This is a genomic window from Aldersonia kunmingensis, assembly GCF_001646865.1.
In the GTDB taxonomy this organism is placed as follows: Bacteria; Actinomycetota; Actinomycetes; order Mycobacteriales; family Mycobacteriaceae; genus Aldersonia; species Aldersonia kunmingensis.
The window spans coordinates 1-53715 of sequence record NZ_LRRB01000028.1 but is presented as its reverse complement, the minus strand read 5'-3'; the positions used below and the strand labels follow the sequence as shown (position 1 = coordinate 53715).

General features: G+C 66.7%; 48 protein-coding genes, 1 tRNA gene and 1 other RNA gene. 25 read left to right on the top strand and 25 right to left on the bottom strand.

The genetic code is table 11. From position 1 onward, the window contains the following. On the bottom strand, nucleotides 1–624 hold a 624-nt coding region (locus A8G08_RS02630), incomplete at its 3' end, for a dihydrodipicolinate synthase family protein (protein WP_068269700.1). Between the two features lie 39 nt (nucleotides 625–663). Beyond that, a complete protein-coding gene (locus A8G08_RS02625; protein ID WP_068269697.1) occupies nucleotides 664–2055 on the bottom strand; it encodes a flavin monoamine oxidase family protein in 1392 nt (463 codons plus the stop codon). Nucleotides 2056–2304: 249 nt separating this feature from the next. On the opposite strand from A8G08_RS02625, the gene A8G08_RS02620 reads away from it, so the two are divergent. Next, on the top strand, nucleotides 2305–2976 hold the full coding sequence (locus tag A8G08_RS02620) for a GntR family transcriptional regulator (RefSeq protein WP_068269727.1): 672 nt from the start codon (nucleotides 2305–2307) through the stop codon (nucleotides 2974–2976). Nucleotides 2977–2985: 9 nt separating this feature from the next. Here A8G08_RS02620 and A8G08_RS02615 read toward each other — a convergent pair whose 3' ends face one another. The 3 genes from A8G08_RS02615 to A8G08_RS02605 form a co-directional block, all read right to left on the bottom strand. Then, complete coding sequence (locus A8G08_RS02615) at nucleotides 2986–4338, bottom strand: MFS transporter (RefSeq protein WP_068269686.1); 1353 nt, start codon at nucleotides 4336–4338, stop codon at nucleotides 2986–2988. After that, the gene (locus tag A8G08_RS02610) at nucleotides 4335–5843 is read right to left on the bottom strand and encodes an aldehyde dehydrogenase family protein (protein WP_084435892.1); all 1509 of its coding nucleotides are present in this window, start codon (nucleotides 5841–5843) and stop codon (nucleotides 4335–4337) included. The genes A8G08_RS02615 and A8G08_RS02610 overlap by 4 nt, the downstream gene beginning before the upstream one ends. 82 nt (nucleotides 5844–5925) lie before the next feature. Further along, a complete protein-coding gene (locus A8G08_RS02605; RefSeq protein ID WP_068269683.1) occupies nucleotides 5926–7305 on the bottom strand; it encodes an MFS transporter in 1380 nt (459 codons plus the stop codon). A 208-nt stretch (nucleotides 7306–7513) separates the two neighbouring features. On the opposite strand from A8G08_RS02605, the gene A8G08_RS02600 reads away from it, so the two are divergent. Next, the gene (locus A8G08_RS02600; RefSeq protein WP_068269680.1) at nucleotides 7514–8428 is read left to right on the top strand and encodes an alpha/beta fold hydrolase; all 915 of its coding nucleotides are present in this window, start codon (nucleotides 7514–7516) and stop codon (nucleotides 8426–8428) included. Nucleotides 8429–8439: 11 nt separating this feature from the next. Here the strand turns inward: A8G08_RS02600 and A8G08_RS02595 are convergent, their stop codons facing one another. Next, a complete protein-coding gene (locus tag A8G08_RS02595; RefSeq protein ID WP_068269677.1) occupies nucleotides 8440–8934 on the bottom strand; it encodes a polyketide cyclase in 495 nt (164 codons plus the stop codon). Between the two features lie 75 nt (nucleotides 8935–9009). Here A8G08_RS02595 and A8G08_RS02590 point away from each other — a divergent pair, with 75 nt between their 5' ends. Continuing rightward, nucleotides 9010–9453: a hypothetical protein gene (locus tag A8G08_RS02590; RefSeq protein WP_068269674.1), complete on the top strand. Its 444-nt coding sequence runs from the start codon at nucleotides 9010–9012 to the stop codon at nucleotides 9451–9453. A 203-nt stretch (nucleotides 9454–9656) separates the two neighbouring features. Here A8G08_RS02590 and pabB read toward each other — a convergent pair whose 3' ends face one another. After that, nucleotides 9657–11756, bottom strand: a complete 2100-nt coding sequence (pabB, locus tag A8G08_RS02585; protein ID WP_068269671.1) for an aminodeoxychorismate synthase — start codon at nucleotides 11754–11756, stop codon at nucleotides 9657–9659. Nucleotides 11757–11880: 124 nt separating this feature from the next. Between pabB and A8G08_RS02580 the strand changes: the two genes are divergently transcribed. The 3 genes from A8G08_RS02580 to A8G08_RS02570 all read left to right on the top strand — a co-directional run bounded on the left by A8G08_RS02580 (nucleotide 11881) and on the right by A8G08_RS02570 (nucleotide 15133). Then, complete coding sequence (locus A8G08_RS02580; protein WP_068269723.1) at nucleotides 11881–12945, top strand: phosphotransferase family protein; 1065 nt, start codon at nucleotides 11881–11883, stop codon at nucleotides 12943–12945. 102 nt (nucleotides 12946–13047) lie between these two features. Next, complete coding sequence (locus A8G08_RS02575) at nucleotides 13048–14175, top strand: NDMA-dependent alcohol dehydrogenase (protein ID WP_068269668.1); 1128 nt, start codon at nucleotides 13048–13050, stop codon at nucleotides 14173–14175. Between the two features lie 145 nt (nucleotides 14176–14320). Then, nucleotides 14321–15133, top strand: coding sequence for a serine hydrolase domain-containing protein (locus A8G08_RS02570; protein ID WP_068269666.1), 813 nt, complete (start codon nucleotides 14321–14323; stop codon nucleotides 15131–15133). A gap of 3 nt (nucleotides 15134–15136) precedes the next feature. Here the strand turns inward: A8G08_RS02570 and A8G08_RS02565 are convergent, their stop codons facing one another. After that, nucleotides 15137–16300 carry an acyltransferase family protein gene (locus A8G08_RS02565; RefSeq protein WP_169823252.1) on the bottom strand — a complete coding sequence of 388 codons (1164 nt, stop codon included), beginning with the start codon at nucleotides 16298–16300 and terminating at the stop codon, nucleotides 15137–15139. Between the two features lie 354 nt (nucleotides 16301–16654). Here A8G08_RS02565 and A8G08_RS02560 point away from each other — a divergent pair, with 354 nt between their 5' ends. Continuing rightward, nucleotides 16655–17167 carry a DUF3145 domain-containing protein gene (locus A8G08_RS02560; RefSeq protein ID WP_068269717.1) on the top strand — a complete coding sequence of 171 codons (513 nt, stop codon included), beginning with the start codon at nucleotides 16655–16657 and terminating at the stop codon, nucleotides 17165–17167. 83 nt (nucleotides 17168–17250) lie between these two features. Further along, nucleotides 17251–17523, top strand: a complete 273-nt coding sequence (locus A8G08_RS02555) for a hypothetical protein (RefSeq protein ID WP_068269662.1) — start codon at nucleotides 17251–17253, stop codon at nucleotides 17521–17523. Nucleotides 17524–17559: 36 nt separating this feature from the next. Here the strand turns inward: A8G08_RS02555 and A8G08_RS02550 are convergent, their stop codons facing one another. From A8G08_RS02550 to aceE, 6 genes are all read right to left on the bottom strand, one after another. Further along, nucleotides 17560–18990, bottom strand: coding sequence for an acyl-CoA carboxylase subunit beta (locus tag A8G08_RS02550; protein WP_068269658.1), 1431 nt, complete (start codon nucleotides 18988–18990; stop codon nucleotides 17560–17562). A gap of 129 nt (nucleotides 18991–19119) precedes the next feature. Further along, nucleotides 19120–20370, bottom strand: a complete 1251-nt coding sequence (locus A8G08_RS02545; protein WP_068269657.1) for a KasA/KasB family beta-ketoacyl-ACP synthase — start codon at nucleotides 20368–20370, stop codon at nucleotides 19120–19122. A gap of 7 nt (nucleotides 20371–20377) precedes the next feature. Then, nucleotides 20378–20680 (bottom strand): meromycolate extension acyl carrier protein AcpM, encoded by a 303-nt coding sequence (acpM, locus tag A8G08_RS02540; RefSeq protein ID WP_068269651.1) that lies wholly within the window; start codon nucleotides 20678–20680, stop codon nucleotides 20378–20380. 104 nt (nucleotides 20681–20784) lie between these two features. Next, a complete protein-coding gene (locus tag A8G08_RS02535; RefSeq protein WP_068269650.1) occupies nucleotides 20785–21702 on the bottom strand; it encodes an ACP S-malonyltransferase in 918 nt (305 codons plus the stop codon). 189 nt (nucleotides 21703–21891) lie between these two features. Next, entirely contained in the window at nucleotides 21892–23121 is a 1230-nt protein-coding gene (locus A8G08_RS02530; RefSeq protein WP_187344419.1) for a PucR family transcriptional regulator, read from the bottom strand. 162 nt (nucleotides 23122–23283) lie between these two features. Continuing rightward, nucleotides 23284–26157, bottom strand: coding sequence for a pyruvate dehydrogenase (acetyl-transferring), homodimeric type (gene aceE / locus A8G08_RS02525; RefSeq protein ID WP_068269647.1), 2874 nt, complete (start codon nucleotides 26155–26157; stop codon nucleotides 23284–23286). A 250-nt stretch (nucleotides 26158–26407) separates the two neighbouring features. Here aceE and A8G08_RS02520 point away from each other — a divergent pair, with 250 nt between their 5' ends. The 3 genes from A8G08_RS02520 (at nucleotide 26408) to A8G08_RS02510 (ending at nucleotide 27545) form a co-directional block, all read left to right on the top strand. After that, nucleotides 26408–26833, top strand: coding sequence for a DUF3052 domain-containing protein (locus A8G08_RS02520; RefSeq protein WP_068269645.1), 426 nt, complete (start codon nucleotides 26408–26410; stop codon nucleotides 26831–26833). Between the two features lie 63 nt (nucleotides 26834–26896). Beyond that, nucleotides 26897–27355, top strand: a complete 459-nt coding sequence (locus tag A8G08_RS02515; protein ID WP_068269643.1) for a peroxiredoxin — start codon at nucleotides 26897–26899, stop codon at nucleotides 27353–27355. Between the two features lie 115 nt (nucleotides 27356–27470). Then, nucleotides 27471–27545: transfer RNA gene (locus tag A8G08_RS02510), tRNA-Val, on the top strand. A gap of 425 nt (nucleotides 27546–27970) precedes the next feature. Here the strand turns inward: A8G08_RS02510 and A8G08_RS02505 are convergent. Further along, on the bottom strand, nucleotides 27971–28594 hold the full coding sequence (locus A8G08_RS02505; protein ID WP_068269641.1) for a GNAT family N-acetyltransferase: 624 nt from the start codon (nucleotides 28592–28594) through the stop codon (nucleotides 27971–27973). 32 nt (nucleotides 28595–28626) lie between these two features. After that, nucleotides 28627–29142, bottom strand: coding sequence for a gamma carbonic anhydrase family protein (locus A8G08_RS02500; RefSeq protein WP_068269714.1), 516 nt, complete (start codon nucleotides 29140–29142; stop codon nucleotides 28627–28629). Nucleotides 29143–29314: 172 nt separating this feature from the next. Here A8G08_RS02500 and A8G08_RS28400 point away from each other — a divergent pair, with 172 nt between their 5' ends. From A8G08_RS28400 to A8G08_RS02480, 4 genes are all read left to right on the top strand, one after another. Continuing rightward, entirely contained in the window at nucleotides 29315–29608 is a 294-nt protein-coding gene (locus tag A8G08_RS28400) for an acyl carrier protein (RefSeq protein ID WP_425394522.1), read from the top strand. Then, complete coding sequence (gene mbtM / locus A8G08_RS02490; protein WP_068269634.1) at nucleotides 29605–31221, top strand: long-chain-fatty acid--ACP ligase MbtM; 1617 nt, start codon at nucleotides 29605–29607, stop codon at nucleotides 31219–31221. Before A8G08_RS28400 ends, mbtM begins: the two co-directional genes overlap by 4 nt. Nucleotides 31222–31352: 131 nt before the next feature. Next, nucleotides 31353–32435 (top strand): alanine dehydrogenase, encoded by a 1083-nt coding sequence (gene ald / locus A8G08_RS02485; protein ID WP_068269631.1) that lies wholly within the window; start codon nucleotides 31353–31355, stop codon nucleotides 32433–32435. Nucleotides 32436–32686: 251 nt separating this feature from the next. Continuing rightward, nucleotides 32687–33619 carry a cobalamin biosynthesis protein gene (locus A8G08_RS02480; RefSeq protein ID WP_068269713.1) on the top strand — a complete coding sequence of 311 codons (933 nt, stop codon included), beginning with the start codon at nucleotides 32687–32689 and terminating at the stop codon, nucleotides 33617–33619. Here the strand turns inward: A8G08_RS02480 and A8G08_RS02475 are convergent. The 3 genes from A8G08_RS02475 to A8G08_RS02465 are packed head-to-tail and all read right to left on the bottom strand — an operon-like array spanning nucleotide 33542 to nucleotide 35650. Then, entirely contained in the window at nucleotides 33542–34435 is an 894-nt protein-coding gene (locus tag A8G08_RS02475) for an SURF1 family cytochrome oxidase biogenesis protein (RefSeq protein ID WP_068269629.1), read from the bottom strand. The genes A8G08_RS02480 and A8G08_RS02475 overlap by 78 nt on opposite strands. Then, on the bottom strand, nucleotides 34423–34932 hold the full coding sequence (locus tag A8G08_RS02470) for a low molecular weight protein-tyrosine-phosphatase (protein ID WP_068269627.1): 510 nt from the start codon (nucleotides 34930–34932) through the stop codon (nucleotides 34423–34425). Before A8G08_RS02470 ends, A8G08_RS02475 begins: the two co-directional genes overlap by 13 nt. Next, nucleotides 34925–35650: an HAD-IA family hydrolase gene (locus A8G08_RS02465; protein WP_187344418.1), complete on the bottom strand. Its 726-nt coding sequence runs from the start codon at nucleotides 35648–35650 to the stop codon at nucleotides 34925–34927. The genes A8G08_RS02470 and A8G08_RS02465 overlap by 8 nt, the downstream gene beginning before the upstream one ends. A 142-nt stretch (nucleotides 35651–35792) precedes the next feature. Between A8G08_RS02465 and cobC the strand changes: the two genes are divergently transcribed. The 4 genes from cobC (at nucleotide 35793) to A8G08_RS02445 (ending at nucleotide 39932) form a co-directional block, all read left to right on the top strand. Beyond that, nucleotides 35793–36782 carry an Rv2231c family histidinol phosphate aminotransferase CobC gene (gene cobC, locus A8G08_RS02460; RefSeq protein ID WP_483757002.1) on the top strand — a complete coding sequence of 330 codons (990 nt, stop codon included), beginning with the start codon at nucleotides 35793–35795 and terminating at the stop codon, nucleotides 36780–36782. Continuing rightward, nucleotides 36779–37900 carry a Nif3-like dinuclear metal center hexameric protein gene (locus tag A8G08_RS02455; RefSeq protein ID WP_068269624.1) on the top strand — a complete coding sequence of 374 codons (1122 nt, stop codon included), beginning with the start codon at nucleotides 36779–36781 and terminating at the stop codon, nucleotides 37898–37900. The genes cobC and A8G08_RS02455 overlap by 4 nt, the downstream gene beginning before the upstream one ends. A gap of 119 nt (nucleotides 37901–38019) precedes the next feature. Then, nucleotides 38020–38757 (top strand): zinc ribbon domain-containing protein, encoded by a 738-nt coding sequence (locus tag A8G08_RS02450; protein ID WP_068269711.1) that lies wholly within the window; start codon nucleotides 38020–38022, stop codon nucleotides 38755–38757. Next, entirely contained in the window at nucleotides 38715–39932 is a 1218-nt protein-coding gene (locus A8G08_RS02445; RefSeq protein ID WP_068269623.1) for a bifunctional RNase H/acid phosphatase, read from the top strand. The genes A8G08_RS02450 and A8G08_RS02445 overlap by 43 nt, the downstream gene beginning before the upstream one ends. Before the next feature lie 54 nt (nucleotides 39933–39986). Here the strand turns inward: A8G08_RS02445 and A8G08_RS02440 are convergent, their stop codons facing one another. After that, a complete protein-coding gene (locus tag A8G08_RS02440; RefSeq protein ID WP_068269621.1) occupies nucleotides 39987–40511 on the bottom strand; it encodes a DUF1697 domain-containing protein in 525 nt (174 codons plus the stop codon). Nucleotides 40512–40557: 46 nt separating this feature from the next. Between A8G08_RS02440 and rnpB the strand changes: the two genes are divergently transcribed. Beyond that, an RNA gene (gene rnpB / locus A8G08_RS02435) (RNase P RNA component class A) lies at nucleotides 40558–40978 on the top strand. A 10-nt stretch (nucleotides 40979–40988) separates the two neighbouring features. On the opposite strand, the gene A8G08_RS02430 is transcribed toward rnpB, so the two are convergent. Beyond that, the gene (locus tag A8G08_RS02430; protein WP_157108372.1) at nucleotides 40989–41405 is read right to left on the bottom strand and encodes a hypothetical protein; all 417 of its coding nucleotides are present in this window, start codon (nucleotides 41403–41405) and stop codon (nucleotides 40989–40991) included. Nucleotides 41406–41917: 512 nt separating this feature from the next. On the opposite strand from A8G08_RS02430, the gene A8G08_RS02425 reads away from it, so the two are divergent. Next, nucleotides 41918–42187, top strand: a complete 270-nt coding sequence (locus tag A8G08_RS02425; protein WP_245672573.1) for a hypothetical protein — start codon at nucleotides 41918–41920, stop codon at nucleotides 42185–42187. A 127-nt stretch (nucleotides 42188–42314) separates the two neighbouring features. Here A8G08_RS02425 and A8G08_RS02420 read toward each other — a convergent pair whose 3' ends face one another. The 4 genes from A8G08_RS02420 to panB all read right to left on the bottom strand — a co-directional run bounded on the left by A8G08_RS02420 (nucleotide 42315) and on the right by panB (nucleotide 45666). After that, nucleotides 42315–43199 carry a CHAD domain-containing protein gene (locus A8G08_RS02420; protein WP_068269616.1) on the bottom strand — a complete coding sequence of 295 codons (885 nt, stop codon included), beginning with the start codon at nucleotides 43197–43199 and terminating at the stop codon, nucleotides 42315–42317. Then, nucleotides 43196–44173 (bottom strand): prolyl aminopeptidase, encoded by a 978-nt coding sequence (gene pip, locus A8G08_RS02415; protein ID WP_068269613.1) that lies wholly within the window; start codon nucleotides 44171–44173, stop codon nucleotides 43196–43198. The genes A8G08_RS02420 and pip overlap by 4 nt, the downstream gene beginning before the upstream one ends. A gap of 3 nt (nucleotides 44174–44176) precedes the next feature. Further along, the gene (locus A8G08_RS02410; RefSeq protein ID WP_068269704.1) at nucleotides 44177–44599 is read right to left on the bottom strand and encodes a hypothetical protein; all 423 of its coding nucleotides are present in this window, start codon (nucleotides 44597–44599) and stop codon (nucleotides 44177–44179) included. A 212-nt stretch (nucleotides 44600–44811) separates the two neighbouring features. Continuing rightward, on the bottom strand, nucleotides 44812–45666 hold the full coding sequence (gene panB / locus A8G08_RS02405) for a 3-methyl-2-oxobutanoate hydroxymethyltransferase (protein WP_068269702.1): 855 nt from the start codon (nucleotides 45664–45666) through the stop codon (nucleotides 44812–44814). Nucleotides 45667–45883: 217 nt separating this feature from the next. Between panB and A8G08_RS02400 the strand changes: the two genes are divergently transcribed. The 4 genes from A8G08_RS02400 to A8G08_RS02385 form a co-directional block, all read left to right on the top strand. Continuing rightward, a complete protein-coding gene (locus tag A8G08_RS02400; RefSeq protein WP_068269611.1) occupies nucleotides 45884–47416 on the top strand; it encodes an alpha/beta hydrolase in 1533 nt (510 codons plus the stop codon). Nucleotides 47417–47520: 104 nt separating this feature from the next. Further along, nucleotides 47521–48861 (top strand): type I glutamate--ammonia ligase, encoded by a 1341-nt coding sequence (glnA, locus tag A8G08_RS02395; RefSeq protein WP_068269609.1) that lies wholly within the window; start codon nucleotides 47521–47523, stop codon nucleotides 48859–48861. Nucleotides 48862–48892: 31 nt separating this feature from the next. Continuing rightward, a complete protein-coding gene (locus A8G08_RS02390; protein ID WP_068269607.1) occupies nucleotides 48893–51898 on the top strand; it encodes a bifunctional [glutamine synthetase] adenylyltransferase/[glutamine synthetase]-adenylyl-L-tyrosine phosphorylase in 3006 nt (1001 codons plus the stop codon). 100 nt (nucleotides 51899–51998) lie between these two features. Beyond that, nucleotides 51999–53715: ATP-binding SpoIIE family protein phosphatase (locus A8G08_RS02385; protein WP_068269605.1), on the top strand; the 1717-nt coding region annotated here is incomplete at its 3' end.

Below are 53715 nucleotides of genomic sequence, written 5' to 3'. Positions count from 1 at the left end.
AGCCATCACACCAGCGGCTCCCTCGGTGAGCGCCGCGAGCAGGTAACTGTCCCAGCCAACGAAGGTTGAGATGACATCGCCGTAGTTGTGAATGAGTTGGCCGGCCTGGGCCATATCCCCGCTGGTGTCCTTGATGTAGCGGATGTTGTCGACCTCGCGGGCGAGTTGGCCGACCACATCGGGGGTCATGTTGACCCCGGTTGCGGCGGGCATGTTGTACAGCATGACCGGGATCTTCACGGCGCCCGCGACAGTCCGCAGGTAGTCGAGGGTCTCGTCCATGGTGAGCGGCTCGTAGTAGGGCGCGACGACCATGACGACCGATGCGCCTGCGGCCTCGGCGTGGCGCGTGAGTTCGATGGCCTCGGCGGTGCTCACCGCGCCGGTTCCGGCGACGACGGGGACACGTCCGGCGACCTGGTCGATAACGGTCTCGACGACGAATCGCCGTTCCGCGTTGGTCATCGCGGCGAACTCTCCGGTCGATCCGCAGGCGACGACGCCGTCGACGCCGCCGTCGATGGTGCGGTCGACGAGGCGCCGCAGCAGATCCTCATCGATGCGGCCGTCGGCTGCGAATGGTGTTGCGAGCGCGACTAATACGCCGCTGAGTTGCGAGGACATGATTCTCCTTGAGTGGGAAGTATGGGGAGGTTGGTGGTGTCAACGGCCGACGGCCATGGGCAGCTCGGCTGCGGAGATTCCGCGCTGGCGATCCGTGGCCAGCAGGCTCTGTGCGTCCTGAGCGGCGGCCAATCCGGTGCCGATGGCGGTTTCGGTGTAGAGCGTGCCGAGGTAATCGCCGGCCAGGAACACACGGCCACCGCGCCGGGTCAGCGTGGGCTGCAGCTTCGCGCGGCCCGGGAAGCAATACGGCGCGCCGGTCGGCCAACGCTGGATCTCGGCCTCGACGACCTTGTCCGAGAAGCCCGGCAGGATCTGGTCGAGATCGCGCAGGTATGTCTCGCGGATTCCGTCGTCGTCGAGTTCGAGGAGCTGACGGGCAAGGCTGGCGGGGGAGAAGGTCATGATGCTGCTGCCGGGCTGCCGTTCGCGCTCGTAGCCGCGGACGACGTTCGACATATTGAGCATCACGTTGAATGACCGCTTGGGTGTCGCGATGGCGTAAGAGTCGTCCCAGACCTGCCGTTCGGTTTCGTTGGTCAGGAACGCGGCGCTGACGTAGGGCCCGTACTTGACCTGCGAGAGCGCGTCGCGGATGTCGGCGTCGAGGTCGACGGCAACGCGATGGCTCACGGTCGCGGGTGTCGCGAGTACGACGCAGCGGGCTTCGACTTCGCGCTCGATGCCGGCCTGGCGATAGCGGACCACGACCGAGTTCTTCTTGTGCACGATCTCTTCGACCGCCGAATTCAGTTGCACGCGATCGGACAACGCGGCGGCGATGCTCTCGGTCAGGGTCGACGGTCCGCCGACAATGCTCTGGCTCAGTCCCGCGCCGATGTTCCAGACGAGGCTGAAGTATCCGACGCCGGCGCCGGCAGAGATCTCGTCGAGGTCGGCCGAGGAACGGGTGATGGTCGGCTTGAAAAGCGCCTCAACATCTTCCGGGAGTTCGCCGACATAGTCGGTGAAGGAGCGGTCATTCATGAAGTTGTAGACGCGCTGCTGGCGCGAGGCTTCGTCTTCACCGTCGCGGAGCCCGACGATCTTCGCGTATTTGGCAACGGCGAGACCGACTTTCGCGCCTGTCTTCATCAGGCCCATCCGCGAGGACCACGACATCGGAATGCGGAACGGGTAGCTCTCGATACGGCCCTTCACCAGCAGCTTGCCGTTCACGGCCAGTCCGGAGAGGGAGCCGGGGACGGCGACAGAGTCGACGCCGGTGTCGTTCAGCAGCCATGAGGTCCGCGAATTTCCACCGGCGTAGACGTGGCCACCCCAGTTCATGAAGTACGGCCCGCGGCGCTCCGACCGGATGCGACCGCCGACGCGATCTCCCGATTCGAGCAGGACAGTGTCCCAATGGCGAAGCCGCCAACTGGCGGCCAGACCGGCGATACCGCCTCCGACGATCACGACGTCCTTCATGGACTGTCCTCCTCGTTGATCAAGAGCAATTGAGCTGACTGTTTCGGTGGATTGCCTGCGCCCGGGACAGGAAGTCCCGGCGTGCGCCGAATCGCGCCGATCTCCGAATCGAACGACCGTCAGCCTTCGAGCATGCGGCTGAACGACTCGGTTCCATGCCCTGAGTCTAAGATGTGATTACAGATCACACAAGCGTGAGCGTTAATTGGATCACATGAAACAGCAGTCGGTACGATGTGATCTGTGGTCATATCCAGGCGGGCAGAGCCCACACTTCTGACCGACGAGGTCTACTCGGCGATCTACGAGGCGATCATGAGTGGCGATCTGCCTGCGGGTTCACGGCTGAAGGTCCGAGATCTCGCGGCGCAGGTCGGCACCAGCGTGCTCCCGGTACGCGAGGCAATCCGGCGACTGGAAGAAGCCGGGCTGGCTGAACGATCGCCGCACAAGGGTGCGGTCGTGAAGGGCTTGACGCTCGAGGAGCTCGTGCACGTCTACGACGTTCGCCGCGTACTGGAGGTCGAGGCGGCGCGCGCCGGCGCCGAACGGATTACTCCCGAGGATTGCGACAGGATGGCGGCCGACTACGACGCGATGCGAGTGGCGCTGGCCGAGGGGCGGGTGGCTGCCTCACTCGACCTCGACGAGTCCTTGCTGACGATCCTGTACCAGGCCTCGGGTAATCCCGTTCTGGTGGAGTTGATTCGCACACTGTGGAACCGCAGCCGTGCCTACAAGCTGGTCGGACAAGACTATTCGGTTGCAGACGATGCGGTGTGGAAGTACCAGCTCGATCTGATCGCGGCCGCACGCAAGAACGACGCGGATGCCGCTGCGGCGGTCAACGACGCATCGCTCGTCGACGCGACCAGCCGCATCAAGGGGCTGTTGGCGGCACAGCCGCCGGCCGCTCCGTAAGACATCCGGCTATCGAGCGTGAACGTCGGCCCGTGGTGTCGGGTGACGACCGAGAGCCGCGCTCTCCGCGAGTGTGAGTCCGCGCGTCTCCGGCGCCCAGCGCAGCGAAACAGTCGCGCCCGCAAGGGTGATGGCTGCGGCTATGAGCATCGTTGTGGCGGCCCCGAGTGACACAAGGGACCAGGGCACGAGAAAAGTGCCGAACGCCGCGCCGATACGACTCAGCGACGAGGCGAGACCGACAGCGACACCACGTATCTCGGTCGGAAACAGCTCGTTGGGGTACACCTGCTGCATGATCTGCGTGCCGCCGATCAGGAGGGCGTAGGCCGCGAACAGTCCCATTACGGCGAAGGTGGGTGCGCCGGAGAATGTGCCGATCAGTCCCAATGCGATGCCCGACCACAAGAAACTGTGAATGAGCAAGGGACGTCGGCCCATTCGGTTGACCAAGAACGCCGCGATCACGCAACCGACCAAGAGCAGCAGAGTGATCACTGCCGAACCGAGCCGTGCAACATCCCCTTCGAATCCCATCTCGCCGAGAATGGACGGCGCGAAGGCATACATGGCGAACAACGGAATGATCGCGCAGGTCCAGAAGATGGTGACGAATGCGATGCGTTTGCCGTAGCCGGACCGGAGCAGCGATCGCAGGTCCACCTTCCCGTGGACTTCGTCGTTGAGGTCGGCGACCGATACGCCGGTTCCCAGTACCTTCTGCAAAGCCACGTTGGCCTCGTCGAACCGCCGCTTCCCAGCCAGCCAGCGCGGAGATTCCGGCATGCCAAGACGGGCGAGCACAACGAGCGTTGCGGGCACTGCCGCGCTGGCGAGCATCCACCGCCAACCACTCTCGCCGGTTCGGGAGAGCGCCTCGCCGACGATGTAGGCCGTCGCGGCGCCGACGAACCACATGGTGACGAAGAATCCGAACAGTGGCCCGCGGTACTTGCGCGGGGCGAACTCGGAGAGCATCGACCCCGCGGTGGGATAGTCGGCGCCGATCGCGGTTCCTATCAGCAGGCGTAACGCGATCACCCACCAGACATTCGGTGCGAAGAACAGCGTCACCGAGCACGCGACGACCGCGATGAGGTCGAGCCTGAAGAGCGTCCGCCGTCCGTAGCGGTCGATGAGCGAGCCGCCGACGAGAGCGCCGATCAGGATTCCGACGAGCGTGGATGCGCCGATCAGGCCCTGTTCGGACGCGGACAAGTGCCACTGATCGTCGAGTTGGACGAGCGCTGCACCGATGATCGACAGGACATAGCCGTCGAGGAACAGGCCGCCCGATGCACCCAGCGCCAAACGTTTGTGGAAGGCGCCGAGCGGCGCATCGTCCAACGGATGGGTTGTCATCGTTGCTGGTTGTGCATCACATGCTTGGTGCGCGAGTAGTCGTCGAGCGCGTAGATGGACAGGTCGCGGCCGTAGCCCGATCCCTTGAAGCCACCCCATGGCACTTCGCTGGCAAGCACGAGGTGGTCGTTGACCCAGACGGTGCCGAAGTCCAGTCGCGACGGGACGTCGTGTGCGCGGCGTGCGTTCTCGGTCCACACCGATGCCGCGAGGCCGTACGGCGTGCCGTTCGCGCGCGCGATGGCGTCGTCCTCATCGGTGAACGTTTCGATGGTCACGACGGGTCCGAAAATCTCCTCGCGCGAGCACTCTGCGCCGTCGGGAACGTCGACGAAAACGGTTGGTGCGATGAAGTATCCGGCTCCGGGGAGCGGTGTCCCGCCGATCGCGGCGCGGATTCCCTGTTCGCGGGCTCGGTCGAGATATCCGCACACCCGGTCGTAGTGGGCCTCGGAGATCATGGGGCCGATCTCGATGGTCTCGCCGCCGCCGGGTTCACCCACCACGAGAGATCCGACTGCTTCGACGAGGAGTTCGGTAAACCGGGCCGCGACCGATTCATGGACGAGTACCCGGCATGCGGCACCGCATTCCTGGCCCGCGTTCCAGAATGCTGCCGTGCGCAGCGCCGAGGCGGCTTCGTCGAGGCGAGCGTCGTCGAAGATGACGACCGGCGCCTTGCCGCCGAGCTCGAGGTGTACTCGCTTGAGGGACTCGGAAGCGCTGCGCGCCACAGCCTTTCCGCTACCGACCGAGCCAGTCAGGGCGATCATGTCGATCTGCGGGTGCCCGGACAGGCGGCTACCAACGACCGAGCCGCGGCCGGTGACGACGTTGAACACGCCGGCTGGGAGCAGATCCGCGACGAGTTCGGCGAATTTCAACGTGGTGAGGGGTGTCTGCTCGGATGGCTTGATCACCATGGTGTTGCCGGCCGCGAGGATCGGCGCGATCTTCCACGCCGCCATGAGCAGGGGATAGTTCCACGGGGTGACGACGCCGATGACGCCGAGCGGCTCGCGCAAAACAACGGACAGATGGCCTTCGGAGTACGTGGCGGCCGCCTGCGAGGTTGTCGACCGTGCTGCGCCTGCCATGAAGCGGAACGTGTCGATCGTTTGTGCGATGTCGTCGTGCGACACCGGCAACGGCTTACCGGTGTTTGCCGACTCGAGCCGTGCCAGCAGGTCGGCGTTGTCTACGACCCGGTCGGCGATCCGGTGCAGGATCTCGGCGCGTTCCTTGGGGACCAATCGTGCCCAATCGCTTTGGGCGGCAAGCGCAGCGGCGACAGCACGATCGACGTCTTCCTCGGTGCCCACGATGACCGTACTGACAACCGATCCGTCCGCAGGGTTGACGACATCTATCCGGTCACGTCCGGCGTCGGCCGTGAACTGATTGGCGATGAAATGGCCCGTGGCGGGGAGGTCGGACTCGGAAACCAGGGGAGTGACCTCACCGCGGTGCACTTCGTAGGTGGCGGGTTCGATGGTCTGGGTCATTCGAATTGCTCGTTTCTGGTGGTGAAACTCGGTTCGTGAATGACGCGGTGGCGCGTCATTCACGAACCGGGGAAGGGGATTGTCAGGCGGCGTGCGCGGCGGTGCGGGCTACCGGCCCGTCAACCGACGAGCATTCGCCCAGGGTGAGTCCGCGGGTTTCCGGCGCCCACATGACCGAGACTCCGGCGCCGACGAGGGTTATGACGCCGCCGATGATCATCGTCGTACCCGTGCCGAGGTGGGTCAGCGAGACCGGGACGAGGTACGTGCCGAGTGCTGCGCCGATGCGGCTGAGCGAGGACGAGAGGCCGACGGCCGATCCGCGGATCTCGGTGGGGAAGAGCTCGTTCGGGTAGATCCACTGCAGGATCTGGGTGCCACCGATCGCGACGGCGTAGGTAGCGAAGAGGGCCAACACAACCCATGCCGACGAGTTGGTGAACAGGCCCAGCAGCAGGAGTGCAAGACCGCCCCAGATGAAGCTGTGGATGATCAGTGGACGGCGTCCGGCGCGGTTGACGAGGAACAGGCCCACGAGGCAACCGACGAGGAACATGATGGTGATGAAGGCCGATCCGACCTGCGCGAGATTGCCGGTGAGCCCGAGTGCGCCGAGGATCTTCGGTCCGAACGCGTAGACGGCGAACAGCGGAACGATAGAGCAGGTCCAGAAGATCGTGATGAAGGCCATCCGCTTGCCGTAGCCCGACTTGAGCAGAGCGCTGACGCGGATGTTCTCGTTGATCTCCTCGGGGAGATCGTCCACGCTCACGTTGGGCCCGAATACCTTGCGCAGCACGCTGTTTGCCTCGTCGATGCGGCCCTTCTTCATCAGCCAGCGCGGCGACTCCGGTGTACCGAGCCGAAGTAGAACGATGATGATGGCGGGCACTGCGGCGCTGGCCAGCATCCAGCGCCAGCCATTCTCGAAGTGCAGGAGTGCTTCGCCGACGATGTAGGCGGAGGCGGCTCCGACAAACCACATGGAGACGAACGCTCCGAGGAGCGGGCCGCGCCACTTGCGCGGTGAGAATTCGGCCAATAGTGAGGTGGCAATCGGATAGTCGGCACCTACGGCCATTCCGATCAACAGTCGCAACACGATCAGCCAGAACACGTCACCGACAAAGAACTGGGCGATCGAGCAAAGGATGATCGCGGCGAGGTCGATCGTGAACAAAACCTGGCGGCCGAAGATATCGGTGAGCCATCCGCCGAGGAAGGCGCCGAGGAAAATACCGATCAACGCCGACGCGCCGACGAGGCCTTCTTGCGCGGAGCTCATGTCGAATGCCGGCCCGATCTGGACGAGCGCGACGCCGATTATCGACAGAACGTAGCCGTCGAGGAAGGGCCCACCCGAGGCGTAGAGCGCCAGCTTCTTATGGAAGCGGGAGAGCGGGGCGTCGTCGAGGGGGTGAGCGTCATTTCGCTGCTCCAACCCGCCACTCGCGTTCTGCATGGCGTACCTCCAAAGCTGCAGATTAAGAATCCCACGGTTGGTGTGATGGCAATCACCCTAAGTTGTGATCACAGATTACGCAACAGATGAGATTTGTGATCACGACAATCGGTGAAAGGTTTTCTGCGTTCGGAGCGCAATGCGAGATAGCTCGCAATGCGAACGATTTTCTTGGCGCAATCCGGACATGTGGAGTTACCTGCTAGATATGCACTTGCAGGAGCACAGCGCCGCCTCTCCCGATCAGGACGCACCCGCGTGGTACTTGGATGCGATCGCACAGCCTGCAGAGGAGGCGTCCGTCGACGTCGACGGGACGCGCATCGCGCTGCGGTGCTGGGGTCCAAAGGACGCGGAATCCGCGGTGGTTCTCGTGCACGGCGGTAGCGCGAACTCCCGGTGGTGGGACCACATCGCACCGCTGCTCGGCGACGATCGGCGTGTCCTCGCCCTCGATATGTCCGGGCACGGGGACAGCGACCGGCGCGAGGCGTACTCGCTCGACTACTGGTCGACGGAGGTTGCCGCGGTGTGCGCGATGGCCGACCTTCCGCCCAACCCGATCCTGGTCGGGCACAGCATGGGCGGCTGGGTAGCGCTCAACACCACAATCAACCAGCCCGACCTCGTCGGCGGTGTCGTGGTGCTCGATTCGCCGATCCGAGAGTTCAGCCCCGAGGAACAGGCCGCGATGGACAGTCGCGCCTTCGGCCCACTGAAGGTCTATCCCGACCGCGACGAGGCGATTGCCCGGTTCAAGCCGGTGCCGAAGCAGGAAAACAACCTGCCATACGTGCTAGCGCACATTGCCGAGACGTCGCTGCGGGAAGTGCCCGGCGGCTGGAGCTGGAAGTTCGATCCGCAGATGTTCGGCCGCAATATGCCGCGGCCGGAGTGGCTGAACAAGGTGGACGCCCGGGTCGCGCTGATCAGATCGCAGTTCGGACTCGTGACTCCGGCCATCGGCGATCAGATGTATGAGCTGCTCGGCCGCCGCGCGCCGGTGTTCGAGCTTCCGCTTGCCGGCCATCATCCGATGCTCGACCAGCCGATTGCACTGCTCGCGGCCCTGCGGGCGATCCTTGCGGACTGGGAGCACTCCTCGCCGATGCCCGCGCGCTGAGCTCGGTCGGGTCAGGTCCGTTCGGCGAGCTGTTTGAGGTTTGCCAGCTGGCGGCGGGCCATGACTAGATCCCCGAGACAGAGGAATGGGCCCAGCAGGCGCCACTTCGGCTGTGCGACTTTGAGGACGAGCCGGGTCGCGTCGGCGCCGTCCGGTATGAGGACGTAGGACATGACTGCCCCCATGATTGTGGCCGTCAGATGCCGCCCCGGGTCCAGCGCGAGGACGCGGCCCTGCGGCCGACCGCCGGTCGCCGTGAACGCATCCCCCGGTACGGGGTCAGGCAGCAGTTGCAGCTCGCGTGGTGACCGCCGGCCGAGGTTGTCGATCCAGTCGTAGGAGTACGGCGCTAGTCGTAGCTGCACGATCCACCGCCACACGCGATCGGGTGTCGTGTAGACCGTGACGCCGCGCCACGCTGCCATCACCGGATTCGGTACGAACTCGTCGCACGGGTACGGCCGGCTCATTTCGGCATCCGTCACACCCCATCGGTCGCCGATCATGCCGATCGCTCGTATCGCTGCACGGGAATAGCGTATTCCCGGTTCGGTGCCGGTCTGTGCGGCAAAGTTGCGAGCATGACGAGCCCCAAGGTTCCGAACCCGGCGGAAATCCTGGCCGCCGCTCAGGCCGCCGCCAAGGCTGCCGCGGAAGCGGCGCAGGCCGCTGCGGGAGCAACCGTCGACTCCGCGATCCGGCTGCCGCCGGCGTCGGCTCGCCTTGTCGCCGAACTCCCCGATCTGATCGACAACCTCGCGAGCACTCTGGAGCGACTCAACGAGGCCATCGACCGGTGGGAACGGATGATGGCATTGATGGACCCGATGTTCGGTGCACTCGACCGGCTCATCCCGCAGCTCGAGGCACTGGTGTCCGTGGGGGACAACGTGGCCCGCACGGTCGGCAAGTTCCCGGGCATGGGCACGCTGGGAAGGGTCACCGGCCTAGCGGCCGAGCCCGAACCTGAACCTGAACCGCCGGCACGCAAGGGCAAGGGGAGTTCCGGACAGCGGCGGAAGTAGGCCGCGCTTCACGGAGGTCGGCCGCGCTTCGAGGAAGTAGGGCGCGCTTCCCGGAATTAGGGCGCGCTTCGCGGGTGCGAATTGTGTAAATGGGGGCGAAGCTTTGCCCATTCGAACAAGTTTTGCTCGCGTTTGGCGGGCCTTCGCGGGGGCGAATTGTGTACACGGGGCCGAAATTTCGCACCCGGGTGGAAGTCTTGCACTCACGAAGCGGGGGATGAGGCTGCAGGGACGCATGCGCGCGCCGCGGCCGAGGCCTTGAGCACCATCTCGTGGTACTCGTCCTCCGCGACCGAATCGAGCACGATCGCCCCGCCCGCACCGATCCGCCATTGACCGCCCGCGCGCACCGCGGTCCGGATGACGATATTGAGATCCGCCGTCCGGTTCAGGGCGAGGAAGCCGATCGTGCCCGAATACACCCCGCGCGCTTCGGTTTCCAGGGTGTCGAGAATCTCCATCGTGCGCAGCTTTGGTGCGCCGGTCATCGACCCGCCCGGGAAGCACGCCCGCAGAACGTCGATCGCGTTCAGTCCCGGGCGCAGCGTGCCGCGGACGGTCGAAACGAGTTGGTGCAGAGTCGCATAGGTCTCGGTGACCATCAGTTCGGGTACGTGCACCGTGCCGATCTCACACACGCGGCCGAGATCGTTGCGCAGCAGGTCGACGATCATGAGGTTCTCGGCTCGGGTCTTCGGATCGGCGGCAAGCGAGCGGCGCAGGAAATCGTCCTCGGCCGGGTTGTCGCCGCGCGCGGCCGTGCCCTTGATCGGTTTGCTTTCCACCACCCCGCAGCGATCGAGTTTGAGGAAGCGCTCGGGCGACGAGCAGGCGACCTCGACGTCGTCAAAGCGCAGGTAGGCCGCGTACGGGGCGGGATTGCAGCGCCGCAGCGTGCGGTAGAAATCGATGCCTGCCGTGATCGCAGGGGACCGCATGCTGTCGGTCAGGCAGATCTCGTACGACTCGCCCGAGCGGAGTGCGCGATCGCACGCGGCGATGTCGTCGAGATAGCGCGCGCGTCCGCGGGTCAGCGCCGATTCGACCGCGGTGGTGTCCGGCTCGACGAACAGTGTCGGCGGGTTCGACCAGTCGGGCACCGCGGCCAGCGCGTCCCGTGTTGCGTCGAGCCACTGCGTGGCCGAGCCCGGTTCGTCATCGAGCTCGAGCGCGATGAGATACGTCGCGTTGGCGACGTGGTCGACCGCGACGAAACGGTCCGCGAAGATCAGCCGGGCATCGGGAACGTCGGATTCGAACTGGTTGGGCGATCCGCAATCCGCCTTCGTCTCGTATCCGAAGTAGCCGACGTATCCGCCGGTGAAGTCGAATGGCATTGGTGCGCAATCGATCTTGCGGCGACCGAGCTCCGCCGAGAGATAGTCGAAAATCGTCGCGTGATGCACGTCGGCGCCACCGTCGCGGTGTACCCGCACGGTCGTGGTGGTGACGTCATAACCGATCACCTCGGCATGCGGGCCCGACGCGTCGCCGAGGAACGAGAAGCGGTCGAGGCCCGGTTCGACGTGCTCGCTGTCGAGCCAGAATGTCGTGGGCGAGTCGGCGAACAGTCGGTCGAACGTGGCCTCGGTATCGACTGCCCTGTCCAGGCGCAGCGTGCGGGCACGGTAGGTGCGCCCATCCACGTCCGGCCGCGAATGATTCGGTGCCGCCCGTGAATCCTGTTCGGTCCGCCGCCGCCTCGATCCGTTGGAAAGTGCCTGTGCTGTAGTGAGTTTGGCGAAATTGCGGAGGAGCGTCGCGCCGTACTCAGCGGCGACCGACTCGGGGTGGAATTGCAGGCCCCATTGCGGGCGACTCCGGTGCCGCACTGCCATGACGACCCCGTCCGGGGTACGTGCGGTGACCTCGAGCTCGGCTGGGAGCGGTTCGATCGCGCACAGGGAGTGGTATCGCACCACGGTGAAATCCTGTGGGACACCGGCGAAGAGATCGCTGCGGTCGTGGTGGACCGGGTCGAGATAGCCGTGCCGCGGTGTCGGCGCGGGGTCGATCTGTCCGCCGGCCCCGACCACGATGCCCTGATGTCCGAGGCAGATGCCGAGCAGGGGAATGGACGCCTCGCGGACCACCTGCGCCGAGATTCCGAAATCGCGGACGTTGTCCGGCCGGCCCGGGCCGGGGGAGATCACGACGTTGTCGAATGAGTCGAGGTCCAGATCCACAATATCGGCGACGTCGTCGTTGCGGACCACGACGGGTTCGGCTCCGTTCACCGAGCTCAACAGCTGAAACAGGTTGTAGGTGAAGGAGTCGTAATTGTCGATCAGCAACGTCCGCATTGGGAGAAAAGCCTACGCGCCCGCCGCGATGAGGGACGCGAATGGTCTGCATCGGAGCCCCGCGAGCGGCGGTATTCGGGCTGTCGGTGTGAGCGCTGTCACGCCGGTGCGGCACAATCGCGCCATGTCAACTCAGCAGCAGCCGGCCGACGTCGATCGGGAGCTCGTGGACTTCGACATCGTCGCGGACTGGATGGATCAGCAGGGGCTTGCGACGGGTCCGATCGAAAACGTTGCGCCCATCGGCGGCGGCACGCAGAATGTGCTGCTGAGATTTGCCCGCGGTGGAGAGGAATTCGTGCTGCGGCGCCCGCCGAAGTACCTGCGGCCCAATAGCAATGAGGTGCTGCGCCGGGAGGCAATTCTGCTCGCCGCGCTCGCGCAGACCGACGTACCCACGCCGACACTGGTCGCCGCGTGCCCTGACGAATCGGTGATGAACGGTGCGGTCTTCTACCTGATGCGCCCGATCGAAGGCTTCAACCCAGGCGTCGAGATGCCGCCGCTGCATGCCGGGGACGCCGGCGTCCGGCACGACATGGGACTGTCCGCGGCGAAGGCACTCGCCGATCTGGGATCGGTCGACTACGTCGCCGTCGGCCTTGGCGACTACGGCAACAAGCCGGAGACCTTTCTGGAACGGCAGGTGTCACGCTGGCTGGGCGAACTGGAGACGTACTCCCGCAATGAGGGCTACCCCGGCCCGGACATCCCCGGAATCGACCACGTCGCCGATTGGCTCGAACGCAACCGCCCGACGAATTGGAGCCCGGGCATCCTGCACGGTGACTGCCACATGTCGAACACGATGTTCCGCTACGACGGCCCGGAACTCGCCGCATACGTCGACTGGGAAATGTCGACGATCGGCGACCCGCTGCTCGACCTTGGCTGGCTGCTGGCGACCTGGCCCGATGGAAAGTCGGCCCTCGACGGGCTTGCGGGGGCGTATGCCGCCTACGGCGGTTTCGCGACCCCGCAGGAACTCATCGCGCATTACGCCGCGAACTCGGATCGCGACCTGAGCGCCATCGAGTGGTATCAGGTGCTGGCCTGCTTCAAGCTCGGCATCGTCCTGGAGGGCACTCACGCCCGTGCGTTTGCCGGGAAGGCCCCCAAGGAGGTGGGCGACCGGCTGCATGAGCTGACGCTGGGCCTGTTCGAAAGGGCCAGGTCACTGGCCGTCTGAGGGTAAAACAGGACCCCGCGTTACCGATTGGTACTAGAACGTGTTTCAGTTCTGTCGTAGTGTGTTCAATCACAAGCAGTACGACCGAGAGGCGAGAACGCAATGAAGACCAAGGGCGCCATCCTGTGGGGCGTGGATCAGGACTGGTCGATCGAAGAGATCGAGATCGGCGACCCGGTTGCCGGTGAGGTCCAGATCCAGCTCGAGGTGGCCGGCATGTGCCATTCGGATCACCACATCGTCACCGGTGCCACCCCGATGCCCTCGTACCCGGTGATCGGCGGCCATGAGGGCGCCGGTGTCATCACCAAGGTCGGTCCCGAGGTTCACGATCTCGAAGTCGGCGACCACGTCGTGCTGTCCTTCGTGCCGTCGTGTGGCCGTTGTCCCGCGTGCGTGTCGGGCAACATGGCGCTGTGCGATCTGGGCGCTGGCCTCCTCTCCGGCCAGGCGATCAGCGACGGCACCTTCCGGATCCAGTCCAAGGGCGAGAACGTCATCCCGATGTGCCTCCTGGGCACCTTCTCGCCGTACATGACGGTGCACCAGAGCTCCGTCGTGAAGATCGACAAGAGCATCCCGTTCGAGGTCGCAGCGCTCGTCGGCTGTGGCGTGCCGACCGGTTTCGGTTCCTCGACGCACGTCGCCGACGTGAAGGCCGGCGACACCGTCGTCATCATGGGTGTCGGTGGTGTTGGCATGAGCGCGCTGCAGGGCGCGGTCGTCTCCGGTGCCCGCCGCGTGATCGCCATCGATCCGGTGGAGTTCAAGCGCGAGCAGGCCATAAAGTTCGGCGCGACGCACACCTACGCCTCGGCTCAGGAAGCCATGGGCGGCATGTTCGAGCTCACCGAGGGCCGGATGGCCGACAAGACCATCATCACGGTCGGTGAGATGAAGGGTGAGTACGTCGAAGAGGCGCTCACGCTCACCAGCAAGGGCGGCACTGTGGTCGTCACTGCGATGGGCCACATGATCGACTTCGACGTGAAGATGAACTGCTTCCTGCTGTCGATGCTGCAGAAGACCGTCAAGGGCTGCATCTTCGGTGGCGGCAACGCCCGTCAGGACATTCCGTTCCTGCTCGAGCTGTACAAGTCGGGTCAGCTCAACCTCGACGACATGGTCACCCGGACCTACTCGCTCGAAGAGGTCAACCAGGGCTACAAGGACATGCTCGAGGGTCGCAACATCCGCGGCATCATCAAGTACTCGGACGCCGATCGCTGATCGTCCGCGGCTGAGCTCAGCGGAGTGAACGGAAGCGTTCACTCCGTTCAACGCAACAAATCTTCCGTTCACGGAGGACAACGAGGACGGCAGTGCCCCACCGGCACTGCCGTCCTTCGTCGTTGACAGCGGTAGGTTTTCACCCGTGCAGAGTCTGGATCGGGTGCGGGAATGGTCGGTGGACAATGTCGCCGGCGCGGTGGTCACACCGGACGGCGTGCGTGCCACGGTCGGTGACACCGAGCGGGTGTTCGCGCTCGCTTCGGTCACCAAGCTGCTTGCCGCCTACGCCGCGCTGATTGCGGTGGAGGAGGGCGCGATCGAACTCGATCAGCCGGCCGGACCGGAGGGTTCGACGGTGCGGCACCTGCTCGCCCATGCCTCCGGCCTCGCATTCGATGCGCCGCGGGTGCAGGCCGAGCCGGGTACGAAGCGGATCTACTCGAGTGCGGGGTTCGAAGTGCTTGCCGACCTGATCGGGACCGAGACAGGAATCGAGTTTCCGGAGTACCTGGACCAGGCCGTGTTCGAGCCGCTTGGGATGACCGGCTCCGGGCTCACCGGCAGCGCCGGCCACGGCGCCCAGTCCACCGTTGCGGACCTCGCCCGGTTCGCGAGCGAGTTGCTCTCACCGCAGCTCGTTGCGGGGGAGACGCTTGCGGACGCGACGACGGTGCAGTTTCCCGGCCTGGCCGGCGTGCTACCGGGGTACGGCTCGCAGCGCCCGAATGACTGGGGACTCGGATTCGAGCTGCGCGACGATAAGGCGCCGCACTGGACCGGCACAAGCAATTCGCCCCGCACCTTCGGTCATTTCGGTCAGGCCGGCACGTTCCTCTGGGTCGACCCGGCGCTGTCGGCGGCCTGTGTCGTGCTCACGGACCGGCCCTTCGGGGACTGGGCGAAGCCGCTGTGGCCACAGCTGAGCGATACGGTTGCGGCGGAACTCGCGGGCTGACTGTCATTTCGCCGCGCGCCGGAGACGGGACAGCGCGGCCAACAGACCGGCGAGCAGCAAGCCGGGACCGACGATCCAGACCCCACGGGAAAGCCACCACTCGGTAGTCGGCTCGCTGGACAACGTGAAACCAGCGCGCTCGTACAACCACAAAAACGCCACGAGTGCGGTCATGTGCCAGATGAACACGGGCATGGTGACGCCATTCGCGCCCACTACCGCCCGCCACGGTCCGCGCTGTTGTAGCCAGGCGTTGAGCCCCGACCGGACGAGCATCACCAGGCCGAGTTGGAAGGTTGCGAGTGCCACGATCGCGGCGGTGGTCGGGAACATGTTGCTGGTGTCGTCGCCCCGCATGGCAACCATCGAGTGCGGATAGGGACCGAGCGTCGTCAGAATGATCAGCGCCGCGAATCCCGCAGCCGCCACGGCGGCGGCGCGCGGCCAGCCGCCCGCGGCCAGCGTGCCGTCCCGCCAGAAGTAGCCGAGCTGGTGGCAGAACAACCACACGCACGCTGAGCCAACCAGTCCCGGTGCCGCCCCGCCCCACCCCGGCCCCAGCCGGAGGACGTCGGCAGCGAGAACCGCCGCAGCGAGTATCAGCGGCACCCGCCAGCCCCATGCCCGATGCAGGCGCGCCGTGATCGGCACCGCGGCGACGACGGCGGCGTAGACGCCGATGAACCACAGTGGGACGAAGACCACGATCCCCCAGTCGAGCACGCTGCGCCGCCCGGTGGCCTGCACTGCGAGGTCGAACACCAGCCACACCGCGAGAAAGGGTAGGAGTGGCAACAGCAGTCGACGCATCCGCGCCCCGAGGAACCTGGCGGCACCGCCGCCGTCGCGGGTGATCGCCTCCCAGCCGGCCAGGTTGGCGTAGCCACCAACGAAGAAGAACACGGGCATCACCTGAAGTACCCACGTCGCGGCCCATGTGCCCGGCAGGTAGTCGATCGGGTTCGGCATGACGAGCTCGTTGCCATTCCAGTGCGTGATCGACAGCGACCAATGCCATAGGACGACAACGCCGATACTCGCGGCCCGCAGGAAGTCGACGACCCGATCACGCGTCGCGGGCGTCGCGGCGACCAGCACGTCCAGACTGGGCAGCTCGCCGACGGGGCGAGACCCAGCACCGGTTCGTCGTCCTTGTTGCTCCAGCATCGGCATCCTCAGGTGTGCAGGCCTACGTCGTCGGGTAGCTACTCGCTTCATTCGGCGCCGCAGTTACAGGCCCAGCGATCACCAGGCTCAGTGTTGGGTCCGACGTCGTCCGATCGTTTCACCTGTATTCGTTTACGTACGGAAGTCGCGCGCGATACCCCGTCGATGGGCGAGGATGAGCGACGAACAAGGGGAAATGTTGGTCTCAAGGCCCAAACACGCGGCCAATTTGGCGCTAAGGTGGCGCAACACACGTAACACAAGGCACACTGGTCTCTGTAGTACCTAAACTTTCGGATTTCGACGCAGGCCGTTGGGGAAGACGTCCCTCGTCGAGCCGGAGGTGTTGTGAAGGTGCGCGCATTGAATCAGTTCGCCGATGCGACGACCGGAGTGGTGTTTGTCCACTCATCTCCGGCCGCACTGTGCCCGCATGTCGAATGGGCGCTGTCATCGACCCTCGAGGCACCGGCCAACCTGAAATGGACCAGTCAGCCGGCCTCCGATGGCCTGCTCCGCGCGACCACCGAATGGTATGGCCCCGTCGGCACGGCCGCGCGGCTGGCCAACGTACTGCGGTCGTGGAGCATGCTGCGCTTCGAGGTGACCGAGGATCCCAGCGAGGGTGTGGACGGCGAGCGGTACAGCTTCGTGCCGGGCCTCGGGCTGTGGCGGGGGAGTACCAGCGCGAATGGTGACGTCGTAGTCGGCGAGATGCGGCTGAAGGCGATGCTCGAGGGTGGCAGCGAGCGGCTCGCCGCCGAGTTGGACACCGCGCTCGGTACTGCGTGGGACGACGCGCTCGAACCGTTCCGCAGCGGTGGCGAAGGCGCCGAGGTGACCTGGTTGCGCCGCAACGTCGGCTGATCGCTGCGGGCTGCGACAGTCGGCCGACCTCGGTCTTTCTCCGCGCTAGTTTGGCCCGCACGAGCATCGGGCAACCGTTTCGGGTGACTGAGAACACAGCGACACCCAAGGACGAACAACCGCCGCCCGACACTGGCGATGAGGCAAAAGCCCCTCCCAAACCTTCGGACGAGGATGTGGAACGGTCCAAGAAGAAGATGGCCGAGATCGATGCGAAGTACGAACCCGGTGCGCGCCAGACAGTGGTGGTGCCCGGCTCGAACGGCATGGTGTCGGGTACGGCCTTCGACGGTCTCGTCGAGAACGACGAGGAATGGGACGGTAACCGCAAAGACGACAAGACCCGGGACCGGTAACCCGGTCCCGGGCCTCGCCTCTTCACCAGCCGCCAGCTACAGCGGAATGTTCTTGTGCCGACCCCGCCGCTGCGGGGCGGCAGCAAGCGCCGCAGTGATGGTGCTGCGGGTTCGCTTGGGTTCGATGATCTCGTCCACCACGCCGATCGATATGGCCCGGCCGACACCGCCGGCGATGGCCTCGTGTTCGGCGGCCAGCCGGTCGTGCAGCGCCTCACGCTCGTCGTCGGGTGCGGCGGCGAGCGCCTTCTTGTGGAGGATGCCAACGGCGGCCTTCGCGCCCATGACCGCGACCTCGGCCTCGGGCCATGCGTACACGGCGGTGGCACCCAGCGCGCGGGCGTTCATCGCGATGTAGGCACCGCCGTAGATCTTGCGGGTCACAAGGGTCACGCGGGGGACCGTAGCCTCGGCGAACGCGTGCAGCAGCTTGGCGCCGCGGCGGACTACGCCCTCCCACTCCTGGCTGACGCCGGGCAGATAGCCAGGCACATCGACGACGACAACGAGCGGCACGCCAAACGCGTCGCACATCCGCACGAACCGCGCGGCCTTCTCGGCGCTCTCGGAATTGAGGCAGCCGCCGAGCCGAATCGGGTTGTTCGCGATAACCCCGACGGTGCGCCCGCCCATGCGGCCAAGGCCGACGACGATGCTGCGCGCCCAGTTGCCCTGCAGTTCCTCGAAGCTCGATTCGCCGTCCACGTTGTCGAGCAGTTCGTGCACGATCGGCTTCACGTCGTAGGCGCGCTTGGCAGATTCCGGCATCATCGCGCGCAGGTCGGTGTCGCCGTGCTCGGCCGCGACCTGATCGAACTCGCCCTGGTCGGATAGCATCGAGACGAGCCGACGAGCGCGGTGCATGGCATCGGCCTCGTCGTGGGCGGCGATATGCGCGACACCGGACTTCTTGGTGTGGGTGGCCGGACCGCCGAGCGATTCCATGTCCACCTGTTCGCCCGTCACGCTGCGGACGACGTCCGGTCCGGTGACGAACACGCGGCCCTCGGGGGCCATGATCACGATGTCGGTGAGCGCCGGGCCGTATGCGGCACCGCCGGCGGCGAAGCCGAGCACGACGGAAATCTGGGGGACCAGGCCGGAGGCCCGGACCATTGCCTCGAAAACAAGGCCGACGGCGTGCAATGCCTCGACACCCTCTGCGAGGCGTGCGCCGCCCGAGTGCCACAGGCCGACTACCGGAATCGTCAAATCGATGGCGGTATCGATCGCGTCGACGATGCGCTTGCATCCGTCAACGCCCATCGCGCCGCCCATGACGAGCGGGTCGGAGCAGAAGGCGACCGTGCGGCAACCGTCGACCTCGCCGAGGGCAGCCAGTACGCCGGATTTATCGCGAGAATGCAGCAGCTTGACCGTGCCCGCATCGAAGAACCGCTCGAGTCGATTTTGGGGATCCCGCGGATCAGTGGTGGCCTCGGACTTGTTGGGCGCCACGATCGTCATGATGTCTCCTCGCCGGCCAGATGCTCGCGCGGGCCTGATGTGAATGCCCGCCCGGGGTTGGTGCGGTGGAACGGGTGGTGCGGGTGGGCCGCAGTTGCCTGCGACCCACCCGACCGAGCTATCGCCGGGTCAAACCCGACCGAATGCGAGTGCAACATTGTGTCCGCCGAAGCCGAACGAGTTGTTGATCGCGTAGTCGATCTGGCCGCGACGGGGTTCGCCCCGCACCACGTCCAGGTCGATTTCCGGATCCTGGTTCTCCAGGTTCAGGGTCGGCGGAACGATGCTGTCGCGGATGCTCAGCACCGTCAGAGCCGATTCCAGCGCACCGACTGCTCCGATGGAGTGTCCGAGTGCCGACTTCGGTCCGTAAACCGAAGCGTGGTTGCCGACGGCCTTGTTGATCGCGTTCGCCTCTGCCGTGTCCCCGATCGGGGTGGCAGTGGCGTGCGCGTTGACATGCTGGATGTCCTTTGCGGTGAGGCCTGCGGTCTGAATCGCCCGCGTCATCGCACGCGCCGCGCCCGTTCCTTCCGGATCGGGAGCCACGATGTGGAAGCCGTCCGACGTGATGCCGGCACCGAGGATTCGCGCGATCGGCTGCGCACCGCGAGCCCGAGCATGCTCCTCGCTCTCGAGGACCATCAGCGCGCCCGCCTCACCGAAGACGAAACCATCGCGGTCCTTGTCGAACGGCCGCGAGGCACCCTTCGGATCGTCGTTGCGAGTGCTCATCGCGCGCATCATCGCGAATGCCGCGATCGGCACCGCATCGATGTGCCCCTCGACACCACCGGTGACGACGATGTCCGCATCGCCCATCACGATCATGCGCCAGGCGTTGGCAATCGCCTCGGAACCCGACGAACAAGCCGACACCGGAGTGATGACGCCGGCACGAGCCTCGAGCTCGAGACCGACGACGGCCGACGGGCCGTTCGGCATGATCATCTGAACCGCGAGCGGCGACACCTTGCGGAAGCCGCCGTTCTTCAGCTTGTCGACCGAGTCGATCAGTGCGTCGCCGCCACCGAGCCCGGTGCCGATCGCGACTGCGAGGCGGTCCTTGTCGACCTCCGGGCTTCCGGCGTTCTTCCACACCTCGCGACCGAGGATGGTCGCCAGCTGTTCGACGTAGGACATCCGGCGCAGCTCGACACGGCTGAGCACGGTTTCGGGCGCGACCTTCAGCTTCCCGCCGATCCGAACCGGGAGGTCGTACTCCGCGACGAAGGGCTGATCGAGCACGTCGATCCCGCTCTCCCCGTTGAGCAGATTCTTCCAGGTCGTTTCGACGTCACCCGCGAGCGACGTGCTCGTGGCAAGCGCCGTCACTACGACGTTGGGAAAATTCCCATTCTTGGTGGAAGGTCCCGACACTTCGGCCTCACTCGTCCTTTGCGTCGAGCTGCGCGCGGATGGCGTCGGCGGCTTCGGAGTTCTCCGACTCGAGCTTCTGGATGTAGTTGACAGCGTCACCAACGGTGCGCAGGCCAGCGAGGTCCTCGTCCGGGATCTTCACGCCGTACTTGTCTTCGGTCTGAACGGCGATCTCCACCATCGACAGCGAGTCGATGTCGAGGTCATCCACGAAGGACTTCTCGATGGTCACCTCGGACGGCTCAATGCCGGTGACTTCCTCGATGATCTCCGCGAGACCGGCAATGATTTCTTCCTGGGTGGCGGCCACTTTGGTGGCTCCCTTCTTCTTTGGGGTTGGAACTTTGATTTCGAGGAGTTGCCCGGCACTTCACCGGTCCTCGGGTCTGAAAGATCAGATGCAGTGGGTGCTGCTCAGCCGAGTCCTCCGTGCTCGGCGACTGCCGGGAGATCCCCGGGGGTCTTCAAGGCGACGGTCGGGGTGCCGCGCAGCTCGCGCTTCGCGATACCGACGAGAGTGCCTGCGGGAGGAAGTTCGACGACTGCCGAAACTTCAGCGGACCGCATCGTCGCGGTGCACAGATCCCAGCGCACGGGGCGAGTGACCTGTGCGGCCATCTTCTCGATGGCATCGGCGCCGGAGGTGACCGGCTGGCCGTCGTAGTTGGACAGCAGCGTGAGCTTCGGGTCCGACGGCGTGATCTTGGCGACCGCCGCGGTCACCGCGTCCTGCGCGGGAGCCATGAAAGCGGTGTGGAACGCGCCGGCGACGGGCAGCGCACGCACGCGGGCCTTCTCCGGCGGGTTCGCGGCGAGTTCGGCGAGTGCGTCGAGCTTGCCCGCGGCGACGATCTGACCAACCGCGTTGCGGTTCGCAGGAACGAGGCCGAGCTCGTCGAGCCGGGCGAGGACGACTTCCTCGTCGCCGCCAAGCAGAGCGGACATGCCGGTGCGCTCGAGTGCGCACGCCTTGGCCATCTCGGCACCGCGGATCGCGGCGAGATTGACGGCGTCGTCGGCGGAGATCACGCCGGCCACCGCTGCGGCAGCAAGTTCACCGACGGAGTGCCCGGCCACGATCGCCTCGGCGGGCGCGTAGCCGGCCTGCTCCAACTCGATGAATGCGAGCAGAGCGGCCGCGACAACGAGCGGCTGTGTGACCGCGGTATCGGTGATTTCCTCGTCCGATGCGGTCGTGCCGAGTCGCTCGAGATCCAGGCCGGACGCCTTGGACCACAGGGTCACTCGATCACGCGCACCAGGCAGATCGAGCCAGGGAATGAGCATTCCCGACGTCTGGGCACCCTGGCCGGGCGCAAGCAGCGCTATCACGTCTTCTAGGGAACACTGTGAACCCGCGCTAGTGACGTGTCGTGAGGCATGAAGCTTTTTGAGCTGTTTTGTGGGATCCCCACAAACCTGCAGGACGGTCGCCCACATCGGCAAGGGTCGGTTTCGCGTTACCGGCTAGATGCGACACCCGAGTCTTGTGTGACTGATGTGACAATCTTGAGCGATTCGTTACCTTTTTGCGTTCAATCGGCCCAGGGTGGCGGCAATTCGAAGAACATAGGCGTCTCTCGGGTTTGTCGGGTCGCGCCCAGTAACCTCGGCGATTCGCTTCAATCGGTACCGCACTGTATTTGGATGAACAAACAGGAGGCGGGCACAGGTTTCGACTGCTCCGCCGCTGTCCAGATAGGCGTCCAGCGTCTCCCCGAGGGCCGGTCCAGCGGCCGCGAGCGGTGCCACCAGATACTCGTTGAGCGCGTCCACAGCGGCCGAATCGCCTAGGAGCGCGCGCTCGGGAAGCAGTTCGATTGCATGCACCGGACGCGGTGCACCGCGCCACCCGATCACGGCCTCGATACCTGCCAGGGCCTCGACGGCACTGACGTGCGCGGCGCCAAGCACCGGCATGGTCGGGCCGATCACGACCGGCCCATCGGAGAACGCGTCGAGCAGCTCCGCCATGAACGTGGCGCTCGACGGCGCGCCGGACAGATGGCCGCTCACCACCGTCACGAGGCGCGAACCCTGCACCACCGCGAGCGCGGCCCGGCCGTGCTTCTGCGCGATCGTGTGCACCGAACCGATAACCGACACGCCCTCGTCGGCCGGCGGCGTGCCGACCAGGACGGTGGCGGGCGCGGTGGCGTCCCAGTTCAGCGTCGCCGCGCGCGACAACATGTCGGAACCGGTGTCGCCGCGGACCACCGCGTCCACGACGATAGCCTCGAGCCGGGTGTCCCACGCACCGCGCGACTCTGCGGCCGCCGCATATACCGACGCGGCGGCGAAGCCGAGCTCGCGGCCGTACCGGAGTACAGCCTCGGTCAGCGCAACGAGCTGGCGCTCGTTGCGAGCCAGCGCGGGAAGCCACTGTTCGAAGAACTCCATCGCGACGCGGACCATGTCGACCGTCTGACTCAACGTCAGGCGGCGCGCGAGATCCTGCGGAACGAGTTGGAAGGCGTCGAGGCTGAACCGAATATCACTGCCGGGGTTCTGCAGCCATTCCAGGAAGTTGACCACCGCTGTCTGCACGATCATGTGCACGCTGGCGCGCTGATCGGCGTCGAGGTCGGAGAAGAAGTCCAGCTGGTCCTGCATGGACGCGACCGCCTCGGTGGACAGCCGTCCCGAGAACTGCTTGACCCGGCGCAACAGCGTGTCGGGCAGCGGATCGCGTACCTGCTTCACCGCCGCCAGTGCACCGGTCGGAAGGAAGACCTCGCGCTCGGATGTGATCGGCGATACCGGGCGTGGCGGGCGCGGCCTGCTCTCGGATGTCACTCCTACAGTCTCCCGTCACCGTCCAACGCCCGTGTCGCCGCCTGCGACCCGGTTCATTGTGGACTGTCGGACGGTGCGGTGGGGATGTTTCCTCACCGCACCGCCCAACGTCACATCTCAGGCGCTTCCGGGATCGGCCATCGATGTCGGCGCCGCGAGTGCATCGTCGATCCGGTACTTGGCCGCCGCCTCGACGGCGAGCGACCGGTCCACCGAACCTTCGCGAGCGAGGCCGGCCAGGGCCGCGACCACGATCGAGTGCGAGTCGATATTGAACACCCGACGTGCCGTCGTACGCGTATCGGAGAACCCGAAACCGTCTGTGCCCAGCGTCGTGTAGTCGCCCGGCACCCACTGCCGGATCTGGTCCGGCACGGCACGCATCCAGTCCGAGGCCGCCACGAACGGACCCGACGCGCTGGACAGGGCCTTCGTCACGAACGGCACCGGAGCGTCCTCGCCCGGGTTGCGCAGCGCGTGCTGCGCGGCTGCGATGCCGTCCCGGCGCAGCTCGCTCCACGACGTCACCGACCACACGTCGGCGTTCACGCCCCACTCCTCGGCGAGCATCTCCTGCGCCTTGAGCGCGTCGGGGATCGTGACGCCCGAGGCGAGCAGTTGGGCTCGTGGAGCGGAGCCTGCGGAGCTCCCATCAGATGCTGTCGCGGACCACTCGGCACCCTTTTGGTAGAGGTAGATGCCCTTGAGCAGACCCTCCACATCCAAGTCCTCCGGCTCCGCCGGCTGGTGGTAGGGCTCGTTGTACAGCGTGATGTAGTAGAAAACATCCTCGCCGCCGAAGCCCTCGACGCCTTCGGTCCCGCCGTACATCCGCCGTAGTCCGTCCCGCACGATGTGCGCGATCTCGTGGGCGAACGCCGGGTCGTAGGCCACCGCTGCCGGGTTGGTCGACGCGAGCAGCAGCGAATGCCCATCGGCGTGCTGCAGGCCCTCGCCGGTCAGCGTGGTGCGGCCCGCGGTGGCGCCGAGCACGAAGCCGCGCGCCATCTGGTCCGCCGCCGCCCACAGGCCGTCGCCGGTGCGCTGGAACCCGAACATCGAATAGAAGATGTACACCGGGATCATCGGCTCGCCATGCGTCGCGTACGAAGTGCCGACCGCGGTGAACGACGACGTCGAGCCGGCCTCGTTGATCCCCTCGTGCAGGATCTGGCCGATCGGACTCTCCTTGTAGGCGAGCATGAGCTGCGCGTCCACCGAGGTGTAGAGCTGGCCGTTGCGGTTGTAGATCTTCAGCGACGGGAACCACGAGTCCATACCGAAGGTGCGGGCCTCGTCCGGAATGATCGGCACGATCCGGCTGCCGATTTCCTTGTCGCGCAGCAGTTCCTTGAACACGCGCACGAGGGCCATCGTGGTGGCGATCTCCTGCTTCCCCGACCCCTTCTTGAACGACTTGTACGCGTCGTCACCGGGCAGCTTCAGCGGCTTCGCGGCGGTGCGCCGCTCGGGCAGGAAGCCACCGAGCGCGCTGCGGCGCTCGAGCATGTACTTGATCTCCGGGGACTCGGGTCCCGGGTGGTAGTACGGCGGCAGGTACGGATCGCGCTCGAGGTCGGCGTCGCTGATCGGGATCCGCTCGCGGTCGCGGAACGCCTTCAGATCGTCGAGCGTCAGCTTCTTCATCTGGTGCGTCGCGTTGCGGCCCTCGAAGTGCGGGCCGAGCGTGTAGCCCTTGATCGTCTTGGCGAGGATCACGGTGGGCTGGCCCTTGTGCGCCATCGCTGCCGCGTAGGCCGCGTAGACCTTGCGGTAGTCGTGGCCACCACGCTTGAGGTTCCAGATGTCCTCGTCGGACAGGTCCGCGACGAGTTCCTTGGTGCGCGGATCGCGCCCGAAGAAGTGCTCGCGCACGAAGCCGCCGTCGTTGGCCTTGTAGGTCTGGTAGTCGCCGTCCGGGGTGCTGTTCATCAGGTTGACCAGCGCTCCGTCGCGGTCGCCCTTGAGCAGGGCATCCCACTCGCGGCCCCAGACGACCTTGATGACGTTCCAGCCGGCGCCGCGGAAGAACGACTCGAGTTCCTGGATGATCTTGCCGTTGCCGCGGACCGGACCGTCGAGGCGCTGCAGGTTGCAGTTCACGACGAAGGTCAGGTTGTCCAGGCCCTCCGTGGCCGCGACGTGTGCGAGGCCGCGCGACTCGGGCTCGTCCATCTCGCCGTCGCCGAGGAACGCCCAAACGTGCTGGTCGCTGGTGTCCTTGATGCCGCGATCGTGCAGGTAGTGGTTGAACCGAGCCTGGTAGATCGCGTTCATCGGGCCGAGGCCCATCGAGACCGTCGGGAACTCCCAGAAGTCCGGCAGCAGCCGCGGGTGCGGGTACGACGGCAGGCCGCCGCCGTCGGCGGCGTGGCTGTACTCCTGACGGAAACCGTCCAGCTGCGCGGCCGGGATGCGGCCCTCGAGGAAGGCGCGGGCGTAGATGCCGGGGGAGGCGTGGCCCTGGATGAAGATCTGGTCGCCACCGCCGGGATGGTCCTTGCCGCGGAAGAAGTGGTTGAAGCCCACCTCGTACAGTGCGGCGGACGAGGCGTAGGTGGAGATGTGGCCGCCGACGCCGACGCCCGGTCGCTGAGCGCGGTGCACCATGATCGCGGCGTTCCAGCGGATCCAAGCGCGGTAGCGGCGCTCGACTTCCTCGTCACCGGGGAAGAACGGTTCGTTTTCGGTCGGGATGGTATTGACGTAATCCGTCGAGGTGAGCGCGGGAATCGACACGCGGCGTTCGCCTGCGCGCTCGAGCATGCGCAGCATCAAATACCGAGCGCGGCCGGGGCCGGCGTTCTCGAGCATCGCATCGAACGAGTCCAGCCATTCAACCGTCTCATCGGGATCGGTGTCGGTCAGGTAGGACGCGACGCCTTCGCGGATTAGCCGTACACGTTCGCCATTGCCGTGCCCATTCGCCGAACCCTGTGGCGGGCCGGACGGTGGTGCACTGGAGGACGAATCGTGAATCAGGTCTGACAACGTCTGAGCTCCTTGTGTTGGTTGGAACGCGAGGTATGCGTTCCTTCCCCAGCGGGCTGCTCCGGGTATGGACGCCCGCACGCTGATCGGCGTACAGTCCATCCTTCCCCATAGAGCAGCGGAGGTCACCCGCTGACCTGGATTGATGAATCCGTCACAATTACGATTTCGGCCAATCGGCTTGCGCTCGCGGCCCCAACACTGTTCGCTAGCAGTACATTGCAACCCACGACGCTAGGAGGGAACCACCGTGGTCGCCGCGGCGGATGCGCAAAACTTCGCTCAGAAGCTCGGTATTTCGCACGGCATGGTGGTTCAGGAGCTCGGTTGGGACGATGACACCGACGACGAACTGCGTGCCGAAGTCGAGGAAGCAATCGGAGACGAGCTTCTCGATGAGGATTCCGACGAGGTCATCGATGTCGTGCTGATGTGGTGGCGCGACGGGGACGGCGATCTGGTGGACGCTTTGATGGATGCGATCGGCCCGCTGGCCGACGAGGGATTCGTCTGGGTGCTCACCCCCAAGACCGGGCAACCCGGACACGTCGATCCGAGTGAGATCGCCGAATCGGCGCCGACCGCAGGCCTAACGCAGACCTCTGCGGTGAAGCTGGGTGGCTGGACGGGCAGCCGGCTGGTGCAGCCCAAGGCGCGAGCGCCGAAGCAGCGCTGAACCTCCGCGAGTACGGTCCGTCCTGTACAGCAACATTCGATGAATCAGTCAAAGGAACACCGCATGCCGCTCGAGGTTGGCACCACCGCGCCCGACTTCACCCTCAAGGACCAGAACAACCAGCTGGTCACGCTCTCGGACTTCCGGGGCAAAAAGAACGTGCTGATCGTCTTCTACCCGCTCGCGTTCACCGGCACCTGCCAGGGTGAGCTGTGCGCCGTCCGCGACGAACTGCCGAAGTTCGAGAACGACGACAGCGCGATCCTCGCCATCTCGGTCGGCGCTTCACCCACCCACAAGATCTGGGCCGCCGAGCAGGGTTACCTGTTCCCGCTGCTGGCCGATTTTTGGCCGCACGGCGCCGTCGCACAGGCCTACGGCGTGTTCAACGAGGACCTCGGGTTCGCCAACCGTGGCACCTTCCTCGTCGACAAGGAGGGCGTCGTCCGCTTCGCCGAGATGAACGGCCCAGGCGAGGCCCGCGATCAGAACGCCTGGCAGAAGGCGCTCGCGTCGGTCTGATCGGCGCTGGTAGGGACTTACACGGCGAGGCCGGGACCCGGGATTTCCTGGGATCCCGGCTTCGCGGTATCGTCGCTCTCGCGAAATGCGGTTCCCGTCCTGCGGGAGCCGTTCCGGGCGTATAGCTCAGTGGTAGAGCTCTGGTTTTACACACCAGCGGTCGGGGGTTCGAACCCCTCTGCGCCCACCAAGAAGGCCTGATAATCGGCGTACGCCACATGACGATGAGTGTGCTTGGGCCGCAACCCGACCGGATCCGATGAGCCGATTCGGTCCGCCTCTCGGGTCAGCTGGTTTGCCGAGTGCCGGACTCGGTCGCGGCGGTATTCGACTGGGGTGTAAGCACGTCGAGCGATCCGAGCGCATTCTTCACGATCATTTGCAGGCCACTTTCGAAGGCCTTTTACGAGCGCAGGGTGCCGTTCTGGTAGCCCATGAGCTGGTAACAGAGTCGACATGGAAAAGCTCGGAACGCTCGCGCCGGGGTGTCCGGCGCATCGCACGCCGTCCGCAAGTGCCCCAAGGCAATTCGCATAGCGCGAACTCCCGCGGAGTCGGGGCTGTCTCGTCGATGAGACCCGGTTGGGCGCTGGTGACGGGTTCTTGCGGTCTGGCTCAGCGCTTTCCGGAGTGCGTGTCGCGCTCGAGTGCGTACAGCGCCATCCGCTTGTAGGGCAGATCGTGCTCGCCGAGGAACTTGCAGCCGATGAACTCGCACAGCCGGCGCGCGCCGGTGTTGCGGACGTCGGGGTCGAACATCACGCGCTGGCACTGCGGATCGAGCTCGAACAGCCCGGCAATCATCCTCGGCAGTACCCGCGGTGCGAAGCCGCGGTTCACGACCGCCGTGTCTGCGATCGCGGCGTGGATGCCGAGATCCGAAGGATGCGCGTCGTACTTGCGTGCGATGACATCCTGGGCCGCCCGGTAGAACTCGAGGTAGGCGAGCGGCTTGTCCTTGAACGACACGATGAGCGGCCGCGAGTACCCGGTGGCCAGCTGCGCCTCGAGGTGCTTGCGCCACTTGTCGGACGGCCACGCCTGCTCCCAGGCGGTCACCAGGTGGGGGAGCTGCATCCACCCGGTGATCAGCTCCGTATCGGGACCGGATGGATCGACCACTCGTACCCCGTACGGCTCCTCGAGCGCGGGAATCGGTGGCGCGGGCACGGCGAGTACCTCCGGTGCGACATCCCGCAGGTAGCGCGGGAGTACCGGGTCGGCCTCGGTCTGCGTCATCTGTCGTCCTGTCGGTCTCTTCGGAGTATCCGTCACAGCTCGACGGCGTCGCGGTGCGTCGACAAGAGATGCACGTACACCACGGAATTGAGCTTGATCCGCTCGAGCTCCGCCTCGCCGAGTTCGCGGCGCACCTTGCCCGGCACACCCGCCACCAGCGAACCGGGCGGGATTACCGCACCCTCAGGGATCAGGGCATTCGCAGCAATGAGCGACCCGGCGCCGATCTGGGCCCCGTTGAGCACGGTTGCGCCCATCCCCACGAGGACGTCGTCACCGATCGTGCAGCCGTGCAGAGTCGCGTTGTGTCCCACGGAAACCCCCGACCCGATGGTCAGCGGGAAGCCGGGATCCGCGTGCAGCACGCAGCCGTCCTGAACGTTGGTACGCGCCCCGACGGTGATCTCCTCGACATCGGCGCGGATCACGGTGCTGTACCAAACGCCGACTTCGGCACCGAGTGTGGTGCGGCCGATGACCGTCGCATTGGGTGCGATCCACGCGCTCTCATCGATGTCCGGCTTGTGCTCACCGAGTGCGATTCTCATGACGCCCTTCCGCTTATGGCTGCCGGTTGTCGGCGTGCCCGGTTCGAGGATGCCGGATCTGTTGGCCGGGGTGGCAATCAGGCTGTGGCGCTGCCCGCAAACCACCGCCGATCAGCGCCGGGCGGCAAAGAATAGGCTAGCCTCACCTCTGACGCCCTGCCGGACCCCGCGGGTGCGCGCACGATCACCGAAAGACTCTCGCATGCCCGACGCTGTTCGCACTGTCCTCGAAGAAATCTTCCGGGACGACCTTCAGATCGACCTTTCCAAGGTCACTCGTGACTCTCATTTGATCGATGAAGTAGGCCTGGATTCCGTCGCGTTCGCGGTCGGCATGGTGGCGATCGAGGACAAACTGGGCGTCGTGCTGAACGAGGAAGAGTTGCTCGGCTGCAACACCGTGGGCGATCTCGAGGACGTCCTGGCCGAGAAGATGCGGAGCGGGTCGGACCAGGCGCGGCAATGACGCAGGCGGTCACAACAGAAGACGCCCTCATCTCGACTGCCGTGCGGTCGATGACCACGGCCACCGGCGACCTCGTCGTTTTCGAGCCCGCATCCGGGCAGTGGCAGCCGTATCCCTGGGCTCAGGTTCATGCCATTGCGGAGAACGTCGCCGTGCGTGCCCTCGACCGCGTCGGTGCCGCGCCCGGGGTAGTGGGCATCGTGGGCGACCCCACAGTGGAACTTGTGGCGGCGATCCCTGGCGCCTGGCTCGCCGGTGCGGCCGTGAGCATCCTGCCGGGACCGGTCCGCGGTGCCGACGTGCAGCAATGGGCGGCCGCGACGCTCGCCCGGTTCGCGAGCCTCGGTGCGACCGTCGTGTTCGCCAACGGTTCCCAGCTCGCGGCGCTGCGCGAGGTGGAATCTCGGCTACCCATCGAGGATCTGGCCACAGTCGGCCGCGAGTCGCTCGCGTCGCCGCTGCCCATTCCGCCGGGCGATGTGAATGCGCCGGCCGTCTTGCAAGGCACCGCCGGTTCGACCGGCACGCCGCGCACCGCTGTGCTGACGCGGGGAGCCGTGCTGAACAACATCGGTGGGCTCATGCGGCGCATCCGCCTCGACCCGACGCGGGACATCTGCTGCACGTGGCTGCCGATCTACCACGACATGGGCCTCGCCTTCCTGCTGACCGGCGTGCTCAGCGGCGCCTCGATGTGGGTTGCGCCCACGTCGTCGTTCGCGGCATCGCCGTTCCGCTGGCTGAACTGGCTGAGCACAAGCAAGGCCACCTACACGGGCGCGCCGAACTTCGCCTACAACCTGATCGGCAAATACGCGAGCCGTGTCCGCGACGTCGACCTGTCGAGCCTGCGGTGCGCGCTGAGCGGCGGCGAGCCGATCGATTGCGACGGGTTCGGGGTCTTCATCGACCGTATGACGGCGTTCGGGTTCGACCCGTTGTGCGTCGCGCCCTCGTATGGCCTGGCGGAATCCACCTGTGCGGTGACCACTCCGCTGTTCGGCCAGGGCGGGCTGCAGGTCGACGAGGTCGAGGCGGATGTGCCCGGCGCGGGCGCCGTGGTGCGCAAGCACGCGCTGCTCGGCCGGCCGATCGACGGCATGGAGATGCGGATCGTGCCCGCCACCGACGAGCCGCCCGCGCTGCGTGGCCGCGAGGTCGGCGAACTCGAGATCCGCGGAACGTCGATGATGCGCGGATACCTCGGCGAGCCGGACATCGATCCGGCTGCGTGGTACCGCACCGGCGATCTCGGCTACCTCGTCGACGGCTCGCTCGTGGTGTGCGGGCGTGCCAAAGAGGTCATCATGATCGCCGGCCGCAATGTCTTTCCCAACGAGGTCGAGTCCGTCGCGGCACAGGTCAAGGGCGTCCGCGAGGGCGCGGTCGTTGCCGTCGGCATCGGCGCCGGCACCGCGCGGCCCCGACTGGCGATCACTGCCGAGTACCGCGGGCCCGACGAGGCCGGGGCACACGCGGACCTTGTCGCCCGGGTTGCCGCGCAATGCGGAGTTGTTCCCTCCGATGTGGTGTTCGTGCGGCCCGGCACGCTGCCGCGCACGTCGTCGGGAAAGCTCCGGCGGCTCGAGGTGAAGCAGCAACTCGGCGGCTGAGTCGTTACCCGCGCTACGAGCGCGCGGCCCGAAATGCGGCCAGAATCGATAGGGGGCGGATCGGACGGCGCGGGGCGAGCGAAGCGACGGGGTTTGCTCGGCCAACACCCGCGCGGACGAAGGGGCCAGCGATGAAAGTCGGCGTGCCGCGCGAGCTGAAAGATCAGGAATACCGGGTCGCGTTGACCCCTGCCGGCGCGCACGAGCTGTGCAAGCACGGGCATCGCGTCCTCGTCGAGGCGGGCGCGGGCGTTGGCTCGTCGTTCACCGACGCCGACTACCGGCAGGCCGGCGCCGCCGTGGTCGAGTCCGCTGACGATCTCTGGGACGCGGCCGAACTCGTGCTGAAGGTGAAAGAACCCGTCGCCGCGGAGTATTCGCGCATGCGCCGCGACCAGGTGCTGTTCACGTACCTGCACCTGGCCGCCTCGCGCGAATGCACCGACGCGATCTTGACGTCCGGTATCACCGCCATCGGCTACGAAATGGTCCGGCGGGCCGATCACACCCTGCCGCTGCTCGCGCCGATGAGCGAGATCGCCGGGAAGCTGGCCGCGCAGGCCGCTGCCTATCACCTGATGGCGTTCGGCGGCGGAGCGGGCGTGCTGATGGGCGGAGTCCCCGGGGTGCGGCCCGCCGAGGTGGTGGTGATCGGCGGCGGAGTGGCAGGGACCAGCGCCGCGATGGTGGCGATCGGCATGGGCGGGCATGTCACCGTGCTCGACCGCAACATCGACCGGCTGCGCCAGCTCGAGGTTCAGTTCGGTGCACGGCTCACCACGGTCATGTCGAACACCTATGAGATCGAACACGCGGTCACCTCCGCAGACGTCGTCATCGGCTGCGTGCTGGTGCCGGGCGCGCGGGCGCCGCGTCTGGTCGGTTCCGAGACGGTTGCCCGCATGCGGCCCGGGTCTGTGGTCGTTGACGTCGCGATCGATCAGGGCGGCTGCTTCGCCGATTCGCATCCGACAACGCATGCCGCGCCGACCTACCGGGTCGCGGAATCGCTGTTCTACTGCGTCGGCAATATGCCCGCGGCGGTGCCGCACACGTCCACGCACGCACTCACGAACGCGACGTTGCCGTACGCGCTCGCGCTGGCCGAGTTCGGTTGGCGTGCCGCATGTGACGCGGATCCGGCGCTGGCGGCGGGGGTCAACGCACACGACGGTACGTTGCTGTCGCCGGAGGTGGCCGCAGCGTTTGCGTAGCTGGGCGGGCTCGCTCGTTCCGGGGTGAATGGAAGCATTCGTCCCGTTGAACGCAACGAATCTTCCATTCATCGATTGCGGGCGGGTTTCCGAGCTCCGGAGTGAACGGAAGCGTTCACTCCGTTCAACGCAACGAATCTTCCGTTCACGAGCCGCAAATGGCGCGCGGTAGAGGCAGTGCGCAATCACCTGTGCTGCCGCCGCTACGCTCACCGACTGTGCAGCCAGGGACCGGGACCGCGATCGGGATCATGCTCGGTTTCGCGGCCGACCGGTTGTTCGCAGACCCGCGACGGTTTCACCCCGTCGCCGGATTCGGTCAGCTTGCGGCGGCGACGGAATCGCTGACCTACCGCGACCAACGGCCTGCCGGGGCAGTGCACGCCGCCGCACTCATCGCCGGTGCCGCGGGTGCGGGCCTACTGATCGGTCGGGCGGGCGTTCTCGGCACCGCCGCCGCCACGTGGACCGTGCTCGGCGGAACGTCACTTGTTCGCACCGGGACCCGGATGGCCGACCATCTCGACGCCGGTGACCTCGAGGGTGCGCGTGCTCTGCTGCCGTCGTTGTGCGGACGCGACCCGGCCTCGCTGGATGCGGATGGACTCGCCCGCGCGGCGCTGGAATCGATTGCCGAGAACACCTCCGATGCGACGGTGGCGCCGCTTTTCTGGGGCGGCGTCGCAGGGGTGCCGGGCCTACTCGGGTACCGCGCGGTGAACACGCTCGACGCGATGATCGGCTACCGCAACGAACGCTATCTGCGCTTCGGGTGGGCGGCCGCACGGATCGACGATCTGGCCAACCTCGTCCCCGCGCGGGCCGCGGGCTTGCTCACCGCCGCCGCCGCCCCGACGGTCGGGGGACGTCCGGGCGATGCGATCCGCGCGTGGCGGCGCGACGCCAAGGCGCACCCGAGCCCGAATGCCGGGGTCGCCGAGGCGTCGATGGCCGGAGCGCTCGGCGTTCAGCTCGGTGGGCGTACCGAATATCCGCACGGCGTCGAGAATCGGCCGGTGCTAGGCGCCGGACCTGCGCCGACGACGGCGGATCTGCGCCGGGCGGTACGGATTTCGGCCGCGGTGCAGGCCGGGGCAGCGATCAGCTCAGCGGTGCTTGCCGTAGCGGTCGGCCAGCTTCGCCGCGACCTTCGACTCAGCCGTCTCCGGGGGAGTAGGGGCTGACGGCTCGGCCGCCACAGCGACCGCGGGTTCGTTCGCAGGCTCAGTGGGCTGCTTCGCGGAAGTAGCGGCCGCCGCTGCCCGTTCCTTGCGGCGCTCGCGCACCTCCGCGCGCACGAAATAGGCCAAGCCGAGCGGCGCCATGATGCCGAACGCCAGCCACTGCAGCCCGTACGACAGGTACGGACCGGCATCGAGCTGTGGCAGCGCGATCGGCTCGAACGAACCGGGCTGGTCCGACTCGAGCTGCAGATAGCCGCCGACCAGGTCAGTGCCGAGTACCTGGCTCACCTGGCCGGAGTCGACGAAGTACACCTGGCGGAAGCCGTCCTGGACGACCGGGTCCTTGCCGGGGACGGTGCCCTCCGACATGCGCACGCGCCCGCTCAGGGTCTGTGGGCCGGCGGGAGGATCGGCCACCTCGGGCGGGCGAGTGCCATCGACCGGCTTGACGTAGCCGCGGTTCACGAGGATCTCGTGCCCGTCAACGAGCCGGAAACCAGCGAGCACCTCGTACGCCGGTTCGCCGTCCACCGAGCGCAGCCGGACCAGGACCGTCGAATCCGGCACATAGCTTCCGGTCGCGGTTACCCGCCGCCACTCATCCTCCGGCGCCGCGCCGTCCTCGCCGATCAATTGCTCGATCGGGATTTGCTCGGCGTCCACCGAGGCAGCGATGCGATCGTTGCGCTCCGAGGTCGACGAGTTCTTGCCGAGCTGCCAGGGGGCGAGCACGGTGAAGCACAAATACGCGAAGGCGCCGACGAGCAGGGCGAGAATTACCCAGCCGGGTCGGAGCAGAAATTTCAGCCTTCGCACGGTTCCACGGTAGCGGTCAGCTGATCGCGCACCCACGCCAGCAGGCCCGGCACTGCGGCCTCCACCTGCGCGAGCACCGCCTCGAACTCGGCGTCCGCGCCGTAGTACGGGTCGGCGACATCGTTGCCGTCGGCGTCGGGGTCGAAGCTGCGCAAAAGCCGAACGCGGTCGAGCGGCACGCCCAGTCGGGCGAGGGCGCGCTGATGTCCGGTGTCGAGCGCGACGACCAAGTCGGCGTCGAGATGGTCGCGGCCCACTTGCGCCGCACGGTGATCGATCGGGTAGCCGTGCCGGCGCAGCACCGCGCGGGCACGGTTGTCCGCGCCCTCGCCGACATGCCAGTCGCCGGTGCCGGCACTGGTCACCCGGACGCGATCGGCGAGACCGGCCTCTTCGATCCGGTAGGCGAAAACCTTGTCGGCGATAGGGGAGCGGCAGATGTTGCCGGTGCAGACGAATGTCACATGCAGCGAGTCGTGCGCGGCGAGGTCAGCCACCGAGCACCGCCGCGAGTTCCGTCGGATCCCCGACCGTCCAGGCCGCGTCCGCGCTTTCGTCCTCGGTTCCGTAGCCCCACCGCACGAAGACCGTGGGGATGCCCCACTGCGCGGCGCCGTGGACATCGTGGTCGCGGTCGCCGACCATCGCGACATCCGGCGTCCCGCCATCGGCCGCGGCAATCGGAGTGATCCCGAGGCTGCGCAGCGAGTGCTCGATGACATCGGGCTTTGCGCGGCGCTTCAGATCGTCGGACGCGCCGCCGATGAACTCGAAGTACTGCGACAGCCCGAAGTGGTCGAGGATGCGGACGGCGAACCGCTCGGCCTTCGAGGTCGCCACCCCGAGGCGGATGCCGCGGGCGTGCAGATTCGCCAGCACCGGTTCGATACCAGCGAATACCTCGTTGTTGGCCCAGCCGCCGCCTGCGTCGTAGCTGTCGAAATAGGCGGCGATGGCCCGCTCGCTCCGCTCGGCATCGAAGCCGAGCTTGCCGAAGGTGTCGATCATCGGCGGGCCGACCACCTCGGCGATCAGCTCATCGGAGGGCTCGGGCGCACCGACTGTCGCGAGCGCATGCCGAAAACCCGCGATGATGCCCGCCGCCGAGTCGGTCAGCGTGCCGTCGAGGTCGAACAGCATGACCGGCGCGGGCAGATTCAGCGGCGCCGCTGGCACGGTGGTCAGCGGGTTGGTAGGAGAAAGCACGTATGCCATTCTCCCGTGTCGATGATTTGCGTGCCGAACAACCCCGGCGGACTGACAGGTTCCACCAGCGCGCGGATCTAAGGTGAGATCCGTGCACGAGACCGAGCGCGACCTGCTGCGCCACCACGGAGACGTCGAGGTGGCGCCGGGAATGCTCGACTTCGCGGTGAACGTGCGCGGCGAAGGCCCACCCGCCTGGCTGCGGGAACGGCTCGCGGCGAAGCTCGCCGGTCTGGGCAGGTACCCGAGTGAGGCCGAGGATCTCGCCGCACGCCGCGTCGTTGCAGCGCGCCACGGCCGTGACCCCGACGAGGTTCTGCTCCTTGCCGGTGGGGCGGAAGGGTTCTCCCTGCTGCCGCGCCTGCAGCCCCGGCTCGCGGCGCTCGTGCACCCGTCGTTCACCGAGCCGGAACTCGCGCTGCGCGAGGCCGGCGTCGACGTACAGAGGGTGATCCTCGACGCGCCGTACCGGCTCGATCCCGCGCTGGTTCCCGATGCGGCCGACATGGTGGTGCTGGGCAACCCGACCAACCCGACATCGGTGCTGCATCCCGCCGAGCACGTTCTCGCGCTGCGCCGCCAGGGGCGGCTCGTGGTGGTCGACGAGGCATTCGCGGACGCGACGGTGGACGAGGTCACCGGGGTGGCCGAGCCGCAGTCCGTCGCCGACCTGTCGCTGCCCGACGTACTCGTGCTGCGCAGCCTCACCAAGACCTGGGCGCTGGCCGGATTGCGCTGCGGGTACGCGCTCGGCGGGCCTGAGGTGCTCGAGCGGCTGAAGCAGGGCCGGGCGCACTGGCCGCTGTCGAGTTTGCAGGTGGAGGCGATTGCCGCGTGCAGCGAGCCGGACGCGGTGGCCCAGTCGCACGCACAGGCTCGCGCGATTGCGGCCGAGCGGGTCGTCATGGCAGGTCTCCTCGCCGAAGCGCCCGTCCGGATCGCGCTACCTGCCTTCGGCCCCTTTCTGCTGTTGGAGGTACGCGACGGCGAGCTCGTTCGAAAGCGGTTGCGGGAGAGAGGAATCGCGGTGCGTCGAGGTGACACGTTCCCGGGGCTGAGTACCGATCATCTGCGCGTGGCAGTGCGCACGCGCGACGACGTGGTCCGGCTCGTGGACGCGCTACGGCAGGTGTGTCGATGAGCGCGACACTCGCCGACCTGATCGCAGCGATGGATGCGGCCTATCCGCCCGCGCTCGCGGAAAGCTGGGACTCGGTTGGCCTGGTGTGCGGTGACCCCGCCGAGGCAGTGAGCCGGGTACTTCTCGCGGTGGACGCTACCGACGCCGTGGTCGACGAGGCCATCGCCTGGGGTGCCGAGGCGCTCGTGGTGCATCACCCGCTGCTGCTGCGCGGTGTCGACACCGTAGGCGCGCACACCGCCAAGGGCGCACAGATCCACCGGCTGATCCGCGCCGGATGCGCGCTGTTCACCGCGCACACCAACGCCGACTCGGCCGACCCCGGGGTCTCGGACGCGCTGGCCGACGTGCTCGGCCTGATCGATACGAAACCACTCGAACCGGCACCCGTGGAATCGCTCGACAAGTGGGTTGTCATGGTGCCCGAGGCCAACACGTCGACGGTTCAGGCCGCGATGTTCGACGCAGGTGCCGGGCTGATCGGGGATTACCGCGAGTGCAGCTGGCGGGTGAGTGGGACCGGGCAGTTCCGGCCGCTGCCCGGCGCGAACCCGGCGATAGGAGCGGTCGGCGAGGTCGAATCCGTTGTCGAGGACCGGGTCGAGATGGTCGCCGACCGGCGACGGCGATCCGCCGTGCTCGCCGCATTGCGTGAGGCGCATCCCTACGAGGAACCCGCCTTCGACGTGTTCGAACTCGCCGATATCCCGGGTCGTACCGGGCTGGGCCGGGTCGGCAGGCTGGAGCGGCCCGAGTCGCTGCGCGAGTTCACCGCGCGGGTGCGGGCAGGGCTGCCTGCCACGTCGTGGGGCGTGCGGGCGGCCGGTGACCCCGATGCACAGGTGCAGGTGGTCGCAGTGTGCGGCGGCGCGGGTGATTCCCTGCTCGACTCGGTCGCCCGGCTCAGCGTCGACGCGTACGTCACCGCGGACCTGCGCCATCACCCGGCCGATGAGCACCTGCGCCGCGGCGGGCCCGCGTTGATCGATGTCGCGCACTGGGCAAGTGAGTTTCCCTGGTGCACGCAGGCCGCCGGGGTGATCGAGTGTGCGCTCGACGACGTCGAGGTGCGGATATCGACGATCCGTACCGATCCATGGACGCTCGGCGGCTGCTGAGCGCCGCGGAGTACGGTGGTTGCTCACACCATGACCCGGTGGCGACAACCGACTGCCGGGCTTTCAACAATTTCAGCCCAGCCCAACTTCACAGCCGCGAACCGCAGGAGCCGTGTCATTTGAACGTCGAACCCCAGATCCAGGCCAAGCTGCTCGACCTCGCGGCGGTCGATACCGAGATGGCGCGAATCGCGTACCGGCGCAAGAACCTGCCCGAGCAGCAAGAGGTGGATCGGCTCGAAGGTGAGCGGACGTCGCGCAAGGACGCCGCAGTAGCCGTGGAGATCGTGCTCGATGATCTGGACCGCGACATCCGCAAGCTCGAGGGCGAGGTGGACGCGGTGCGGCAGCGCGCGGAGCGCGATCGCACCATGATGGAGAGCGGCTCGGTCGGCGCGAAGCAGCTCGCGGAACTGCAGCACGAACTCGGCAGCCTGGAGCGACGACAGGGCATCCTCGAAGACGAGCTGCTCGAGGTGATGGAACGGCGCGAGGCGAGTGAAGCCGATCATCAGCACGCCGGTGCGAACCTGAGCCGAGTCGAGGAAGAGCTGATCGAGGCGGAGCGCCGCCGCGATGAGTCGGTCGCGGATCTCGATGTCGCACAGAACCGTTGCGTGAACGACCGCGAGTCCCTCGGCGGTGCCCTGCCCGGTGAGCTGCTGGCGCTGTACGAGCGCGAGCACGGCAAGCACGGTGTGGGTGCCGCGCTGCTGCAGGCCCGCCGCTGCGGCGCCTGCCGAATCGAACTCGATCGCGGCGAGATCGCGCGGATCGCCAACACCCCGGCCGACGCAGTGGTGCGCTGCCCCGAATGCGGCGCAATCCTGGTACGTACCAAGGAATCGGGGCTGTGACCCAGGAGCGGGTCGTCGTCGAAGCGGACGGCGGTTCGCGCGGCAACCCCGGGGTTGCCGGTTACGGCTCGGTCGTACTCGATGCCGACGGCGACACGGTGCTCGCGGGCCGGCGCGGCTACCTCGGCATCGCGACCAACAACGTTGCCGAATACCGCGGACTGATCGCCGGACTCGAAGCGGCGGACGAACTCGGCGCGCGGCGGGTCGCGGTGCGGATGGACTCCAAGCTTGTCGTCGAGCAGATGTGCGGCCGCTGGAAGGTCAAGCACCCGGACATGATTCCGCTCGCCGCGCGGGCCCGTGAACTTGTGGCGCGGTTCGACGATGTGACATTCGAGTGGATGCCGCGGCTGCGCAACAAGCGCGCGGACAAGCTCGCGAACGAGGCGATGGATGCCCGCGACGAGACGGTCGAGCGCGTGGATCTTGCCGAGTTTGCCGAAGCCCCGGCGCTCGAAACCGCTGTCACGGCACCAATTCCGGAGCCGGATGATGCCGCGGGCGCGCCGGCGACCGAAAAGGAAGCTGCCGCGCCCGGCTGGACCGGTGCCATCGGCCGCCCGACCCGGCTGCTACTGCTGCGGCACGGACAGACCGAATTGTCCGTGCAGCGGCGGTATTCCGGCCGGGGCAACCCTCCGCTGACCGAACTCGGCCGGGATCAGGCGCAGTGCGCGGCCCGCTGGGTTGCCGAGAAGGGCGGTATCGCGGCCGTGGTGTGCTCGCCGCTCGGCCGGGCCCGTGAGACAGCCGAGGCGGCCGCTCGCGCGCTCGGGCTCGAGGTCGAGATCCATGAGGGCCTGATCGAAACCGACTTCGGTGATTGGGAGGGCCTCACCTTCTCCGAGGCATCGGTCCGCGACCCGGAGTTGCACGGTCGCTGGCTGGGTGACACGTCCGTGCCACCACCCGGCGGTGAGAGTTTCGACGAGGTCCGCGAGCGGATCGAGGCCGTGCGTGATGATCTGGTCGCGCGCTACCCGGCCGCCAATGTTCTGGTGGTCACGCACGTGACGCCGATCAAGACGCTGCTGCAAATGGCGCTCGGTGTAGGTCCGGAACTGCTGTACCGGCTGCACCTGGACCTCGCGTCGCTGTCGATCGCCGAGTTCTACCCGGACGGTGGCGCTTCGGTGCGGTTGGCCAACGGAACCGGGCACCTCGACGGCTGAGCCGCCAGTGGTGCCAGACGGCTGAGCCGTCAGTGGTGCTCGACGGCTGAGCCGTCAGTCGAGCACCTTGCGCAGCGTGCGCAGGTTTCGGTTGGTCGTAGCGGACTTGTACTTCTTGCGGCCGGTGGCCTTGCCGAACGGGCTCTTCAACGTCTGGCCGCGTTCCACCTCCCAATACAGGACGCCGTCACCGAGCTCGATTTGTTCGAGCGTGGCGTCGAGATCGTCTCGCAGCTCGGCAAGTTCGTCGAGCGCCGCGGGGTCCGACGACATCAGCACATACGGCTGCCAGCCGTCCTTCTCGTCGAACGGGTAGGCCTCGATGATCGCGGCCACGGTATCCAGGTCGAGCAACACGATCCAGGCTTCGTAGCCGAACTGCTTGTTCAGCGCCGCCTCGATTTCCGCCTTCAGCTTCGTGCGATCGGTGCGGTCGGAGGAGAACACCACGTTGCCCGAAGCCAAGACGGTGTGGGCGTCGTCGAATCCAAGCTGCGCGAAGACGTTTCGCAGATCCGCCATCTTGATGTTGATGCCGCCGACGTTGACGCCGCGCAGAAAGGCAACGAACCGGGTCATGGTTTCAGGTTATCCCGGCGCATCCGTGTAGCCTGTCCGATGCGGACGAGTTGGCTGGGCGGCCGCGGCGATGGGTACCGGCACGCGAGTGCGCTGGCCTGCCGCCGAGGAAAGTCCGGACTCCACAGAGCAGGGCGGTTGCTAACGGCAACCCGGGGTGACCCGCGGGACAGTGCCACAGAAAACAGACCGCCGGCGCTTTGCGTCGGTGAGGGTGAAACGGTGCGGTAAGAGCGCACCAGCGTCTCGGGTGACCGGGACGGCTAGGTAAACCCCGCCCGGAGCAAGGTCAAAGGCCGCACCGCGTCCAATGGACGCAGTGCGGCTGCGCAGGTGTTTGAGGGCTGCTCGCCCGAGCCTGCGGGTGGACTGCTCGAGGTACCCGGCAACGGTGTGCCCAGATGGATGGTCGCCACCCGGCACCTCGGTGCCGGGGACAGGATCCGGCTTACACGCCGACTCGTCCGCCCCTAATGCTCAGCAGAGCGGCTTGATCGCGATGTACATCGTGTTGACCTGCATGTCGCTCGGCTTGTCGCCGTTGTTCTCCGCGCGCTTGCTGATCTCTTCCTTGACCTCGGCCTCGCTCTTGCCGTCGGAGATGTCCCCACAGGTATCCACGAGGATCGCCTTGATCTCCTCGTCAGATTTGCCTTCGGCGAGAGTTGAGTAGGTGGCCCGATAAACGGTGACGAAGCCGCTCACCTTGGCGTCGTCCCACATCTCGCCGGCTTTGTCCTGAAGTGACTGGGCGGTGGACTGGGCGGAGGAAATGGCCGCCTCTGCCGAGGATGCGGCAGCCTCCTGGGCAGTGGGTTCGTCATCGGAACAGCCCGAGACGAAGAGAACGAGTGCGGTGGCTGATGCCGCGAACGCGGCCGCTGCGATACGCATGGCGCGATCGTACGGGGGTACCAGAGTGGGCGCGGCGAATTCGGTTGTGCGCATACGAAAGAGCCCCCGCCGTGATACGGCGGGGGCTCTTTCGAAACTCAGGGGGATTACAGCGGCCCAATGACGAGCATCTGCGCCCAATAGGTGGCTTGATCCACCCCCAGGTAGGGCAGAAGCTGGTCGAAAATAAGGGTCGACATCGCTGAGGCTCCATTCTGCAGTGACGCTGTGCCGGTCGAGTCTAACGGCGGTCACCGTTACATTCCGACCGGGGAAGCGTAACAGGATATGGACAAATGTCCATCGTGGCGCGTCCAACGTGATATATGACTGCGCTGCCGCTGTGACCGGGGGCGATGCGCATGTACAGTGACCAGCGCCATACTATCTCGACACTGCCGTTCGGCAGCTTTCTCGACTCGACCCAGGGGTGTTCACTGATGCGTGCAGGATTTTTTCGTTCGTTGGCGGCCGGTGCTGTTGTGTTTGGCGCCGCCGCCGCAGGAGTAGTTATGGCTGCCGCCCCGGCATCCGCGCTGGGAGTCACGCCGGTGCCCGGGGGGTACCAGGTCGATCTGACGCACGACGAGACGGTCTGGGTCAGCCAGAACAACATCGGTCGTGCGGCCGCAGGCCTGCCGCATCCGTCGGCAGCGTCGTTCGGCCAGACCCTCGGATCGGTCGCGTCGGTCGCGGCCGAGTTCCCGCAGGGCCGCGTCAGCTTTACCGTGTTCGGTCCCCTGGACACCCTGAACGGAACGATGGTCGCCTACAAGGATTGACCTCACCACTGTGATCGGTGCCCCTGTCCTCCGATCACAGTTCGAGCACCCGGCCGCGGCGGCCATGCGGATTGAGATTCGCATGGTCGTCGCGGTCTTTTGTCGACTGGTGCGGTGGACTCGGCCGCTACGCGCCGAGTGCTCCGCAGGCGACCGAGAGTCGCTCGATTGCCGGCTGATACCCCGCGAGTGCCGTCCGGGCGGCTTGTTCCTCGGCCATGTACAGCAGGCCATAGCCGAATCGGTCCTCGTGCGCCGCTCCAGCAGCGTCCGCCGCGGCGAGTATGGCGAGCTGCGATTCGATCGCGTCGCGGTGGTCTCCGAGCACGGTCTGCAGCGCCTTTGCCTCGGCGGCCACCACTTCGGCTGATTCGCCGAGCGTCGGGCCGGCAGCCTCGGCCGCGTAGCGCAGCCGCTTGGCTGATTTGCGGACGTCGTGCAGCGCTTCGATACGGGCATCCGGGGCCGCGGCGAACTCGGTCCGGACATGCTCACGCACCCGCCGGTAGGCCGCGCTGAGCGCCACGACGCAGACCTCCGTGTCCGGGTCATCCGCCGCCGGGCCGGAGGGTGGCGTCGCGAGCAGCCGCGCGAGCGCCGCCCGCAATGCGCCGTAGCGTTCCCCGTCGAGCGCGGCGTGGATATCGCCGAGCGCTCGGTCGTATCGCTCGCGCTCCGCGGTCACAAGCCGGGTGCGGAGCGGATCCGCAATCAACCCCGCCGGTTGCTCATCGAGCAGTTTGACGAACCGCGCTGCCCGCACCTCGGCATCCCGTGCGACGCCGAGCACTTCGCCCAGCCAGCGGAGTTCGGTGCGGATCGCATCGGTCTCGTCTCGATCGAAGACCCGGCGGTAGGAGCGCAGCACACTGCGCAGCCGCCGCGTCGCCACGCGCATCTTGTGCACCGAGTCGTACGCGTCGGTGCGGACCTCGGGCTCGGCTGCGAAAAGGCGGTCCGCGTCGAGTGATATCGCTGCGACGAGCGCCGGGCCGGCGGGAGCGCCGCTCACGATGTCGCCCCCGCCCGGAACCTGTCGGTGGCGGCGACCAGTCCGTCGACGATGCCCGGCTCGTTCGACGCGTGGCCCGCGTCGTCGACGATGCACAGTTCCGAACCCGGCCACGCCCGGTGCAGTTCCCATGCGCTCGTCGCAGGGCACACGACGTCGTAGCGGCCCTGCACGATCACTGCGGGGATATCCGCGATCGACGAAATATCCTGCAGCAGTTGCTCTTCAGTGAGGAAGCCGGCGTGGCGGAAGTAGTGGTTCTCGATCCTCGCGAAGGCGAGCGCGAACCGCGGGTCGGCTGCCTCGGCGACCCGTTCGGGTTTGGGGAGGAGCGAACTCGTGGCGCTTTCCCAGGTGGACCAGGCCACCGCGGCGGGGATCGACACCGCGGGGTCGGCGTCCCAGAGCAGGCGGTGGTAGGCCTCGACGAAGTCTCCGCCACGTTCGGATTCGGGTACCGGAGCGACGAACTTCTCCCACATCTCGGGGAATATGTATCCGGTGGAGCCGTTGTAGTACCAGTCGATTTCCTTGCGCCGCAACAGGAATATGCCGCGCAGCACCAATTCGGTGACCCGGCTCGGGTATCGCTGGGCGTAGGCGAGTGCGAGTGTCGATCCCCAGGATCCGCCGAACACGAGCCACTGCTCGACGCCGAGATGATTACGCACGGCCTCGATATCGGAGATCAGGTGGTCCGTCGTATTGGTCGCAAGATCCTCGGGCACGGTGGCCTCGGCGACGTGCGGGGTCGAGTTGCCGCAGCCGCGCTGGTCGAGCAGCACGATTCGATAGGCCGTGGGATCGAAGAACTGCCGGTTGAACGGCGCGGTGCCGCCGCCCGGGCCGCCGTGCAGGAACACCGCCGGTTTCCCGTCCGGGTTGCCACTCGTCTCCCAGTAGATCTGCTGGCCGTCGCCGACATCGAGGTGACCGCTGTCGTACGGATCGAGCTCGGGATACAGCGTGCGCATGATCTAGAACCCGACGAGTCCGGAAGCGAGATCGGGAATTTCGAGCAATTCCATCGCCTGCTGCCGCACCTCGGGGCAGTGCTCGGTAGTCACCGAGTCGATCAGCGCGCGGTTGCGCAGCACCTCGATATTGATCGTGCCGTTCTGCGCCGCCCAGGTTTGCACGACGATGTTGAGCCCCGGCTTGCCCAGCGTCGGGCCCTGGATGCGCCAGTTCGACAGTTCCGCCTCAATCGCGTCGCACAGCTGCTGGGCTGCCGCTGCGGTCACCGCGGGGGCGCCCGGAATCGTCTCGCGGGGCGTGGCGGTGCTCGGCTCAGGAGATGAAGTGGACGTGGGGGATTCGGTGGTCTGGCTTTCGCAGGCCGCGGTCAGGGCGAGCGCCGCGACGGCGAGGACTGCGAAACGGATCCGGCGAGTCGGCATTCTCCGAGTCTGCCAGCCCGGTGCCGAGTACCGCGCCGCCAGCACCGCTGCCGGGCCGCCGTTGCACCGCCTCCGCGTGATCACCGGGGAACGGGGGCCATATGTTCGGGTTCGCGACACCGAACAAATGGCCGCGGTGAGGCCGGAAGTAGCGGCCATATGCTCGTGATCACCGTGGAAGGTGACCACGAGCAGTCAGGGGTTCTGGGCTTCTAGAAGCTGTGCTCGGCGTCCGGGAAGGCGCCGGTACGGACCTCGGCAGCGTACTGAGCGGCAGCGCTGCGCAATTCGTCGCCGACCGCACCGAAGCGCTTGACGAACTTCGCGGTCTTGCCACTGGTCATGCCGGCCATGTCCTGCCAGACGAGCACCTGCGCGTCGCATTCGTTGCCGGCGCCGATGCCGACGGTCGGAATGCTCAGCTTGCGGGTGACCTGGCCGGCGAGATCGGCGGGCACCATTTCCATCACGACCGAGAAGGCGCCTGCCTCCTGAACCGCGATGGCGTCGGCAACCAGCTGCTCGGCGCCGTCGCCGCGGCCCTGCACACGGAAGCCGCCGAGCGAGTTCACGCTCTGCGGGGTGAAGCCGATATGCGCCATGACCGGGATACCGGCCGCGGTGATCGCCGCGATCGCGTCGACCGCACGCTCGCCGCCCTCGAGCTTGACCGCGTGCGCGAGGCCTTCCTTCATGAACCGGGTAGCGCTGTCCACCGCCTGCTGGGGCGAGGTTTCGTAGCTGCCGAACGGGAGATCCGCCACGACCAGCGCGTGCGGAGCGCCTCGGACCACGCCGCGGACGAGCGGGATGAGCTCGTCGATCGTGACGGGGACCGTGGTCTCGTAGCCGTAGACGACGTTCGCAGCCGAATCGCCGACGAGCAGGACCGGGATGCCGGCCTCCTCGAAGATGCGCGCGGTGGAGAAGTCGTACGCGGTGAGCATGGCCCAGCGGTCACCCGCGGCCTTCATGGCCTGGAGGTGGTGAATACGGGTCTTGCGCTTTGGAGCGTCTGCCGAGGTATCTGTAGCCGCACCGTAGACAGGCGCGATTGACTCGGACATCTTTGTCCCTTCCTTATCCTCGAGGCCCAACGCGGGTCCCCGGGTAATGACGAAGTCGATGACGCAGTTGATTCTTCCACTGCGTGATGCCCACTTGTAGGGCGCTGATCAGTGCAATTTGTCACAAGCTGGGCAAAGTGTGACGGGCTCGGGGGTGGCGCGGACCTGCGTCGCATCGCGAAGACGACCATCCGATCGGCTCGCCTACCCTCGTGGGATGTCGATCGCCACCCGTCTCGTCGTACCGGCGATCGTCGGACTTGTCGCCGCTGTGCTGGCCGGATGCACCGGCTCGGATCCCGCGGACCCGGCCGATCAGGCAGACCCGGTCGCTGCCGAACTCACGCAGTTCTACGACCAATCGCCGAAGTGGTCGACGTGCGACGGATTTGAGAGCGATATGCCGCTGTCCTCCACGCTCGAATGCGCATGGATCGCCGTCCCGCTCGACTACGACAAGCCCGATGGCGATACCGCTCGGATCGCGATCTCGCGTTCGCCCGCGACCGGCTCGAAGATCGGCTCGCTATTGCTGAACCCCGGCGGACCGGGCGGCTCGGGGCTGGGTATGGCGACGCGCGCGAATGGCACGCCGATCGCCGAACACTTCGACGTCGTCGGGTTCGACCCGCGCGGGATCGGAGCCTCGACACCGACCGTGCGCTGCGTCACGCCCGAGCAAGCCGATGCCGAGCGCAAGGACCTCGACATCGACATGACCGCGACCGGGATCGCAGACACCGAGCGCGAGGATCGGGATTACGCCGCCGGTTGTGAAAGCGACGGCGGTGACGAACTGCTGGCGCATGTCGGCACCCGGGAGGTGGTGCGCGATCTCGACATCATCCGGTCCGCGCTCGGTGACGAGAAGCTCAACTACATCGGCTATTCGTACGGCACCCGGATCGGAGCCGCCTACGCCGAGCAGTTCCCGCAGCATGTGCGCGCGCTGGTCCTCGACGGGGCCGTGTTGCCCGATGGCAACCCGATCGAGGAGGCGGTGCAGCAGGCGGCCGGGTTCCAGGGTGCCTTCGATGCGTACGCCCGCGATTGCGCCGCGGCAGCGGCATGCCCGCTCGGGTCCGACTCGGCCCGCGCCGTGGAGGCTTATCGCGCCCTGGTCGATCCGCTCATCGAACGGCCTGCCGCGACGAATGACTCACGCGGACTCGGATACAACGACGCGATCGCGGGCACGCTGCAGGCGCTGTACTCGCCCGACCAGTGGCGCACGCTTACTGGCGGACTGCGGGAGTTGACCCGTGGCCACGGTGACACCCTGCTGCGGCTCGCCGACATGTCCGAGGGGCGGGGCGACGAAGGCGAGTACTCGAATCTCAACGACGCGTTCAACGCGATCCGGTGCGTGGACGATCCGCGGGTGACGGATCGGGCGGTGGTGGGGGAGGCCGACGCTCGATACCGCCAGGCCGCCCCGTTCCTCGACGACGGTCGCGGCACCGGCGAGGCGCCGCTGGATCTGTGCGCCCAGTGGCCGGTCCCGGCGACGATGACGCCGCATCGCATCTCGGTGGCGGGACTCGCACCCGTTCTTGTCGTGTCGACCACCGAGGATCCGGCGACGCCGTACGCGGCGGGCGTGGAGTTGGCCGACCAGCTGGGTGGTGTGCTGCTCACCTACCGCGGGACGCAGCACACCGTGGTGTTGTCCGGGGTGCCGTGCGTGGACACTGCGGTCGCCGATTACCTGATCGATACGATTTCGCCGCCCGAAGGGCTGACGTGCTGAAAGCCGACATCACGCGGCCAAAATCCGCGATGTGAGAAGTTCGCGGCAGATTCCGATTTCGCAACGTAACACAGAGTTAACGCTGCATGCCTAGTCTCGCGAGCATGGATCGTCAAAAGGAATTCGTGCTTCGGACCCTCGAGGAGCGCGACATTCGGTTCGTCCGTCTGTGGTTCACCGACGTGCAGGGATACCTGAAATCGGTGGCCATTGCGCCCGCCGAGTTGGAAGGCGCATTCGAGGACGGAATTGGCTTCGACGGTTCGGCGATCGAGGGCTTCGCCCGGGTATCGGAGGCCGACATGGTCGCCAAGCCCGACCCGTCGAGTTTCCAGATTCTGCCGTGGGCCAGCAGCAAGGGCCACCAGCATTCGGCGCGCATGTTCTGCGACATCGTGATGCCGGACGGGTCGCCGTCCTGGGCCGACCCGCGGCACGTGCTGCGCAGGCAGTTGAACAAGGCTGCCGACCTGGGCTTCAGCTGCTACGTCCATCCCGAGATCGAGTTCTTCCTCGTGGAGAACGCGCCGAACGACGGAACCCCGCCGACTCCGGCCGACACCGGCGGTTTCTTCGACCAGACCGTGCACGAGAGCGCGCCGAACTTCCGCCGCCACGCCATCGACGCGCTCGAGTCGATGGGCATCTCGGTCGAATTCACCCATCATGAGGGCGCGCCCGGCCAGCAGGAGATCGACCTGCGGTATGCGGACGCGCTGTCGATGGCGGACAACGTGATGACCTTCCGGTACCTCATCAAGGAGGTCGCGATCGAGGAGGGCGTGCGCGCGACGTTCATGCCCAAGCCGTTCACCAAGTACCCGGGCTCCGCGATGCACACGCACATGAGTCTGTTCGAGGGTGAGACCAACGCGTTCCACGATCCGGACGATCCGATCCAGCTGTCCGAGACCGCTCGGGCGTTCGTCGCCGGCGTGCTCGAGCACGCCAACGAGATCACCGCGGTCACCAACCAGTGGGTGAACTCCTACAAGCGCCTGATTCGTGGCGGCGAGGCGCCGACGGCGGCAACGTGGGGCCGGTCCAACCGCTCGGCGTTGATCCGTGTACCGATGTACACGCCGAACAAGGCGGCGTCGCGTCGTGTCGAGATCCGTTCGCCTGACTCGGCGTGCAACCCGTACCTCGCCTTCGCGGTGGTGCTCGCGGCCGGTCTCCGCGGCATCGAGAAGGGCTACACCCTTGGCCCCGCGGCCGAAGAGGATGTGGCAGCGCTGACCGGCGCCGAGCGGCGTGCGATGGGCTTCCGGGACCTGCCGGCGAACCTCAACGAGGCGCTCAACGCGATGGAGAAATCCGAACTCGTCGCCGAGGCGCTCGGTGAGCACGTCTACGACTTCTTCCTGCGCAACAAGCGCCGCGAATGGGAGGAGTACCGCAGCCGCGTGACGCCGTTCGAGCTCGAGCAGTACCTCGGCCTCTGAAAGACGTCGCACCCTCGGATATCTTTGCTGCATGCCCGCACCCGGTACGTCACGACCTGTAGTTCCGAGCGCGGGTCGGCTCGGTCTGGTGGAGCCGAACGCCGCCGCCGATCTGCGATCGCTGGGTTGGAGCCGGATCGAGAATGTTCCGCTGCTGTGGTCGCTGTCGCGTGCCCCTGATGCGGATCTGGCGCTGCGGACCATCGTCGCCCTGCGTGACGGCCTCGGTACGGACTGGAATGAGCTCGACCAGGCGCTGCAGACGGATACGTCATTGCGGGGGCGGCTCTTCGGGGTGATCGGCGCGTCGAGCGCGCTCGCCGATCACCTGGTTGCCGACCCGGGGGCGTGGGGCCTGCTTCGGGCCAGGAACCTGCCCAGCAAGGAATCGATGACGGCGGATCTACTCGCCGCCGTCGACGCCACCCCGGAGGAAGGGCCGAACGCCGGGGCGCTGGTTTACCGTGCCGCGCTCACCGGCCCCAAAGCCGTTATTGCCCTTCGTAAGTGCTATCGCGACCAGTTGCTCGTGCTGGCCGGCCTCGACATGGCCGCGGTGGTCGAGGACGAGCCGGTGCTGCCATACGTCGCGGTCGGTAACCACCTGTCCGATCTCGCCGATGCCGCGCTGACCGCCGCGCTCGCGGTGGCCATCGCGACCATCAGTCCGGACGAGCCGCTGCCGACGCGGATCGCGGTGCTGGCGATGGGCAAATGTGGTGCGCGCGAACTGAATTACGTCAGCGACGTGGATGTCGTCTTCGTTGCGGAGCCCGCCGACACGAAGTCCAACCGGATCGCCGCCGAGATGATGAAGATCGGCACCGAGGCCTTCTTCGAGGTAGACGCCGGACTGCGACCGGAGGGGCGGCGCGGCGAGCTGACCCGCACACTCGACTCGCACATCGCCTACTACGAGCGCTGGGCCAAGACCTGGGAGTTCCAGGCACTGCTCAAAGCGAGGCCGAGCACCGGGGATCTGCAGCTCGGCGAAAGTTATTGTGCCGCGCTGATGCCGATGGTGTGGAAGGCATCGGAGCGGGAAGACTTCGTGACCGAGGTGCAGGCGATGCGCCGACGGGTGGAGAGCCTGGTTCCCGCGGACCTGCGTAATCGCGAGCTCAAGCTCGGTACCGGCAGCCTTCGTGACGTCGAATTCGCGGTGCAGCTACTGCAACTCGTACACGGCCGCCTCGATAATTCGCTGCACGTGCCGGACACCGTCACCGCCCTCGCGCGCTTGGCGGACGGTGGCTATGTCGGGCGCGACGATGCAGCGAACCTGACCGCGTCGTACGAGTTCCTGCGGCTGCTCGAGCATCGGCTGCAACTGCAGAAGCTCAAGCGCACTCATCTGCTGCCGCCCGAGGACGACACCGAGGGCATGCGCTGGCTCGCGCGGGCCGCGCACATGCGTCCCGACGGCCGCCAGGACGCGACCGGTGTGCTGCGTGCCGAGATCAAGCGCAACGCGCAGCGGGTCGGCCGCCTGCACGGCAAGCTGTTCTACCGCCCGCTGCTCGAATCGGTAATCCGGACCAGCGCACTGGCGATGGGCCCCGAGGCCGCGGTACGTCAGCTCGCCGTGCTCGGCTACGTCGCACCCGAACACGCCATCAACCACCTGCGGGCGCTCACCGCGGAGGGCACCCGCAAGGGCCGGATCCAGTCGCTGCTGCTGCCCACCCTGCTCGAGTGGCTCGGCGACACACCCGATCCGGACAAGGGACTGCTCGCCTATCGGCGGGTGTCCGAGGCACTGGAAGACGAGACGTGGTTCCTGCGCGAGTTGCGCGACGAGAGCGCGGTCGCGCAGCGCCTGATGATCGTGCTCGGCGGGTCCGCGTATCTGCCGGACCTGCTGATCAATGCGCCCGAGGTCATCCGGATGTATGCGGATGGCCCGGCAGGCCCGCTGCTGCTCGGCCCGAAGATCGAAGACGTTGCGCGGGGCATCATGTCCTCGTCGGCCCGCTACGACACCGCAGAACGCGCTGCGGCTGCGGCACGTTCGCTGCGCCGGTACGAACTCGCTCGGGTGGCATCGGCCGACATGCTCGGCATGCTCGAGGTCGAGGAGGTGTGCGCAGCGCTGTCATCGGTGTGGTCGGCCGTGCTCAATGCGGCACTGGAGTCGGCGATTTCGGCGAGCGAGGCCGAGTTGGGAGAAAAGGCACCGGCGACGTTCGCCGTGATCGGCATGGGTCGCCTCGGTGGTGCCGAACTGGGCTACGGCTCCGATGCCGACGTGATGTTCGTCTGCGATCCGGTGGCTGGGGCGGATGAGAACAAGGCCGTGCGGTGGGCCACTGGAATCGCCGAGAAGGTGCAGCGGGTGCTCGGTGCGCCGAGTGTCGATCCACCGCTCGACGTCGACGCCAACCTCCGCCCGGAGGGGCGCAGCGGCCCGCTCGTCCGAACCATCGGCGCATATCAGGCCTACTACGAGCAGTGGGCGCAGCCGTGGGAGGTCCAGGCGCTGCTACGCGCGCATCCGGTCGCGGGCGACGCGGATCTCGGTCTGCGGTTCCTGCACACCATCGATGCTGTCCGCTACCCGAAGGGCGGCATCTCGCCCGACGACGTCCGGGAAATCCGCCGCATCAAGGCGCGGGTGGATTCCGAGCGGCTTCCGCGCGGTGCCGACCCGCTGACGCACACGAAGCTCGGCCGCGGCGCCCTGTCCGATATCGAATGGACCGTGCAGTTGCTGCAGCTCAAGCACGCGCACGAAGTGCAGTCGCTGCACAACACATCCACATTGCAGACCCTCGACGCGATTTCGGCTGCGGGACTGGTGAATCCGGCCGATGTCGAACTGCTACGGGAGGCCTGGATCACCGCGACGCGGGCGCGCAACGCACTCGTGTTGGTGCGAGGTAAGCCGAGTGATCAACTGCCCAGCGCGGGCCGGGAACTGGTTGCCATCGCCCGCGCGGCGGGATGGAAGACCGACGATCCGGGCGAGTTCCTCGACCATTACCTGCGCGTCACCCGGCGCGCCCGCAACGTCGTGCTCGAGGTGTTCGGCAGCTAGATCGTGATCCGTCTGTGCGCTGAGGTCCGTTTTCTCGATCGTTTGGCGGGTAGACCGTGGGAAAGCGGAATTCGATCTCGATGCGCAACGGCGGAGGCGTATGGCTGGGCAACCGGGAGCAGAGCGTGATTTGTCGGCACAGGTCGGCGATCCGTTGGTGGTGAGCGGGGTTTTCGATCAGCTTCGGTTGGCTGCAGTTGCCCTGACCGGACCCGACCACCGCATCGTCGCGACAACTGGGGCTTACCGGGCGTTTACCGGCCGCCGAGACATGATCGGGAAGGCTGTTCCGGACCTGTTTCCCGAGGCCATGGGGCAGCAGATTGTGCCTATCTTCGATCGGGTCTATACGTCGGGGCAGTCCGAGTCGCTGCGTGAGCTCCGTGTTCAGGTCGAGATACCGATCAAGGGACAGCTCGTCGAGTACTTTGTGGACGTCAACGCGAACCCCTTCCGGGGACCCGAGGGCGACGTTATTGGTGTGCTTGTCGACGTTGTGGATGTGAGCGAGCGAGTGCGCGGGCGGCAGACGTCGCACAAGCGCGCCGTCGAAGCCGAACGTCGCTACGAACAGGCTCGTGACCTCGTCGACGCCGTGCAACGCGAGTTGTTGCCGACGGGCGTGCCGGTGTTGCCGCGGGTGCAGATTGCCGCGACGTATTTGCTCGCCGATGTGGACACCGCAGCGGGCGGCGATTGGTTCGATGCGCTGGTACTGCCGGATGGACGGACCGCGCTGGTGGTGGGTGACGTCGTCGGCCACGGCGTTGCGGCCTCGGCAACGATGGGACAGCTACGGATCGTTCTGCACGAACAGCTGGCCAACAACACCGATATCACCGCGGGATTGAGCGGGCTCGACGCCGCGGCCGACCGGATCCGTGGTGCCAGGGCAGCGACGGTGTGCGTCGTGTTGCTCGATCCGGACACCGGCGCGCTCGAGTACTGCACGGCGGGGCACCCGCCGCCGTTGGTGGTCTCGACGAGCGGCAATTCTCGCTATCTGCCGGCAACCGGCGCAGGCCCGGTGGGGGTTGGCGGTGAATTTCTGTCGACGTCGATCGGTCGCGACCGACTCGCCGATGACGAGCTCGTGCTGTTGTATACCGACGGAATTCTGGAACGACCTGGACGTGAGCCGGCTCAGAGCACCGTTGAACTGGCCGAGGCCGCAGGCGATATCGCGGCCAACCGCGCCCTGCGCGGCGATACGGATTCTCCGGTCGAGCGTGTGTGCACCCAGACGCTCGAGTTGCTGATTCGGGTCACTGGGCACACCGACGACATCACGCTGCTTGCCGGTCAGCGGGCAACAGCGCCACCGGATCTCGATTTGCAGGTCGTCGCGACGCCGGCATCGCTGGCGATCGTCCGTGAGCGTTTCGACCAGTGGATGACCGGTGCACGGGTAAGCGATGACGATGCCCACGCGCTGCGCCACGCCATGGTGGAGCTCGCGACCAACGCGATCGAACACGCTTATGTTGATTCGGCAGATGTCGCCGTGTGCACGATCACGGCTGCGCTTGCGGACACCGGGCGGGTCAGTATCCAAGTCGCCGATCAAGGACACTGGCGCGATCCGGCTCCGTCACCAGATCGGGGTCTGGGTCTGCAATTGACCGAGGCGCTGGTGGACAGCGTGCGGGTCGAACACAACGGACATGGCACCACGGCGACCGTGTCTCATCGACTCCGGCAGCCGGCCCGGCTACTCACTGCGGTCGAAGTCCCATGGCGGCCACCCGAACAGGTCGTAGCGCGGCGCGGCGCGCTGAGCGTGGAAGCCCAAGCAGGGGAGGAGAACCCGAGGATCC

Excerpts from the sequence above, each read along its gene's own strand:
- A8G08_RS02390 (WP_068269607.1), top strand. The coding sequence starts at position 48,893 with ATGCCCGCACCCGGTACGTCACGACCTGTAGTTCCGAGCGCGGGTCGG.
- A8G08_RS02610 (WP_084435892.1), bottom strand. The coding sequence starts at position 5,843 with ATGACCCAGACCATCGAACCCGCCACCTACGAAGTGCACCGCGGTGAG.
- A8G08_RS02440 (WP_068269621.1), bottom strand. The coding sequence starts at position 40,511 with ATGACCCGGTTCGTTGCCTTTCTGCGCGGCGTCAACGTCGGCGGCATC.
- A8G08_RS02455 (WP_068269624.1), top strand. The coding sequence starts at position 36,779 with ATGAGCGCGACACTCGCCGACCTGATCGCAGCGATGGATGCGGCCTAT.
- A8G08_RS02565 (WP_169823252.1), bottom strand. The coding sequence starts at position 16,300 with ATGCTGGAGCAACAAGGACGACGAACCGGTGCTGGGTCTCGCCCCGTC.
- cobC (WP_483757002.1), top strand. The coding sequence starts at position 35,793 with ATGCTCGACTTCGCGGTGAACGTGCGCGGCGAAGGCCCACCCGCCTGG.
- A8G08_RS02430 (WP_157108372.1), bottom strand. The coding sequence starts at position 41,405 with ATGCGTATCGCAGCGGCCGCGTTCGCGGCATCAGCCACCGCACTCGTT.
- A8G08_RS02410 (WP_068269704.1), bottom strand. The coding sequence starts at position 44,599 with ATGCCGACTCGCCGGATCCGTTTCGCAGTCCTCGCCGTCGCGGCGCTC.
- A8G08_RS02425 (WP_245672573.1), top strand. The coding sequence starts at position 41,918 with ATGGCTGCCGCCCCGGCATCCGCGCTGGGAGTCACGCCGGTGCCCGGG.
- pabB (WP_068269671.1), bottom strand. The coding sequence starts at position 11,756 with ATGCGGACGTTGCTGATCGACAATTACGACTCCTTCACCTACAACCTG.
- A8G08_RS02400 (WP_068269611.1), top strand. The coding sequence starts at position 45,884 with ATGTCGATCGCCACCCGTCTCGTCGTACCGGCGATCGTCGGACTTGTC.
- A8G08_RS02590 (WP_068269674.1), top strand. The coding sequence starts at position 9,010 with ATGACGAGCCCCAAGGTTCCGAACCCGGCGGAAATCCTGGCCGCCGCT.
- ald (WP_068269631.1), top strand. The coding sequence starts at position 31,353 with ATGAAAGTCGGCGTGCCGCGCGAGCTGAAAGATCAGGAATACCGGGTC.
- A8G08_RS02515 (WP_068269643.1), top strand. The coding sequence starts at position 26,897 with ATGCCGCTCGAGGTTGGCACCACCGCGCCCGACTTCACCCTCAAGGAC.
- A8G08_RS02500 (WP_068269714.1), bottom strand. The coding sequence starts at position 29,142 with ATGAGAATCGCACTCGGTGAGCACAAGCCGGACATCGATGAGAGCGCG.
- panB (WP_068269702.1), bottom strand. The coding sequence starts at position 45,666 with ATGTCCGAGTCAATCGCGCCTGTCTACGGTGCGGCTACAGATACCTCG.
- A8G08_RS02615 (WP_068269686.1), bottom strand. The coding sequence starts at position 4,338 with ATGACAACCCATCCGTTGGACGATGCGCCGCTCGGCGCCTTCCACAAA.
- A8G08_RS02505 (WP_068269641.1), bottom strand. The coding sequence starts at position 28,594 with ATGACGCAGACCGAGGCCGACCCGGTACTCCCGCGCTACCTGCGGGAT.
- mbtM (WP_068269634.1), top strand. The coding sequence starts at position 29,605 with ATGACGCAGGCGGTCACAACAGAAGACGCCCTCATCTCGACTGCCGTG.
- A8G08_RS02625 (WP_068269697.1), bottom strand. The coding sequence starts at position 2,055 with ATGAAGGACGTCGTGATCGTCGGAGGCGGTATCGCCGGTCTGGCCGCC.
- A8G08_RS02445 (WP_068269623.1), top strand. The coding sequence starts at position 38,715 with ATGCGGCGCAATCCTGGTACGTACCAAGGAATCGGGGCTGTGACCCAG.
- A8G08_RS02595 (WP_068269677.1), bottom strand. The coding sequence starts at position 8,934 with ATGATCGGCGACCGATGGGGTGTGACGGATGCCGAAATGAGCCGGCCG.
- pip (WP_068269613.1), bottom strand. The coding sequence starts at position 44,173 with ATGCGCACGCTGTATCCCGAGCTCGATCCGTACGACAGCGGTCACCTC.
- A8G08_RS02575 (WP_068269668.1), top strand. The coding sequence starts at position 13,048 with ATGAAGACCAAGGGCGCCATCCTGTGGGGCGTGGATCAGGACTGGTCG.
- A8G08_RS02480 (WP_068269713.1), top strand. The coding sequence starts at position 32,687 with ATGCTCGGTTTCGCGGCCGACCGGTTGTTCGCAGACCCGCGACGGTTT.
- A8G08_RS02605 (WP_068269683.1), bottom strand. The coding sequence starts at position 7,305 with ATGCAGAACGCGAGTGGCGGGTTGGAGCAGCGAAATGACGCTCACCCC.
- A8G08_RS02550 (WP_068269658.1), bottom strand. The coding sequence starts at position 18,990 with ATGACGATCGTGGCGCCCAACAAGTCCGAGGCCACCACTGATCCGCGG.
- A8G08_RS02580 (WP_068269723.1), top strand. The coding sequence starts at position 11,881 with ATGTCAACTCAGCAGCAGCCGGCCGACGTCGATCGGGAGCTCGTGGAC.
- A8G08_RS02465 (WP_187344418.1), bottom strand. The coding sequence starts at position 35,650 with ATGGCATACGTGCTTTCTCCTACCAACCCGCTGACCACCGTGCCAGCG.
- glnA (WP_068269609.1), top strand. The coding sequence starts at position 47,521 with ATGGATCGTCAAAAGGAATTCGTGCTTCGGACCCTCGAGGAGCGCGAC.
- A8G08_RS02600 (WP_068269680.1), top strand. The coding sequence starts at position 7,514 with ATGCACTTGCAGGAGCACAGCGCCGCCTCTCCCGATCAGGACGCACCC.